At 54.4% G+C, this 56,922-nt stretch carries 58 protein-coding genes (1 of these 58 only partly in view); 45 read left to right on the top strand and 13 right to left on the bottom strand.

What is annotated here, in order from left to right:
* Together QWJ10_RS00290 and ccsA are read right to left on the bottom strand one after the other, a co-directional pair.
* Nucleotides 1-259: the 5' portion of an MFS transporter gene (locus QWJ10_RS00290; protein WP_289923412.1), read on the bottom strand. 1,052 nt of this gene lie to the left of the window's left edge; the window shows 259 of its 1,311 coding nt (coding positions 1-259); it begins with the start codon at nt 257-259; its stop codon lies beyond the left edge, outside the window.
* Nucleotides 260-496: 237 nt separating this feature from the next.
* Nucleotides 497-1,297: a cytochrome c biogenesis protein CcsA gene (ccsA, locus tag QWJ10_RS00285; RefSeq protein ID WP_197872707.1), complete on the bottom strand. Its 801-nt coding sequence runs from the start codon at nt 1,295-1,297 to the stop codon at nt 497-499.
* Between the two features lie 135 nt (nt 1,298-1,432).
* Here ccsA and ffh point away from each other — a divergent pair, with 135 nt between their 5' ends.
* The 15 genes from ffh (at nt 1,433) to QWJ10_RS00210 (ending at nt 15,790) form a co-directional block, all read left to right on the top strand.
* Complete coding sequence (gene ffh, locus QWJ10_RS00280; protein ID WP_010797589.1) at nt 1,433-2,809, top strand: signal recognition particle protein; 1,377 nt, start codon at nt 1,433-1,435, stop codon at nt 2,807-2,809.
* Nucleotides 2,810-2,966: 157 nt separating this feature from the next.
* Nucleotides 2,967-3,218, top strand: a complete 252-nt coding sequence (gene rpsP, locus QWJ10_RS00275; protein ID WP_010797590.1) for a 30S ribosomal protein S16 — start codon at nt 2,967-2,969, stop codon at nt 3,216-3,218.
* Nucleotides 3,219-3,223: 5 nt separating this feature from the next.
* A complete protein-coding gene (gene rimM / locus QWJ10_RS00270) occupies nt 3,224-3,763 on the top strand; it encodes a ribosome maturation factor RimM (protein WP_289923407.1) in 540 nt (179 codons plus the stop codon).
* A 3-nt stretch (nt 3,764-3,766) separates the two neighbouring features.
* Nucleotides 3,767-4,510 carry a tRNA (guanosine(37)-N1)-methyltransferase TrmD gene (trmD, locus tag QWJ10_RS00265; RefSeq protein ID WP_197872708.1) on the top strand — a complete coding sequence of 248 codons (744 nt, stop codon included), beginning with the start codon at nt 3,767-3,769 and terminating at the stop codon, nt 4,508-4,510.
* Nucleotides 4,511-4,555: 45 nt separating this feature from the next.
* A complete protein-coding gene (gene rplS / locus QWJ10_RS00260; protein ID WP_019366570.1) occupies nt 4,556-4,906 on the top strand; it encodes a 50S ribosomal protein L19 in 351 nt (116 codons plus the stop codon).
* Nucleotides 4,907-5,004: 98 nt separating this feature from the next.
* Complete coding sequence (locus tag QWJ10_RS00255) at nt 5,005-5,424, top strand: acyl-CoA thioesterase (RefSeq protein ID WP_286787085.1); 420 nt, start codon at nt 5,005-5,007, stop codon at nt 5,422-5,424.
* Nucleotides 5,425-5,433: 9 nt separating this feature from the next.
* Nucleotides 5,434-6,330, top strand: a complete 897-nt coding sequence (gene xerD, locus QWJ10_RS00250) for a site-specific tyrosine recombinase XerD (protein WP_074827619.1) — start codon at nt 5,434-5,436, stop codon at nt 6,328-6,330.
* A gap of 55 nt (nt 6,331-6,385) precedes the next feature.
* Entirely contained in the window at nt 6,386-7,114 is a 729-nt protein-coding gene (gene dsbC, locus QWJ10_RS00245) for a bifunctional protein-disulfide isomerase/oxidoreductase DsbC (RefSeq protein ID WP_289923403.1), read from the top strand.
* A gap of 161 nt (nt 7,115-7,275) precedes the next feature.
* Nucleotides 7,276-8,580 carry a homoserine dehydrogenase gene (locus QWJ10_RS00240; RefSeq protein ID WP_010797597.1) on the top strand — a complete coding sequence of 435 codons (1,305 nt, stop codon included), beginning with the start codon at nt 7,276-7,278 and terminating at the stop codon, nt 8,578-8,580.
* A gap of 58 nt (nt 8,581-8,638) precedes the next feature.
* Nucleotides 8,639-10,048, top strand: coding sequence for a threonine synthase (gene thrC, locus QWJ10_RS00235; RefSeq protein WP_289923401.1), 1,410 nt, complete (start codon nt 8,639-8,641; stop codon nt 10,046-10,048).
* 94 nt (nt 10,049-10,142) lie between these two features.
* Complete coding sequence (locus QWJ10_RS00230) at nt 10,143-11,285, top strand: GGDEF domain-containing protein (RefSeq protein WP_289923398.1); 1,143 nt, start codon at nt 10,143-10,145, stop codon at nt 11,283-11,285.
* A 62-nt stretch (nt 11,286-11,347) separates the two neighbouring features.
* On the top strand, nt 11,348-11,887 hold the full coding sequence (locus tag QWJ10_RS00225; protein WP_289923397.1) for a YaeQ family protein: 540 nt from the start codon (nt 11,348-11,350) through the stop codon (nt 11,885-11,887).
* Between the two features lie 114 nt (nt 11,888-12,001).
* Nucleotides 12,002-13,717 (top strand): single-stranded-DNA-specific exonuclease RecJ, encoded by a 1,716-nt coding sequence (gene recJ / locus QWJ10_RS00220; protein ID WP_289923395.1) that lies wholly within the window; start codon nt 12,002-12,004, stop codon nt 13,715-13,717.
* Nucleotides 13,718-13,815: 98 nt separating this feature from the next.
* Nucleotides 13,816-14,919, top strand: a complete 1,104-nt coding sequence (locus QWJ10_RS00215; protein ID WP_010797602.1) for an NADH:flavin oxidoreductase/NADH oxidase — start codon at nt 13,816-13,818, stop codon at nt 14,917-14,919.
* Between the two features lie 154 nt (nt 14,920-15,073).
* A complete protein-coding gene (locus QWJ10_RS00210) occupies nt 15,074-15,790 on the top strand; it encodes a tellurite resistance TerB family protein (protein WP_019366562.1) in 717 nt (238 codons plus the stop codon).
* Here QWJ10_RS00210 and QWJ10_RS00205 read toward each other — a convergent pair whose 3' ends face one another.
* Nucleotides 15,791-16,705: a LysR family transcriptional regulator gene (locus tag QWJ10_RS00205; protein WP_019366561.1), complete on the bottom strand. Its 915-nt coding sequence runs from the start codon at nt 16,703-16,705 to the stop codon at nt 15,791-15,793.
* A gap of 132 nt (nt 16,706-16,837) precedes the next feature.
* Between QWJ10_RS00205 and QWJ10_RS00200 the strand changes: the two genes are divergently transcribed.
* From QWJ10_RS00200 to QWJ10_RS00170, 7 genes are all read left to right on the top strand, one after another.
* Nucleotides 16,838-18,556 carry a GMC family oxidoreductase N-terminal domain-containing protein gene (locus QWJ10_RS00200; protein ID WP_289923392.1) on the top strand — a complete coding sequence of 573 codons (1,719 nt, stop codon included), beginning with the start codon at nt 16,838-16,840 and terminating at the stop codon, nt 18,554-18,556.
* 70 nt (nt 18,557-18,626) lie between these two features.
* Entirely contained in the window at nt 18,627-20,249 is a 1,623-nt protein-coding gene (locus QWJ10_RS00195; RefSeq protein ID WP_289923390.1) for an MFS transporter, read from the top strand.
* 250 nt (nt 20,250-20,499) lie between these two features.
* A protein-coding gene (gene prfB, locus QWJ10_RS00190) for a peptide chain release factor 2 (protein WP_100217761.1) occupies nt 20,500-21,595 on the top strand; the annotation gives its coding sequence in 2 pieces (ribosomal slippage) (nt 20,500-20,571 and nt 20,573-21,595; 1,095 coding nt in all).
* 62 nt (nt 21,596-21,657) lie between these two features.
* Entirely contained in the window at nt 21,658-23,160 is a 1,503-nt protein-coding gene (gene lysS, locus QWJ10_RS00185; RefSeq protein ID WP_010797608.1) for a lysine--tRNA ligase, read from the top strand.
* A gap of 143 nt (nt 23,161-23,303) precedes the next feature.
* Nucleotides 23,304-24,599 (top strand): flavohemoglobin expression-modulating QEGLA motif protein, encoded by a 1,296-nt coding sequence (locus QWJ10_RS00180; protein ID WP_019366558.1) that lies wholly within the window; start codon nt 23,304-23,306, stop codon nt 24,597-24,599.
* A gap of 38 nt (nt 24,600-24,637) precedes the next feature.
* Entirely contained in the window at nt 24,638-25,375 is a 738-nt protein-coding gene (locus QWJ10_RS00175; protein WP_010797610.1) for a TIGR00266 family protein, read from the top strand.
* A gap of 25 nt (nt 25,376-25,400) precedes the next feature.
* Nucleotides 25,401-25,907, top strand: coding sequence for an O-acetyl-ADP-ribose deacetylase (locus tag QWJ10_RS00170; protein WP_289923384.1), 507 nt, complete (start codon nt 25,401-25,403; stop codon nt 25,905-25,907).
* Between the two features lie 54 nt (nt 25,908-25,961).
* Here the strand turns inward: QWJ10_RS00170 and QWJ10_RS00165 are convergent, their stop codons facing one another.
* The 3 genes from QWJ10_RS00165 to QWJ10_RS00155 form a co-directional block, all read right to left on the bottom strand.
* Nucleotides 25,962-26,735, bottom strand: a complete 774-nt coding sequence (locus QWJ10_RS00165; RefSeq protein WP_122043125.1) for an OmpA family protein — start codon at nt 26,733-26,735, stop codon at nt 25,962-25,964.
* A gap of 46 nt (nt 26,736-26,781) precedes the next feature.
* Entirely contained in the window at nt 26,782-27,225 is a 444-nt protein-coding gene (locus QWJ10_RS00160) for a DUF4398 domain-containing protein (protein ID WP_026004043.1), read from the bottom strand.
* Nucleotides 27,226-27,470: 245 nt separating this feature from the next.
* The gene (locus QWJ10_RS00155; protein WP_125888710.1) at nt 27,471-27,809 is read right to left on the bottom strand and encodes a pilin assembly protein; all 339 of its coding nucleotides are present in this window, start codon (nt 27,807-27,809) and stop codon (nt 27,471-27,473) included.
* A 124-nt stretch (nt 27,810-27,933) separates the two neighbouring features.
* On the opposite strand from QWJ10_RS00155, the gene ppc reads away from it, so the two are divergent.
* From ppc to QWJ10_RS00115, 8 genes are all read left to right on the top strand, one after another.
* On the top strand, nt 27,934-30,573 hold the full coding sequence (ppc, locus tag QWJ10_RS00150; RefSeq protein ID WP_289923375.1) for a phosphoenolpyruvate carboxylase: 2,640 nt from the start codon (nt 27,934-27,936) through the stop codon (nt 30,571-30,573).
* Nucleotides 30,574-30,848: 275 nt separating this feature from the next.
* Nucleotides 30,849-31,496, top strand: coding sequence for an adenylate kinase (adk, locus tag QWJ10_RS00145; RefSeq protein WP_010797616.1), 648 nt, complete (start codon nt 30,849-30,851; stop codon nt 31,494-31,496).
* A 161-nt stretch (nt 31,497-31,657) separates the two neighbouring features.
* Nucleotides 31,658-31,846, top strand: coding sequence for a CsbD family protein (locus QWJ10_RS00140; protein WP_010797617.1), 189 nt, complete (start codon nt 31,658-31,660; stop codon nt 31,844-31,846).
* Between the two features lie 96 nt (nt 31,847-31,942).
* A complete protein-coding gene (gene tsaB, locus QWJ10_RS00135; protein WP_289923372.1) occupies nt 31,943-32,620 on the top strand; it encodes a tRNA (adenosine(37)-N6)-threonylcarbamoyltransferase complex dimerization subunit type 1 TsaB in 678 nt (225 codons plus the stop codon).
* A 160-nt stretch (nt 32,621-32,780) separates the two neighbouring features.
* Nucleotides 32,781-33,137, top strand: a complete 357-nt coding sequence (locus QWJ10_RS00130; protein ID WP_125888707.1) for a hypothetical protein — start codon at nt 32,781-32,783, stop codon at nt 33,135-33,137.
* Between the two features lie 6 nt (nt 33,138-33,143).
* The gene (locus tag QWJ10_RS00125; RefSeq protein ID WP_074827587.1) at nt 33,144-34,001 is read left to right on the top strand and encodes a DUF72 domain-containing protein; all 858 of its coding nucleotides are present in this window, start codon (nt 33,144-33,146) and stop codon (nt 33,999-34,001) included.
* A 46-nt stretch (nt 34,002-34,047) separates the two neighbouring features.
* Nucleotides 34,048-34,740: an extensin family protein gene (locus QWJ10_RS00120; protein WP_289923363.1), complete on the top strand. Its 693-nt coding sequence runs from the start codon at nt 34,048-34,050 to the stop codon at nt 34,738-34,740.
* Nucleotides 34,741-34,800: 60 nt separating this feature from the next.
* Nucleotides 34,801-35,586 (top strand): class I SAM-dependent methyltransferase, encoded by a 786-nt coding sequence (locus tag QWJ10_RS00115; protein WP_010797622.1) that lies wholly within the window; start codon nt 34,801-34,803, stop codon nt 35,584-35,586.
* Nucleotides 35,587-35,589: 3 nt separating this feature from the next.
* Here the strand turns inward: QWJ10_RS00115 and QWJ10_RS00110 are convergent, their stop codons facing one another.
* The 4 genes from QWJ10_RS00110 to QWJ10_RS00095 form a co-directional block, all read right to left on the bottom strand.
* Nucleotides 35,590-36,594 carry an AbrB family transcriptional regulator gene (locus QWJ10_RS00110; protein ID WP_150348645.1) on the bottom strand — a complete coding sequence of 335 codons (1,005 nt, stop codon included), beginning with the start codon at nt 36,592-36,594 and terminating at the stop codon, nt 35,590-35,592.
* Between the two features lie 67 nt (nt 36,595-36,661).
* Complete coding sequence (locus QWJ10_RS00105) at nt 36,662-38,179, bottom strand: tripartite tricarboxylate transporter permease (protein WP_289923359.1); 1,518 nt, start codon at nt 38,177-38,179, stop codon at nt 36,662-36,664.
* Between the two features lies 1 nt (nt 38,180).
* Nucleotides 38,181-38,639 (bottom strand): tripartite tricarboxylate transporter TctB family protein, encoded by a 459-nt coding sequence (locus QWJ10_RS00100; RefSeq protein ID WP_122043119.1) that lies wholly within the window; start codon nt 38,637-38,639, stop codon nt 38,181-38,183.
* 45 nt (nt 38,640-38,684) lie between these two features.
* On the bottom strand, nt 38,685-39,668 hold the full coding sequence (locus QWJ10_RS00095) for a tripartite tricarboxylate transporter substrate binding protein (protein ID WP_289924510.1): 984 nt from the start codon (nt 39,666-39,668) through the stop codon (nt 38,685-38,687).
* Between the two features lie 347 nt (nt 39,669-40,015).
* On the opposite strand from QWJ10_RS00095, the gene QWJ10_RS00090 reads away from it, so the two are divergent.
* Both QWJ10_RS00090 and QWJ10_RS00085 read left to right on the top strand, forming a co-directional pair.
* Nucleotides 40,016-40,687, top strand: coding sequence for a response regulator (locus QWJ10_RS00090; RefSeq protein WP_289923354.1), 672 nt, complete (start codon nt 40,016-40,018; stop codon nt 40,685-40,687).
* A gap of 13 nt (nt 40,688-40,700) precedes the next feature.
* Complete coding sequence (locus QWJ10_RS00085) at nt 40,701-42,158, top strand: sensor histidine kinase (RefSeq protein WP_289924508.1); 1,458 nt, start codon at nt 40,701-40,703, stop codon at nt 42,156-42,158.
* Here QWJ10_RS00085 and QWJ10_RS00080 read toward each other — a convergent pair.
* The gene (locus QWJ10_RS00080; protein WP_197872724.1) at nt 42,152-42,988 is read right to left on the bottom strand and encodes an HDOD domain-containing protein; all 837 of its coding nucleotides are present in this window, start codon (nt 42,986-42,988) and stop codon (nt 42,152-42,154) included. The genes QWJ10_RS00085 and QWJ10_RS00080 overlap by 7 nt on opposite strands.
* 33 nt (nt 42,989-43,021) lie before the next feature.
* Nucleotides 43,022-43,960, bottom strand: a complete 939-nt coding sequence (locus tag QWJ10_RS00075; RefSeq protein WP_289923348.1) for a folate-binding protein YgfZ — start codon at nt 43,958-43,960, stop codon at nt 43,022-43,024.
* Nucleotides 43,961-44,107: 147 nt separating this feature from the next.
* Between QWJ10_RS00075 and QWJ10_RS00070 the strand changes: the two genes are divergently transcribed.
* Nucleotides 44,108-44,362, top strand: a complete 255-nt coding sequence (locus QWJ10_RS00070; protein ID WP_019366542.1) for a succinate dehydrogenase assembly factor 2 — start codon at nt 44,108-44,110, stop codon at nt 44,360-44,362.
* Nucleotides 44,346-44,798: a protein YgfX gene (locus QWJ10_RS00065; protein ID WP_289923345.1), complete on the top strand. Its 453-nt coding sequence runs from the start codon at nt 44,346-44,348 to the stop codon at nt 44,796-44,798. Before QWJ10_RS00070 ends, QWJ10_RS00065 begins: the two co-directional genes overlap by 17 nt.
* Here QWJ10_RS00065 and nadB read toward each other — a convergent pair.
* A complete protein-coding gene (gene nadB, locus QWJ10_RS00060) occupies nt 44,761-46,377 on the bottom strand; it encodes an L-aspartate oxidase (RefSeq protein WP_289923343.1) in 1,617 nt (538 codons plus the stop codon). The two genes, QWJ10_RS00065 and nadB, sit on opposite strands and share 38 nt — an antisense overlap.
* A 335-nt stretch (nt 46,378-46,712) precedes the next feature.
* On the opposite strand from nadB, the gene rpoE reads away from it, so the two are divergent.
* From rpoE to pdxJ, 11 genes are all read left to right on the top strand, one after another.
* Nucleotides 46,713-47,294, top strand: coding sequence for an RNA polymerase sigma factor RpoE (gene rpoE / locus QWJ10_RS00055; protein ID WP_010797633.1), 582 nt, complete (start codon nt 46,713-46,715; stop codon nt 47,292-47,294).
* A gap of 31 nt (nt 47,295-47,325) precedes the next feature.
* Nucleotides 47,326-47,928 carry an RseA family anti-sigma factor gene (locus QWJ10_RS00050; protein WP_289923341.1) on the top strand — a complete coding sequence of 201 codons (603 nt, stop codon included), beginning with the start codon at nt 47,326-47,328 and terminating at the stop codon, nt 47,926-47,928.
* 18 nt (nt 47,929-47,946) lie between these two features.
* Nucleotides 47,947-48,879, top strand: a complete 933-nt coding sequence (locus QWJ10_RS00045) for a MucB/RseB C-terminal domain-containing protein (RefSeq protein WP_289923340.1) — start codon at nt 47,947-47,949, stop codon at nt 48,877-48,879.
* A 207-nt stretch (nt 48,880-49,086) separates the two neighbouring features.
* Nucleotides 49,087-50,502 (top strand): DegQ family serine endoprotease, encoded by a 1,416-nt coding sequence (locus tag QWJ10_RS00040; RefSeq protein ID WP_289923338.1) that lies wholly within the window; start codon nt 49,087-49,089, stop codon nt 50,500-50,502.
* A gap of 140 nt (nt 50,503-50,642) precedes the next feature.
* Nucleotides 50,643-52,442 carry a translation elongation factor 4 gene (gene lepA / locus QWJ10_RS00035; RefSeq protein ID WP_010797637.1) on the top strand — a complete coding sequence of 600 codons (1,800 nt, stop codon included), beginning with the start codon at nt 50,643-50,645 and terminating at the stop codon, nt 52,440-52,442.
* A gap of 4 nt (nt 52,443-52,446) precedes the next feature.
* Complete coding sequence (gene lepB / locus QWJ10_RS00030; RefSeq protein ID WP_019366535.1) at nt 52,447-53,301, top strand: signal peptidase I; 855 nt, start codon at nt 52,447-52,449, stop codon at nt 53,299-53,301.
* Between the two features lie 14 nt (nt 53,302-53,315).
* Entirely contained in the window at nt 53,316-53,693 is a 378-nt protein-coding gene (locus QWJ10_RS00025; RefSeq protein WP_019366534.1) for a DUF4845 domain-containing protein, read from the top strand.
* Entirely contained in the window at nt 53,690-54,379 is a 690-nt protein-coding gene (gene rnc / locus QWJ10_RS00020; RefSeq protein WP_026004039.1) for a ribonuclease III, read from the top strand. The genes QWJ10_RS00025 and rnc overlap by 4 nt, the downstream gene beginning before the upstream one ends.
* Complete coding sequence (gene era / locus QWJ10_RS00015; RefSeq protein ID WP_125888797.1) at nt 54,372-55,271, top strand: GTPase Era; 900 nt, start codon at nt 54,372-54,374, stop codon at nt 55,269-55,271. Before rnc ends, era begins: the two co-directional genes overlap by 8 nt.
* Entirely contained in the window at nt 55,271-55,945 is a 675-nt protein-coding gene (gene recO, locus QWJ10_RS00010; protein ID WP_019366531.1) for a DNA repair protein RecO, read from the top strand. The genes era and recO overlap by 1 nt, the downstream gene beginning before the upstream one ends.
* 12 nt (nt 55,946-55,957) lie before the next feature.
* On the top strand, nt 55,958-56,707 hold the full coding sequence (pdxJ, locus tag QWJ10_RS00005; RefSeq protein ID WP_019366530.1) for a pyridoxine 5'-phosphate synthase: 750 nt from the start codon (nt 55,958-55,960) through the stop codon (nt 56,705-56,707).
* Nucleotides 56,708-56,922 lie beyond the last annotated feature (215 nt).

The raw sequence follows: 56,922 nt of genomic DNA, 5'->3' as shown, positions 1-56,922 counted from the left end.
GGCCAAACAGTGCAGAGCCGAGAGGACGGGCCAGGAAAGCGATGCCAAAGGTGATGAATGCGCTGAGTGTTTGCGCAATCGCAGATGTTTGTGGAAAGAACACCGGGCCGATGACGAGTGCGGCGGCGGTAGCGTAGACATAAAAATCGTAAAACTCGATAGCCGTGCCGATAAAGCTTGCCGTTGCGATACGGGCTGTAGAGTTTGCAGGCGCGGCAGGCGAAACAGGTTCCGCCTCGTAGGTTGCAGTAGCAGTCATTGGATGTCCCAGGCGCTGTCGTTTTTTTATGGCCTGACTCGTACGCTTGCCCGGGTAGGGCACAGGTGCGTAATCATCCGGTGCGGATGTGAATCGTTAGCCTGTTATGACGCGGCTCTATCGACGAAGGGGTAACCGCAGAGAGAGACGTTTAGCTGGGTAAGCCTTTGGATTATGGACAAGCCTTGCCGTTTCCGGCAAGGCTTGCGAAGGACGAGGTGCCTAAGAGGCGGGTCTTCAGATATGCAGGATGAATTCACGTACCAGCTTGCTACCGAAATACGCGAGCATCAACAGGCAGAAGCCGGCCAGTGTCCAGCGGATGGCCTTGTGTCCACGCCAGCCCATGCGATGACGCCCCCACAGTAGGACGCCAAACAGGACCCACGCCACACAGGACAGAACCGTCTTGTGCACTAGGTGCTGGGCAAGCATGTCTTCGAGAAACAGCCAGCCGGAAATCAGGGACAAGGACAATACAGCCCAGCCCGCCCATAGAAAACCAAACAGCAGGCTTTCCATGGTTTGCAGAGGTGGGAAGCTCCGGATCAGCCCCGATGGGTGCTTGTTCTTGAGCTGCCTGTCCTGAATCAATAGCAGCAACGATTGAAAAACAGCCAGTGTTAACAGACCGTAGGCAACAATCGAGAGCAGGACATGGGTTAATATGCCCGGCGTGATATCAATCGGTTGAACAGTGCCCGACGGTAACACGTCAGCCAGGAGCGTCGTAATGGCTCCTAGGGGATAAATCAGAACCAATAATGTCTGTAACGGCATGCGGATGCAGCCGAACAGAATCAAAAGTATGGCTACCGCCGCGATCAGGCTGGACGCATCAAAAAAGTCCAGCGAAAGACTGCTGGGTAGAATCAGCTGAATGAACAAGGCCGCGCCATGGGCGAGCAACGCTACTACGCCCAACGAGACCAAAAGGGTATTGTTGGGACGCTTGCGCGTGGTCAGACACACACTTTGATAGGCCGTGGCGACACTATAGAGAAGGGCAGCCGTCAGGCTGGGCAACAGGGATGACATAAATCCTTGAATCACTGAGCCGAAAGCAGATGAGTTTGGCACAGATGCCAGTGTTCAAGGAAGACTGTAGACGATGCCAGCCGACGTCCTCTTCGTTATACTTCACAACCTGCCGCCAGTTTTGGACGCATTTGCATGTTTGAAAACCTGACAGATAGACTTTCACAGAGCCTTCGCCATATCACTGGCAAGGCAAAATTGACCGAAGACAACATCAAGGACACGCTGCGTGAAGTGCGCATGGCGCTCCTTGAGGCGGACGTGGCGTTGCCGGTCGTCAAGGATTTCGTCAATAAGGTCAGGGACCGTGCCGTAGGCACTGAAGTCTCCAAGAGCCTCACTCCTGGCCAGGCCTTCGTGAAAATCGTTCGAGCCGAGCTCGAAGAGCTGATGGGGGCTGCAAACGAAGATCTGGCTCTCAATGTCTCTCCACCGGCCGTTATTCTCATGGCCGGTCTGCAGGGGGCAGGTAAGACCACTACAGCAGGCAAGCTGGCGCGCTTCCTGAAAGAGCGCAAGAAGAAAAGCGTTCTTGTTGTCTCTGCTGACGTCTATCGTCCTGCCGCGATCAAGCAGTTGGAAACCCTGGCTCATGAGGTCGGCGTTACGTTCTATCCCTCCGATATCAGCCAAAAGCCTGTTGCGATCGCCGAAGCTGCTGTGCGTGAAGCCAAGCTCAAGTTCATTGATGTCGTAATCGTGGATACCGCTGGTCGTTTGCATGTCGATGCAGAAATGATGGCTGAAATCCAGCAGGTTCATGCCGCAATCAAGCCTGCCGAAACGCTGTTTGTTGTGGATGCCATGACGGGTCAGGACGCGGCTAATACCGCCAAGGCCTTCAATGACGCGCTTCCCTTGACAGGCGTTGTGCTGACCAAGGTCGACGGTGACGCCCGTGGCGGTGCGGCATTGTCCGTGCGAGCCATTACAGGCAAGCCGATCAAATTCCTGGGTATGGGAGAAAAGAGCGAGGCGCTGGATCCTTTCCATCCTGATCGTATTGCTTCCCGTATTCTGGGTATGGGCGATGTGCTCAGCCTTATCGAGCAGGCCGAGCAGAACCTGGATAAGGAAAAAGCCGAAAAGCTGGCCAAGAAGCTCAAGAAGGGCAAAGGGTTCGATCTGGAAGACTTCCGTGACCAGCTTCGCCAGATGAAAAGTATGGGCGGCCTTGGCTCGCTTATGGACAAGCTTCCTACCATGATGGGTGGTGTCAATTTGTCCCAGATGGGAAATGCTCAGGGAGCAGCCGAAAAACAGTTCAAGCAGATGGAGGCTATTATCGACTCCATGACGCCTGCTGAGCGCCGTGATCCAGAAACGATCAGCGGCTCGCGCAAACGTCGAATCGCCATGGGTTCCGGAACCCAGGTACAAGATGTAGGACGCCTCATCAAGCAGCATAAGCAGATGCAGAAAATGATGAAAAAGGTGACCTCCAAAGGCGGCTTGTCAAAGCTTATGCGTGGCATGGGTGGCATGTTCCCAGGAGGAATGCCCAAGCTGTAAATCCCCCAAGTTGCTGCCGTTGGGCGATCAGCCCTGCATATGATAGGGAAAAAGAGTTTGCAATCGCTCGGATTATCCTTAGAATATGCGGCCTTTCGGGCCTGAGGCCCAGCGTGCGTAACATTTGTAAAGCACCGACTACAGGAACAAAGTTCACATGTTAACCATCCGTCTTGCCCGTGGTGGCTCCAAGAAGCGCCCCTTCTATCACCTGACCGTGACCAACAGCCGTAACGCCCGTGATGGTCGTTTCGTTGAGCGCATCGGCTTCTTCAATCCGGTTGCTTCCGGTAATGAAATCCGTTTGTCTGTTGACTCCGAGCGCGCTAGCTACTGGCTGAGCCACGGTGCACAGCCGTCTGAGCGCGTTGCTCAGCTGCTCAAGGACTCTGCTAAGGCAACTGCCTGAAATTTATGAGTCAGACGCCTGCGCCTGAAGAGGACCTGGTTGTCCTCGGTAAGATTGTCTCGGTGTATGGCGTGCGTGGCGAAGTGAAGGTCTATTCCTTCACCGACCCCTTGGACAATCTGCTGGAGTATCGTCATTGGACCCTGCGTCGTGATAGCGAAATCCGCAAGGTAAGTTTGGTAAAGGGCAGCCTTCACGGCAAAGTCCTGACGGCCAAGCTTAAAGGTCTGGATGATCGCGAAGAGGCACGAGCCCTTTCAGGGTTCGAAATTTGTGTGCCTCGCCATGAGCTTCCAGGCCTGAACGAAGGTGATTACTACTGGTACCAGCTCGAAGGGCTGAAAGTGATCAATCAAGAAGGGCAGATGCTCGGCGTGGTGGATCATTTGCTTGAGACTGGTTCCAACGATGTCATGGTGGTAAAGCCATGTGTCGGCAGTCTGGACGATCGCGAACGCTTGTTGCCCTATGTTTTGGAGCAATTCGTCAAGTCGATTGATCTAGTGGCAGGTGAGATGCGGGTTGACTGGGACGCGGATTTTTAAATCATGCGTGTCGACGTCATCAGTATCTTTCCTGAAGTATTCACAGCCGTCCGTGATTTCGGAATTACCGGTCGTGCGGTCAAGCAGGGGTTACTTCAACTCAATTGCCTGAATCCGCGGGACTATACCGAAGACCGGCATCAGACTGTTGATGATCGTCCTTTTGGGGGTGGTCCCGGCATGGTGATGAAAATTCAGCCATTGGAGCGGGCATTGAATGATGCACGCAGCAAGGCTGAGGGCTCGGTAAAAGTAATTTACCTTTCCCCTCAAGGGCGACAGCTGTCGCAGCAAGGGGTAAAGGAGCTGGCGAAAGAAGAACACCTCATTCTTATCGCTGGTCGTTACGAAGGTATCGACGAGCGCTTTATTGAAGCGCACGTTGATGAAGAATGGTCGATTGGTGACTATGTGCTGTCTGGCGGCGAGCTGCCAGCAATGGTCCTGATCGATGCGGTGACGAGGCTACTGCCTGGAGCGTTGGGGCATGTAGATTCCGCCGAGCAGGACTCGTTTACGGACGGTCTGCTCGATTGTCCTCATTACACTCGACCTGAGGTGTATGAGGGACGGCGGGTACCTGAGGTGCTGCTCAGTGGTAATCACGAGCATATCCGGCGTTGGCGTTTACAGCAGTCCCTTGGAAGGACCTATAAACGGCGCGCTGATCTTCTGGAAAGACGCTCGCTTTCTGGAGAAGAGCAGAAGCTGTTGGCGGAATTCCTTCGTCAACAGGACGATAGTTAACGTATCGATGGCAGGTCTGACGGCTTGTCTTAGGAGCACACTAGCATGACCAACAAGATTATTGCACAGCTTGAAGCTGAACAAATGAACAAGGAAATCCCGGCTTTCGCGCCCGGTGATACCGTAATCGTTCAAGTAAAAGTAAAGGAAGGCGACCGTCAGCGTCTGCAGGCCTTTGAAGGCGTTGTAATTGGCAAGCGTAACCGCGGCCTGAACAGTGCTTTCACCGTTCGCAAGATTTCCAACGGTGTAGGTGTAGAGCGTACCTTCCAAACTTACAGCCCCATGATCGACAGCATCAGCGTCAAGCGTCGCGGTGATGTTCGTAAAGCCAAGCTGTACTACCTGCGCGAACTGTCTGGCAAGGCAGCACGTATCAAGGAAAAGCTGGCTTAATTCAGCGATTCCACAAAAAAGCAGCCCTAGGGCTGCTTTTTTGTTGCGTGGATGAAAAGTCAGTATGGTGAGTTAGCTAAGCGAGTTCCCGGATGTCCATGACCCCTAGAGAGCAAGAAATCGCACGCCGAACAGAGCTGTCTGAAACGCGCGTGGCCAAAGCGGTATTTCCTCCTAATACCAATCATCATCACACGTTATTTGGCGGGCAGGCGATGGCGTGGATGGATGAAGTCTCTTTCATTACGGCGACACGGTTTTGCCGTTTGCCGCTGGTAACGGTATCGACCGACCGTATCGATTTTAATCACGCCATTCCAGGTGGCTCTATCGTTGAGCTGATTGGTCGAGTGATAAAAGTGGGTAATACCAGCATCAAGGTGGGTGTCGAGGTTTACCTCGAGAGTATGTATAACGAAGGACGTGAACTGGCGATCAGTGGTGCGTTTAGCTTTGTTGCGATCGATGAGGATAAGCGTCCCGTCGCTGTTCTGCCGGACTTCCCTCAACACTCCTGAGTTGTAACACTGCCGATGCGAGATCATCCGTACATCAATCGATTTTTGGATGCCTTATGGCTTGAGAAAGGCTTATCCGAACACACGCGTGACGCCTATTCCAATGATTTAGGGCAGTTCAACGCCTGGTTGACGGAGCAGGGCGTTTCGCTTGAAAAAGCTGGTCGAGAGATGATTCTTGATCACTTGGCCTGGCGGCTGGACAAGGGTTACAAGGCACGCTCAACGGCGCGTTTTCTATCGAGCGTTCGTGGTTTTTATCGATATGCGGTTCGTGAAGGACTGATCGATGTTGATCCTACGCTACAGGTCGATATGCCTCGCCTTGGCGCTCCTCTACCCAAAAGCTTGTCCGAGGCAGATGTCGAGGCATTGCTTGCCGCACCGGATACTGATGACCCGCTGGGCTTGCGTGATCGAACCATGCTGGAGGTACTGTATGCAACGGGTCTTCGAGTCAGCGAGCTGGTTGGGTTGACGCTTCAGCAGGTAAATCTGCGACAGGGCTCGATGCGGGTGTTTGGCAAGGGAAACAAGGAGCGTCTGATTCCTCTGGGGGAGGAGGCTATCAATTGGCTGGAGCGGTATGTGAAGGAAGCGCGCGGCCTGTTACAGAACGGGTTGGCATCTGATGTGCTGTTTCCGAGCCTGCGTGGAACTGAAATGACGCGGCAGACCTTTTGGCACCGCATCAAGCTGCACGCCCAAGTGGCCTGTATCGACAAGCCGCTTTCACCCCATACGCTGCGCCATGCCTTTGCAACCCATCTGCTCAATCATGGTGCTGACTTACGTACCGTACAAATGCTTTTAGGCCATTCAAGCCTTTCGACAACCCAGATTTATACGCATATCGCCCGGGCTCGTTTGCAGGCCCTGCATGCGGAACATCATCCTCGCGGTTAAATTGTAGTGTCGGCCTCTGTGGTAGGCTGGCAGCTATTGTTCACAGGAGTTATTCATGCGCATTACTCGTTTGGTGCTGGCAGTTTGCCTGGGGCTCGCAAGTACCTTTGCAATGGCTGAATCCGAGCAGGCTATCCGTAAGACCTTGAGTGCATTACAGCCTAATCTGGGTGTCGAGTCGATTGGAAAAAGTCCTTTTGAAGGCCTTTATGAGGTTCAGCTCAAGGGCGGGCGTATCCTGTATGCCAGTGGTGATGGGCAATACATTGTTCAAGGATACCTGTACCAGTATAAGGACGGTCACGCCGTTAACCTGACGGAACAGGCTGAAAATGCAGCAGTGGCCAAGCAGATCAATGGTTTGGACAAGCAGCAGATGGTCGTCTTTCCGGCCGTGGGCGAGACGAAAGCTCACATTACCGTTTTTACGGATACCACATGCCCTTATTGCCAGAAACTTCACGCTGAAGTCCCGAAGTTGAACAAGCAGGGTATCGAGGTGCGTTATCTGGCATTTCCGCGTCAGGGTTTAAATTCGGCGGGGTATAAGCAGCTTGAGGCAGTATGGTGCTCTAAGGATCGGGCCGAGGCGATGGAGCGCATGTTCGAGGGTAAGGAAATCAAGGCTGCTTCCTGTGATGATCCGGTTGCGAAGCAGTTCACTTTGGGGCAACAGATTGGCATTCAGGGCACGCCTGCCATTATTCTTGCCAATGGACATATGATCCCTGGTTACCAGCCAGCGTCAGAATTGGTAAATGACGCGCTGGCAGCCGGTAAATAGGTATAGTGCAGTCATGACGGCCGAGCTAAGCTCGGCCGTTTGGTCTTGACGATAAGCCTGAGCGATACGTGGCAGCCAAGCGGCGTGCTTGAGGTAAACTCCGTTTCCAAGTTTTTATCAGCCCGGGTGTTCTACCGAGGCCTACAGCAGGGGAATAAAGCGTGAAACCGGTAAAAGTGGGTATTTGCGGACTGGGTACCGTGGGTGGCGGTACTTTCAATGTGCTCAAACGAAACGCTGAAGAGATTGCACGTCGTGCCGGCCGTGGTATTGAAGTAGCACAGATTGCTCAGCGTCGTCCTAATCCCAAGTGTGATACCGGTATTACCCCGATTACCGACGATGTGTTCGCTGTGGTGGATAACCCGGAAATCGACGTGGTGGTCGAGCTAATTGGTGGTTACACAGTGGCCCGTGAATTGGTCATGCGTGCAATCAACAACGGCAAGCATGTGGTTACCGCAAACAAGGCGTTGATCGCAGTGCATGGCAACGAGATTTTTGCCAGGGCGCGTGAAAAAGGCGTCATCGTAGCCTTCGAAGCGTCGGTTGCTGGAGGCATTCCTGTTATCAAAGCTGTGCGTGAGGGCCTTGCGGCTAACCGCATCAATTGGGTGGCGGGAATCATCAACGGTACTGGCAACTTTATCCTGACCGAAATGCGCGAAAAGGGCCGTACGTTCGAAGACGTACTCAAGGAAGCCCAGGCGCTCGGTTATGCCGAGGCGGATCCAACCTTTGATGTTGAAGGTATCGATGCGGCGCATAAACTTACTATTCTGGCATCCATTGCCTTTGGTATTCCGCTTCAGTTCGATAAGGCCTACACCGAAGGCATTACCACGCTGACCACGGCCGACGTTGGTTATGCCGAGGCGCTGGGTTACCGCATCAAGCACCTGGGCGTTGCGCGCAGCACCGAGAAGGGTATTGAGCTACGTGTTCATCCCACCCTGATTCCAGCCGATCGCCTGATTGCCAACGTAAATGGGGTAATGAACGCCGTCATGGTTAACGGTGATGCGGTGGGTTCGACACTGTTTTATGGCGCAGGCGCTGGTATGGAGCCAACGGCTTCCTCCGTAGTGGCTGATCTTGTCGATGTGGTACGTGCCATGACGTCAGATCCGGAAAATCGCGTTCCGCACCTGGCCTTCCAGCCTGACGCTTTGTCCGATCATCCGGTATTGCCTATCGAAGCCTGTGAGAGCGCCTATTACCTGCGCATCCAGGCCAAGGACCATCCGGGGGTGTTGGCCCAGGTGGCAAGTATCCTGTCGGAGCGTGGCATTAATATAGAGTCGATCATGCAAAAGGAAGCCGAGGAACATGACGGCTTGATTCCCATGATTCTGCTGACCCACCGGGTACATGAACAGCATATGAATGAAGCCATCAAGGCGCTTGAGTCACTTGAGGATGTGGTAGGGGCTGTTGTTCGTATCCGAGTCGAACATCTGAACTGATCCAGGCCGGCCGGATGATGGATCCGGCTATCAGCTGCTCTAATTGAAGGTTAAATCGATGCGTTACATCAGCACCCGCGGCAATGCGCCAGCGTTGAATTTCGAAGACGTTCTGTTGGCTGGCCTAGCCAGTGACGGAGGTCTGTATGTGCCGGAAAATCTGCCGCGGTTTACTCAGGAAGAGATTGCTTCCTGGGCTGGGCTGCCTTACCACGAGTTGGCGTTCCGCGTCATGCGCCCGTTCGTTGAGGGCAGTATCAGCGATACCGACTTCAAACAGATTCTTGAGGAAACGTATGGCACATTCGCTCACAGTGCGATTGCGCCGCTGCGTCAGCTTAATGCCAATGAATGGGTGATGGAGCTTTTCCATGGCCCAACCCTGGCGTTCAAGGATTTCGCACTACAGCTGCTGGGCCGTCTGCTGGATCATATTCTGCTCAAGCGGGATGAGCGTGTCGTGATCATCGGCGCCACTTCGGGCGATACGGGGTCTGCTGCTATTGAGGGCTGCCGTCGTTGCGAGAATGTAGACATTTTCATTCTGCATCCTCACCAGCGTGTATCTGAGGTCCAGCGCCGTCAGATGACGACCATCCTTGGCGAAAATATCCATAACATCGCCATCGAAGGCAATTTTGATGATTGTCAGGAGATGGTGAAGGCGAGTTTTGCCGATCAGAGCTTCCTCAAGGGCACGCGTCTGGTTGCCGTAAACTCGATCAACTGGGCGCGCATCATGGCCCAGATCGTTTATTACTTCCATGCAGCGCTGCAGTTGGGTGCCCCGGCGCGCTCCGTAGCGTTCTCCGTTCCGACCGGTAACTTTGGCGATATATTCGCAGGATACCTGGCGCGTAACATGGGGCTGCCTGTAAGTCAGCTTGTTGTAGCAACCAATCGCAACGATATCCTGCATCGCTTCATGAGCGGCAACCAGTATTTCAAGGAAACGTTGCACGCCTCGCTATCGCCCTCCATGGATATCATGGTGTCGTCCAACTTCGAACGTTTGTTGTTCGACCTGCACGGACGTAACGGTGTGGCGTTGGCCGAGCTGATGAGCACGTTCAAGGCCACGGGCAAACTCTCTGTTGAAGAAGATCGTTGGGTTGAAGCGCGTAAGCTGTTTGATTCATTGGCGGTAAGTGATGAAGACACGTGCGCTACCATCGCTGATGTCTTCAAGCGTACCGGTGAGGTGCTTGATCCGCATACGGCAATTGGCGTCAAGGCGGCGCGAGAGTGTCGTCGTAACCTGTCTACGCCGATGGTGGTGCTAGGAACAGCACACCCCGTCAAGTTTCCTGACGCAGTCGAGAAGGCCGGTATTGGTAAGGCGCTGGAGCTTCCGGCTCACCTGAGCGATCTATTCCAGCGCGAGGAGCGCTGCACTGTGCTGCCTAACGCCATTGAGGCGGTACAGGCTTTTGTCGCTCAACATGGTAATCGCGGCAAGCCGCTCTAAATAGCGTTCAGAAGCGGATGCTGTTCTGGCATTCGCTCCTGACCAGCTTCCCCTTGCTCGTTTGATTGACACGCGTACTGCCAGGAGGGCTGCCGTGACTTTGAGCATGCCTACGCTACTTGTGACCAATGTGTATGTACTCGTTCTGCTTGGCGTGCTGATGCTATTTGCATGGGCAAGAGGGAGCCGCGAGGCAACTCTGGGCTTTCTGTGCGTGATGCTATGGTCGGGCGCGTTGGGGCTTGTAATAGGTAGCCTGCGTGGACGAGGAATGGATGCGTTGCCTATCGTGCTGGGGAACGTGCTTGTTCATGTCTGTTATGCCATGGGGTGGACTGCCATGCGGGCTTTTTCCGGCCGACGAGTACTCTGGTCCGGAGTATGGGCTGGAAGTGTCCTATGGTTGCTTGCCTGTCTGATTCCCGCATTTTATGGATCGCTGGCCGCGCGAATTCAACTGAGCTCGCTGGTAATTGTCAGCTATACCGTGTTGGCAGGTTATGAACTCTGGCGCTCCCGGAACGAAAATCAGGTATCGCTGGCGGCCTTGTTCAGTCTGTTTGGATTGCACAGTGCTTTTTATGTCGGTCGTTTCTTTCTGGATCGCTCACTGCCGTTCGCCGGGGAAAGTCATGGAATCGACTTTGCGGCGTTTCTGCTGCTTGAGACCTTGTTGTACAGCATTGGTCTGACGTTTGCGGCGACAGCCATGGTGCAGCAACGAACGGAGAGGCGTTACAGGCAAGCCTCGTTGACGGACTCGCTGACAGGTATTGGCAATCGACGGTCCTTCGTCGAAGACAGCGAAAACATGCTGCGTCACTGCCAGGTTCAGCATAGCCCTGTGACATTGCTACTGTGTGATATGGATAATTTTAAACAGCTCAATGACAGGCATGGTCATCAGGCTGGAGACCAAGCATTGGTAGCCTTTTGTGAGGTGTCCAGGATGCGGCTTCGAAAAGGTGATGTTTTTGGTCGTTTGGGCGGCGAAGAGTTTGCGTGCCTGCTACCAGACACCACTACTGAAGCGGCGTATCAAATGGCTGAGCGGATACGGAAGGAATTTGCTTCATGCTCACGGGTAGCAGGGGTTTCCTTGAGTATCAGCATTGGTGTAGCCAGTTCGGCGGAGGCGGGTTATGTGCTTGATTCGCTGATTGCCCTGGCTGATAAGGGATTATATGAAGCCAAGGGGCTCGGCAAGAATCGAAGTGTCATTAGCCAGCCTGTCTGAGCAAGCCACTTTTCAGGCGTTTTCACGGTACACTGGTCAGCTTTACTTTCGAGCGGACATTCATGGCCCTGCAAGCCACGCCTTATAAAGTTGAACTTAACCTGACGGATCTGGACCGCAACGTCTACGAGAACCTGCGTTTTACCGTTGCTCGTCATCCCTCCGAAACCGAAGAGCGTCTGGCTGTGCGCATCCTGGGATACGCCTTGTGGTACGGCGAGCAGCTTGGGTTTGGTCGGGGACTTTCCGATGTAGATGAGCCTGCCCTTTGGGAAAAGAGCCTCGATGATCGTGTATTGCATTGGATTGAAGTAGGGCAGCCTGATTCTGAGCGCCTGGTCTGGTGTTCTCGCCGTGCGGAGCGGGTCAGCTTGCTTGCCTATGGCAATTTGCGAGTCTGGCAGAACAAGGTAGTCGATTCGGTGAAGATGTTGAAGAACCTGAACATTGCAGCGGTGCCTGTTGAGCCGCTGGCTGCATTGGCTACTGACCTGCCACGCTCGATCAGCTGGAGCGTAATGATCAGTGAGGGGACTGTGTTCGTGACGGACGAGCGTGGTCAACACGAGCTTCATCTCGACTGGTTGATGGGTGAGCGTTAAATTCATCGGAAAACGCTTTAAAAGCCATGGAAGCAGACGCATCTTGAATCTATCCATGGCTTGAGCCGTCTGTTCGGCCTGTTCTCTATTTCTGTTGTAATACTTGAGTAATCGATGCGTATCGAACTTCGTTCCCTGCCGGATGAGTTGCCCGATCTGGGCGATCTTCCGCCGCTACTGACCCGTCTTTATGCCGCGCGTGGCGTGAAGAGTGCTGATGAGCTTGAAAAGGGGCTGGCGCGGTTACATCCCTATCGGTTGTTCAAGGGGATGGATGACGCCATCGGGCTGCTGGTCGATGCGTTGGCTAAGCGTCAACGCATCCTGGTCGTGGGTGATTTTGACGCTGATGGCGCAACCGCTACCAGTATAGCGGTTCTTGCCTTGCGCAGCCTGGGCGCCGCTTGGGTCGATTACCTTGTTCCCAATCGCTTTGAGTACGGGTATGGGCTGACGCCTGAAATCGTCGCGGTTGCTCGGGAGCGCCAGCCTGATCTACTGGTGACCGTGGATAACGGAATTTCCAGCATAGACGGTGTCGAAGCCGCCAAAGCCGCAGGAATGCGCGTGCTGGTGACCGATCACCATTTGCCGGGCCATGAGTTACCTGCTGCTCATGCGATCGTTAACCCTAATCAGCCTGCCTGTGAGTTTCCTAGCAAGTGCATTGCTGGCGTGGGCGTTATCTTCTACGTGATGCTTGCACTGCGGACGCGGCTGCGTGAAGAGGGCTGGTTCGATGCGCTGAACATAAAAGAACCTAATCTGGCTGAGCTGCTGGATCTGGTCGCGCTGGGCAGTGTTGCCGACGTGGTCCCGCTGGACGCGAATAACCGGATTCTGGTCCATCAGGGATTAGCGCGTATACGTGCCGGTCGCGCTCGTCCGGGGCTCAGAGCATTGCTGGAGGTAGCAGGGCGGCAGCCGGGTAAGATTACTTCTACTGACCTGGGATTCATTCTGGGGCCGCGCCTCAATGCGGCGGGGCGGCTGGATGATATGTCGCTTGGAATCGAGTGCCTGCTGTGCGAGGACGAAGCCCTTGCACGAGACATGGCCGTCCAGCTGGACCAGCTCAATAAGGATCGAAAGCTGATCGAGCAGGGCATGCAGCGTGAGGCCTTGGCGCAGCTCAAGGAATTGCCCAAGGATGATATGCCGTTCGGGTTATGTCTGTTTGATCCCGAATGGCATCAAGGCGTCATTGGTATTCTGGCGTCTCGTCTCAAGGAACGTTACCACCGGCCCACGCTGGCCTTTGCCGATGCCGGTGACGGCATGCTCAAGGGCTCGGCGCGTTCGGTTCCAGGGTTTCATATCCGTGATGCGCTGGATGCTGTTGCGGCGCGTCATCCTGGGCTGATCACTAAGTTCGGCGGGCACGCCATGGCAGCGGGGCTATCACTGCCTCAAGAGAATTTCGGTGCGTTTGCTGCGGCTTTCGATGCGGAAGTCAGACGGCATCTGGTCGAGGATGATCTGACAGGGCGTTTGCAATCGGACGGTTCGCTGGAAACCTGCGATTTTCAACTAGAGATTGCACGTGCACTCAAGCATGCCGGCCCCTGGGGGCAGCATTTCCCCGAGCCGATGTTTCACGGTGTGTTTGAGGTCGTGCAGCAGCGTATTGTAGGTGAGCGGCATTTGAAGCTGGTTTTGAAGAGTGAGTGCGGAGGCATTCAACTGGACGGCATTGCGTTCAACATCAATCGCGAGGTCTGGCCGAATCCGCAAATTCGCTGGGTCGAAGCCGCCTACCGCCTGGATGTGAACGAATTTCGTGGTCAGGAAAGCGTGCAGCTGATTGTGGTTCACCTGACGCCCAAGTGAAGTAATAGGCCTCATAAAAATAGTTGCATTGCTATCGAAGTGATCATTCCGGCAAAGTAAGGCTCTAATAGATTCAAGTCCTTGTGCCGAGAGCGATCATGAGCAAACTTTTTGAGCCTTTTACCCTTCGCCAACTGACGCTTCCGAACCGCGTTGTAGTTTCCCCCATGTGCCAATATTCAAGCGAAGACGGCTTCGCTAATGATTGGCACTTGGTTCACCTGGGCAGCCGTGCCGTTGGTGGCGCGGGGCTGGTCATCAGTGAAGCTGTTGCCGTTACGCCAGAAGGCCGTATCACTCCGCAGGATCTAGGCCTGTGGAAGGACGAGCAGATCGAGCCGCTGCGCCGCATCACTCAATTCATTCAGTCACAGGGTGCGGTGCCGGGTATCCAGATTGCCCATGCCGGGCGTAAAGCCAGTACCTGGCGCCCTTGGGAAGGCAAGCACGGCAGCGTTCCCATCGCTGAAGGTGGCTGGGTACCTGTAGCCCCGTCAGCAATAGCCTTTGACCCTCAGCACACTCGTCCTACCGAGCTGGATGCTGAGGATATTGCCGGTCTCACCAAAGCCTTTGTCGCAACAGCCGAGCGCGCATTGGCTGCCGGGTTCAAGGTTGCTGAAATCCACGCGGCCCACGGTTATCTGCTACATCAGTTTCTTTCACCGATTTCAAACCAGCGTAGCGATCAATACGGTGGCAGTTTCGATAACCGTATCCGTTTCCTGTTGGAGGTTACACAAGCCATTCGAGCCGTCTGGCCTGATGAGCTGCCTGTCTTTGTTCGGTTATCGGCAACCGATTGGGTAGAAGATGGCTGGAATGTAGACGAGACGGTAGAGCTGGCCAAGCGCTTGAAACCCCTGGGTGTCGATCTGATTGATGTCTCCTCGGGAGGTACTGCGGCAAACGCCGAAATTCCGGTAGGCCCAGGTTATCAAACGCAATTTGCAGAGCGGGTTCGCAAGGAGGCTGAGATTGCCAGTGGCGCCGTTGGCATGATTACCGATGCGGCCCAGGCTGAGCACATCATTCGTACCGGTCAGGCCGATGTGGTACTGCTGGCACGCGAACTGCTGCGTGATCCGCACTGGCCGCTGCAGGCCGCTGAAGCATTGCGCGACAAGGTTTCCTGGCCCGCCCAGTACGTTCGCGCGGCACATCGGGATACGCCCCTTCGCAAGCCGCTATCGTTCGATTGACCCTGTCAGGGCGAGCTTCCAGTAGGTTCGCCCTGTTTAATCCTCCCTCCAAGCGTCTCTGCAATATCTCGCAGCAGAAGAGCGCTCCGCTGCATGAACCATCTGCCGGTGTGTCTTGCCCTAATAGGTATCTGCCATTATCTGGAGAGCAATGATGCAAACACGTGGCCTGCTGGATCAATTACTCAAGACAGGGCAGGACATGCTCGCCAAGCAGGGCGGCCTGTCCGGTGCACTTGGAAAGTTGAATCAAGGTAATACGAAGTCTCAAACCCCTTCGTCGAAAGACCCTCTGGGCGGCATGCTGTCGAGTGCGGGCGGCGGAGCGCTGGCCGCCAGTGTGTTGGGGATGCTTTTGCGCGGCAAGGGCGCCAGCCGTATGGGAGGTGGCCGGATGGCCAAGTATGGTGGGCTGGTCGCGCTGGGTACCCTGGCCTACCAGGCTTATACAAACTGGCAGAAAAGCCAGGCTAATGCGCCTCAGACCGAGCCTCAGACAGTGGATCGTGCGCCGGAAGGAAAGGTGGAGCAGCACAGTCAGGCCATTCTGAAGGCACTTATTGCGGCAGCCAAGGCAGACGGGCATATCGATGATCAGGAGCGTAAGCTCATTGATGACGAAATGAATCGACATGCAGATGATCCTGAGCTTCAGAATTGGCTGCGTCAGGAAATCAATAAGCCACTGGACCCTGCCGAAATTGCTGCCAGCGCCAAGACGCCGGAAATGGCTGCCGAGATTTACCTGGCAAGTCTGTTGATGGCCGATGATCAGCAAGTGATGGAAAAGGCCTATCTCGACGAGCTGGCGCGTCATCTAAACCTGGATCCCGCCCTCCGGGCTGAGCTGGATAGCAAGGCCAAGGGCTGATCATGCGTCCGGGCCGTCTTGCTCGGCGGCCTGGCCCATCAAGACATGTTGGTGTTGCTCGCACAGGCCAACCAGAAAATCCCAGACAACGCGCAGCCGCACCGTTCGATGAAGTTCTCGGCGCGATGATATCCAGTAGTGCCGAATGACGCGCTCCTGCGGCAGGACTGGTATCAACAGGGGATCGCGGCTTCCCAGGTAGTAGGGAAGGATGGCAATGCCGATTCCCGCCTGAGCCGCCATTTGCTGAGCCAGCACGCTGGTGCTCCGGAACGCTACTTGCGGGTGCTTGCACATTGTCTGGAGAAAAAGCAGTTCTTTGGTAAATATCAGGTCGTCTACGTAGCCAATCCAGCGTTGGCGGGAAAGATCTTCCCGGGAGTGGAGGGGAGGTGCTTTTTCTAGATAAGCTGGACTGGCGTACAGCTGAAGACAATAGCTGCTGAGTTTTCGAGCGATGACCAAGTCAGCGCTAGGCCGCTCGAGCGTAATGGCGATGTCCGCCTCCCGGTTGGTAATACTGACAAAGCGGGGAACCGAGACCAGCTCGATTTCAAGGCCCGGATAGCGCTCCAGTAAGGTTGCCAGCCGCCCGGCCAGGAAGCCCGTGCCCAGTCCTTCCGTCACCCCAAGGCGAACCTGGCCTAGGGGATTTACGCTACAGGTCATTTCTTCCTGCGCCAGAAGGGCGGATTCCTCCATGGCCTCGGCATGCTTGAGTAATGCCTGACCGGCTGGTGTGAGCTGATACCCCTGGGTGTGCTGAACGAGAAGCTGCGTGCCCAGGGTGCGTTCGAGCGATTCGATGTGCCGAGCGACGGTCGTGTGGCTGGTTCCCATACGCCTGGCCGCGGATAGCAAGCGCCCGCTGCGCTGTAGCTCCAGAAAGAAGCGGAGGTCGTCCCAGTTGAACATTCGCGTGACTCCTCACCCAGGTAACTGCTGTGCATTTTTGAACAACGGCTGCCTGAAAATGATTGTTCTTGTTCTGAAATACTCCGTCTAGCATGAAGAGCAATAACAAGTACAACAAGAGCAGATGTTCTGATGACCACTCTTCCGAATTCATACGACTATGTCATCGTTGGCGCAGGTCCTGCCGGTTGCCTGCTGGCCAATCGGCTATCGGCTGATCCTTCGGTTCGCGTGTTGCTTCTAGAGGCGGGCGGCCGTGATACCTATCCCTGGATTCACATTCCTGTCGGCTATCTCTACTGTATCAATAATCCCCGTACTGACTGGTGTTTCAAGACCGAGCCCGAACCTGGTCTCAACGGGCGGGCGCTGGGTTATCCGCGCGGCAAGGTGATGGGAGGTTGCTCTTCTATCAACGGCATGATTTATATGCGTGGTCAGGCGCGTGACTATGACGAGTGGGCGGCTGCGGGTAATGCCGGTTGGGGTTGGAAGGATGTCTTGCCGCTATTCAGGCGCATGGAGAATCACTACGCAGGAGCGTCTGAGTTGCATGGGGCGGGTGGTGAGTGGCGCGTCGAGCAGCAGCGCCTGAGCTGGGATATTCTCGAAACATTCCGTCGCGCAGCGGCAGAGTCGGGCATTCCTTCGGTCGAAGACTTCAATACGGGTGACAATGAGGGCTGTGGTTTCTTTCAGGTCAATCAACGTAGCGGAGTTCGATGGAACGCAGTCAAGGCCTTTCTCAAGCCTGTCCGGCAGCGAGCCAACCTGACGATCGTGACCGATGCCGAGGCGGATCGGGTCATCCTGGAGGGCGGACGGGCCCGTGCCGTTCAGGTCGTGCGGGAGGGGCAATTGCAACGCTTCGTCGCGCGTCGAGAAATTATCCTGTGCAGCGGCGCCATTGGCTCTCCTGCCATCCTGCAACGCTCGGGTATTGGTCCGCGACCGCTACTGGAGCGACTCGGGATTGGTGTTCAGCATGAGCTGCCCGGCGTTGGCGCAAACCTTCAGGATCATCTGCAGTTACGGCTGATCTACAAGGTTTCGGGCATTCATACGCTCAATCAGATGGCCGGTAGCCTGTGGGGTAAGCTGAGCATGGGCTTGCAATACGCACTTCGCCGCCGCGGCCCGCTAGCCATGGCGCCGAGTCAGTTGGGTGCTTTTGCTCGCTCGGACCCCAGCCAACCTTCTGCCAATCTGCAATACCATGTTCAGCCCTTGTCGCTGGATCGCTTTGGCGAGCCGCTTCATACTTTTCCTGCGTTCACGGCCTCGGTGTGCAATCTACGGCCGGAGAGTCGGGGGCGAGTGGAAGTTCGTTCGGCAGGGCTGGATGCTGCGCCGCTGATCCAGCCGAACTATCTCAGCCATGAGGCGGATCTCAAGGTTGCTGCCGATGCCATTCGCCTGACACGACGCATTGTCGGCTCGCCGGCTCTGGCACCTTATGCTCCGGAAGAATACCTGCCGGGTCCGGTCTTTCAGACGGAAGAACAGCTAAGAATGGCTGCCGGCAGTATTGGTACTACCATCTTTCATCCTGTGGGGACCTGCAAGATGGGGGCAGGTCCCGAGGCGGTCGTGGATGCTCAGTTGCGCGTTCATGGGATACCGGGGCTACGTATTGCCGATGCGTCGATCATGCCCACTATCGTGTCGGGTAATACCTGCTCACCTACGTTGATGATCGCGCAGAAGGCGGCCGAACTGATAGTGGCAAGCCAGCGAGACGAGCGGCTGACCCATACTGCCCAGACGACCGACGTGAGCCGGAGCGGCTGGCAATCTGAGCAACACAAGGCAATCTCAACGAAGGCAGTACCGCTTGAACAGGCCGTATGAGGTTCTGGCGTCCCGCAGTGAATAACAATGACAACAGACACTGAGACCCCACGAGGGTCGGGAGACAAGCATGGCAGAATATGCCCAGGCCAGCGGCTACAGCCGCACCGTCAGCAGCACCCGTGAAGAGCGCAAGGTTATCTTTGCCTCTTCTTTGGGGACCGTGTTCGAGTGGTATGACTTTTTTCTTTACGGCGCCCTGGCGGCCGTGATCAGCAAGCAGTTCTTCGCAGGTGTCAACGAAACTACCGCCTTCATCTTTGCCCTGCTGGCTTTTTCGGCGGGCTTTCTGGTCAGGCCGTTTGGTGCACTTGTCTTTGGCAGGCTAGGCGACAAGATCGGCCGCAAATATACATTTCTGGCAACCATCCTATTGATGGGTGTTTCTACCTTTGGGGTTGGATTGTTGCCTACCTATGCCTCCATCGGACTTGCCGCCCCCATTTTGTTAGTTACGTTGCGATTGCTTCAGGGGCTGGCGCTGGGTGGCGAATATGGAGGAGCCGCCACTTATGTGGCTGAACACGCACCGGCTGGCAAGCGGGGTAGCTATACCAGTTGGATTCAGTCAACAGCAACCCTTGGGCTTCTGCTTTCGCTACTGGTCATTCTGGTCTGTCGGAAGCTGACCGGTGACGCATTCGAAACCTGGGGCTGGCGCTTGCCGTTCCTGTTTTCGATTGTGCTGTTGGGTATCTCAACCTGGATTCGTCTGTCGATGCACGAGTCCCCGGCGTTTCTCAAAATGAAGTCCGAAGGCAAGACGAGCCATTCTCCTATTAGGGATTCGTTCACCCGCTGGAGCAATTTGCGCGTTGTGTTGATTGCGTTATTCAGCATCAATGCCGGCCAGGCAGTAACTTTTTATACCGCGCAGTTCTACGTCCTGTTCTTTCTGACGCAAATGCTCAAGATGGACGCCGCCCTGGCTAATACACTGCTTATCATCTCGATTGTCATCGGTGCGCCTTTCTTTGTCTTTTTTGGTTGGCTGTCCGATAAGGTCGGTCGCAAGCCGATTATGATGCTAGGACTGCTGCTGGCAACGGTTTGCTATTTTCCAATCTTCAAGGCTTTGGGGCATTACGCCAATCCGGAGATTGATATGGCCAGCCGGCAGGCACCGATTACCGTCGAGGCGGATCCTGCCACCTGTACCTTCCAGTTCGATCCTGTCGGCAAGGCACGCTTCGACAGTCCGTGCGATCGGGTCAAGGCACTTCTGGTAAAGCGCGGCCTGCCTTATCAGACCGCTGAAGGTGCCGCTGGCAGTGAGATCGTCGTACGGGTAGGGCAACAGAAAGTACGCGGTTATGATGCGGCTACCCTGAGCGCAGCAGTGGACGCAGCCGGTTATCCACAAAAGGCTGATCCGGCGGCCATCAATCAGGGCATGGTCGTGCTGTTGATCGTTGCGCTGATTTTGATCGCTACCATGACGTATGGTCCATTGGCAGCATTGATGGTGGAACTGTTTCCGACCCGTATCCGATATACCTCGCTATCGCTGCCATACCATGTTGGCAACGGCTGGTTCGGCGGTCTGTTGCCTACCGTGTCCTTTGCGCTTGTCGTGTATACCGGCGATATTTTTTATGGCCTGTGGTATCCAGTGCTTATTACTGGGGGCAGTCTGGTGGTAGGCCTGCTGTTCCTGCGTGAGACCCGTCATGTCGATATTCACGCAGATTAAGCGCACTCAAAGGTCTGGGCTGTGTAGGCCGCGCTGTAAACTGTGCCGCCTGTATCGGATGTCGTACCGGTAGGCGCCAAGCGGCATGAGTCGACCGGAGCCTGCAGCAGTGCTTTTCCATGCTGCTGTAGGCCATTCGGAGGGGCTGAATAACGGAGGGACGAACAAACACCCGCAAAGGCTGCCGGATCGGAGCCGGTTGCAGTATACTCGCAGGCTTTTCCACGTTTTCCGCGAGTGATTGCCAGCCATGGAAATCAACCCGATTCTGAACAGTATCAAAGACCTCACCGGACGTACCCAGACCATTCGGGGGTATCTTTGACTACGATCATAAAAAAGATCGTTTGACCGAAGTTGAGCGCGAGCTCGAAGATCCAAGCGTCTGGAACAAGCCTGAGTACGCTCAGAGCCTTGGCAAGGAGCGCGCCCAGCTGGCTCAGGTAGTCGAAACCCTTGATGAGCTTTCCGGTGGTCTGGCCGATGCAAACGACCTGCTGGAAATGGCTGCCGAGGAAAATGACGAAGGCGCTGTCAACGATGTGGCCACCGAAGTCGAGCGTTTGCGCGAGATTCTCGAGAAGCTCGAGTTCCGTCGCATGTTCAGTGGCGAGATGGATCCGAACAATGCCTACCTCGATATCCAGGCTGGTTCCGGCGGTACAGAGGCTCAGGATTGGGCCAATATGCTGCTGCGTATGTACCTGCGCTGGGCGGACAAACACGGCTTCGAGACGACCATCATGGAGTTGTCTGAAGGTGAAGTGGCAGGGATCAAGGGCGCAACCGTTCATGTGAAGGGTGAGTATGCGTTCGGCTGGCTCAAGACTGAAATCGGCGTACATCGCCTGGTTCGCAAGAGTCCATTCGATTCGGGCAACCGCCGCCACACGTCGTTTACGGCCGTCTTCGTTTCGCCGGAGATCGATGACAACATCGAAATCGAGATCAACCCAGCCGACCTGCGGATCGATACCTACCGTTCCTCCGGCGCGGGTGGTCAGCACGTTAACACCACGGACTCGGCGGTGCGTATCACCCACGTGCCCACCAACACGGTGGTCAGCTGCCAGAACGAGCGCTCCCAGCACGCCAACAAGGACACCGCCATGAAAATGCTGCGGGCCAAGTTGTATGAGCAGGAAATGCAGAAACGTACGGCCGCTTCCCAGGCGTTGGAAGACTCCAAGTCCGATATCGGCTGGGGCCACCAGATCCGCTCCTATGTACTCGACCAGTCGCGGATCAAGGATCTGCGTACCGGCATCGAGAACAGCAACTGCGATGCGGTACTGGACGGCGACCTGGACGAGTTTATCGAGGCCAGCCTCAAGCAGGGCCTGTAACACTACCTTAAACGCCTTCTCCGACAGGGGAGGGCTGATCCCGTGATGGAAATACCCAGACCATGAGCGAACAACCTTTAGACCAACATGCCCAAGAGCAGGAACACAACAAGCTGATTGCCCAGCGCAAGGAAAAGCTTGCAGCCCTGCGCGCCGAGCAGCGCATCGCGTTCCCGAATGACTTCCGCCGCGACAGCTACTGTGCGGATCTGCAGAAGGCCTATGAAGGCAAAAGCAAGGAAGAGCTGGCCGAAGCGGGCATCAAGGTCAAGATTGCTGGCCGCATCATGCTCAACCGCGGTGCGTTCATGGTTCTTCAGGACATGACCGGCCGGCTACAGGTTTATGTAGACCGCAAGAAGCTGCCAGCGGAAACGCTGGAAGCCATCAAGACCTGGGATCTGGGCGATATCATCGCGGCCGAGGGCACACTGGCCCGCTCTGGCAAGGGCGACTTGTATGTAGACATGGACAATGTTCGTCTGCTGACCAAGTCTCTGCGTCCTCTGCCTGACAAGCATCACGGCCTGACCGATACCGAGATGCGCTACCGTCAACGCTACGTCGACCTGATCGTCAACGACGACGTCCGCCATACGTTCCGTGTACGCTCGCAGGTGATCGCTCACATTCGCCAGTTCCTGCGGGATCGTGACTTCCTCGAAGTCGAAACGCCCATGCTGCAGACCATCCCAGGCGGTGCGGCGGCCAAGCCCTTCGAGACGCATCACAATGCGCTGGATATCGATATGTTCCTGCGTATCGCTCCAGAGCTTTATCTGAAGCGACTCGTGGTGGGTGGCTTCGAGCGCGTGTTCGAGATCAACCGCAACTTCCGTAACGAAGGCGTATCGACTCGGCATAACCCCGAATTCACCATGCTTGAGTTCTACCAAGCGTATGCCGATTACGAAGACAACATGGACCTGACCGAGGAATTGTTCCGCGAGCTGGCCATGGCGGTTTTGGGTACCACCGATGTGCCGTATCAGGGCAAGGTCTTCCACTTCGGTGAGCCGTTTGCACGCTTGTCCGTGTTCGACTCGATCCTGAAGTACAACCCCGAGATCAGCGCTGATGATCTGCGTGACATCGAGAAAGCACGTGCGATTGCCAAGAAGGCCGGTGCGGACGTCAAGGGCTTCGAAGGGCTTGGCAAGCTACAAACCATGATTTTCGAAGAGCTGGTCGAGCACAAACTGGAGCAGCCTACGTTCATTACTCAGTATCCGTTCGAAGTCTCTCCGCTGGCCCGTCGTAACGACGACGATCCAAGTGTGACTGACCGCTTCGAGCTGTTCATCGGTGGCCGTGAAATCGCCAACGCCTATTCCGAACTTAACGATGCGGAAGACCAGGCTGAGCGCTTCCACGCTCAGGTGGCCGATAAGGACGCCGGTGATGACGAAGCCATGCATTTCGATGCCGACTTCGTGGCGGCGCTGGAATACGGCATGCCGCCAACGGCAGGTGAGGGCATCGGTATCGACCGTCTGGTCATGCTGTTGACCGACTCTCCGTCGATCCGTGACGTAATTCTGTTCCCGCATATGCGCCCGCTGTAAGCAGTTGCTGTAAACAAAGAACCGCCTTTATGGCGGTTCTTTTATTTCTGGCGTACCGAGATCTGTCGAACCGCCGTCTACCCAGGCAGTCGATACGCTATCCTGCATACGTCAGGGTTTGTCTTCCCTGTAATGAGGTGGGCATGAATTCACGCAAGGTGAAAAACCAGTACCAAGAGACGATTCGCACGCTTTCCGATCGTATCGTGGCGGCCCAGGCCCCCATCCGGATTCTCGATGCGGTGAAGTGGGATGATGAGGTCAAACAGCGCTTTCTCGATGGCAAGGGCAAGATGCTACCCCCGGTGGATCGCGCCTACTATGAGCAGCGGCCGTTGGGGTTCGACCCGGATGAGGTCAAGGGCGAGTTTCAAAGCATCGAGCGGGAAGTGACCCGGCACCTGGGGCAATTCAGCCCGGTGGGGCAAATCATGCGGCGTATGTGCCGTGAGTACCGCATGGTCGTGCGGATGCTTCAGGCGCGAGGGACGCGAGATTTTGGCCTGATCTCCCAGGAACTCTATGGGGCAGCGTCCGATGCCTTTCATGCCGGTGACCCGACTCTGGCGGATCTAGGCATGATGATGTCGGACTATCTGAACAACATTGATAAGCGCAGCGATCTCAAAGACGAGCCCAAGACACTCAGCGCCAAGGAAGCTGCACCGATGCTGCAGCAGCGCCTGAATGCAGTATTTGGAGAAGACGAAGGCACTATCCGTGTGTTCGAATCAGATGGAATCGTTGCCGACGCTGCCGCAGGCGCGGATTACATCAAGATCCGGGCGGACGCCATGTTCAACGAACGTGATATTCGTGCGTTGGAGGTTCATGAAGGGTTGGTCCATGTTGGGACAACACTGAACGGTCAGAATCAGCCGATCTGCACCTTTCTCTCGAAAGGACCGCCATCGTCCACCGTTACGCAGGAAGGCTTGGCTATCCTCATGGAGGTCATTGCCTTTACTTCTTACCCTTCACGCCTGCGCAAGCTAACCAATCGTACCCGTGCTATTCACATGGCAGAGGAGGGTGCTGATTTTCTGGATGTCTTCCGCTTCTATGAGGAGCAGGGTTACAGCCTGGAGGATGGTTACCAGAATGCCAGTCGCGTATTCCGCGGTTCTACGCCTTCCGAGTTACCGTTTACCAAAGACCTCTCCTATCTCAAGGGCTTCATTCTCATCTACAACTATATTCAGCTGGCCGTTCGTAAGGGCAAGGTAGAGCAGATTCCCCTGTTGTTTTGTGGCAAGACCACCCTGGAAGACATGCGCATTCTGAGCCAGCTGGTTGAAGAGGGTCTGGTCGCGCCGCCCAAATACCTGCCGCCCCAATTCCAGGATCTCAATGCCTTATCGGCCTGGATGTGTTTTTCCAACTTCCTGAACCATCTCAGCCTGGATCGAATCGAAGCGGATTACGCCAATATCATTTGACCACGCCGACGCCTTGTGTCGGCTTACAGGAGTAAGCCATGCCCAGTCATGAGATCGATTACCGCATCATTGGCGAGTCTATGCAGGCGGTGGAAATCGGACTTGATCCCGGCGAGACCGTTATCGCCGAGGCAGGTGCCATGACCTATATGGAAGAGGACATCGATTTCACCGCCCGCATGGGGGACGGATCCGGCGGAGTGCTGGGCAAGCTGTGGAGCGCTGGTAAACGCATGATGGGCGGCGAATCGCTATTCATGACGCACTTCACCAATGAGGGGAAGCGCAAGCGTCATGTAGCCTTCGCTGCGCCTTATCCAGGACACGTTGTGCCGGTTGACCTCTCAGCTATTGGCGGTACGCTTTTCTGTCAGCGCGATGCCTTCCTCTGTGCTGCGCTAGGTACGCGTGTAGGCGTAGCGTTTACCCGCCGCCTGGGGGCCGGCTTCTTTGGTGGTGAGGGTTTCATCCTGGAAAAGCTGGAAGGCGATGGTCTGGCCTTCATGCATGCGGGCGGTACGGTCATTCGCAAAGAGCTCAATGGGGAAACGCTCCGGCTTGATACCGGGTGTCTGGTTGGTTTTACCGAAGGTATCGATTACAGCATTGGCTTGGCAGGCGGCCTACGCAGCATGCTGTTTGGCGGTGAGGGCTTGGTATTGGCAACCCTAAAAGGACACGGCTCCGTATGGGTCCAAACGCTCCCTTTTTCACGTCTCGCTGAGCGCGTCTATGAAGCAACGACCAAGGCGCAAGGCGAGAAAGGCAGTGAATAGCCATCCATTGCTCGTAGAGGTTTGAATGAAAATTCGGGTATGGCAAGGGGATATTACCGCGTTGGATGTTGATGTCATCGTCAATGCGGCGAATGAGTGTCTGCTAGGCGGGAGTGGCGTTGATGGCGCGATTCACCGGGCAGCGGGTCCTGAGCTCTTGGAGTATTGCCGACGACTGGGCAGATGCCCGGTTGGAGAGGCCAGGCTTACGCCTGGTTTCAATCTTCAGGCCCGCTTCATCATTCATACCGTCGGGCCGGTTTGGAGCGGAGGCAATTCAGGTGAGCCCGAGCAGTTAGCGCGGTGTTATCGAAACACGTTGGCGCTGGCTGAAAGTATCGATGCCCGTACCCTGGCCTTTCCTGCGATCAGCTGTGGTGTCTATGGATATCCTGCGGAGCAAGCGGCACGCGTTGCGGTATCCGCTCTCCAAGAGCCCAGACCGGAAGATAGCTCGGTTCGTGAAGTCATCTTGGTAGCGTTCTCCACTGAAATGGCAGGGGTATTAACTAACGCTACGCTTATTGATTAATCACCCGCCCATAAAAAAGCCCGGCATTAGCCGGGCTTTTAGGACGGTCACCTATTACATGCGTGGTGCAACCGGATTCGCGTCGTTGGAAATAGTAACCTCTACGCGACGATTCATGGCGCGATCAGCTGCAGTAGAGTTGCTAGCTACCGGGAATGCCTTGCCATAGCCTCGGGTTACGATGCGATTAGGCGATATGCCCATGCTGACCAGCGCGGTCTTGATAGCATTCGCACGGCGCTCGGACAGCTGCTGGTTGTACGAGTCAGAACCCGTGCTATCAGTGTAGCCTTCAACAATGACCTGACGTTCTGGGTTCTGCTGCAAGAAGCTGGCTAGCTGCTGAACGTTGGTCATGCCTGCGGGCTTAAGTGTGGCCTGGTTCAGATCGAATAATACGTTGCCGAAGGTTACGACAGTACCACGATCCGTCTGTTTGGCGTTAAGCTGGCTTTGCAGCTGCTTGAGCTGCGCAGTACGGGCATCCAGACGAGCCTGGGTACGCTGTGCGTCAACGCCTTGTAGCTGCTGCTCGGTCATACGCAGTTTGACGGTTTGCATGGCCAGTTGAATGCGCTGGTTGGCCAGGTACGCTAGCTGGTCGACTTTCTTTTCATTCTCGCCTTCACGGTAAGCGCGGCTGGCTTTATCTACCCAATCGCCTGCATCTTTGGTTTCCAATGCCGCTAATTGAGAAGCTTGGGGCTGTGCCTGCAAGGCAGCATAGTCAGCCTGGGCCTTCTCAAGGTTCGGGTTCGGTGGAGTCGAACAGGCAGCCAGGGCGATGCTCAGGGCAGATACGGCAGGGATAAGAAACTGTTTACGCATAACATTCATCCTTTAGGCATAAGACGGGAATAGGGGATGGGTCAGCTTATTGCTGGCGTTGGTTCTGCTTTTGCTGCAGCTCGCCGTTGATCATCCCTTCCTCGCGGATCTGCTGAATGCTCTTCTGAGCGTCCTGGAGGGCTGCATCAGCCTTGGCAGCCTGGGTCTTGCGAGTTGCGAGACGTGCGTCCCACTCGGCCTGCTCAGCCAATTGCTTGGCCTTTTCGTAGTTCTTTTCGTTCAGTGCTGTTTGAGCCTGTGTCCACTTGTCTTGGGCGGATTTAGTTTCCAGCGGAGCGTACTGGTTACCGCCACCACTTACCGCTTCATTGACTGCGGATTGAGTAACGGCCATCTGCTCACTAGGCGGATCACCTGCGCAGCCGGTCAGGATCAGTGCACTGCCTAGCGCCAGTGCAGCGAATTTAAGACCACAGGCCTTTTGTATCGATTTCTTGGCAGTCAATGTATTCATAGGGCTCAGCTCCATTAATAGTCCAAACAGCTAAATTGTTCCCTGGCTGACAGGGTGGCCGAGGCCTTTTATTACCTTCGCTATTTATCGGATCGAAGGTTATTGACAAAAAGCCTCTTATTTACTGACTAACGTATGGACCGCTTCAAGTCACGAAATGTTCATCCTTTGTCTAAAAATCCATAGCACGCTAAGCGGTAAAACAGCATTTCAATCTAGCTAATGGCTTGTTCTGGCTAGGGTTATTGTGCGTCTGCCGATCATGTAGACGAATCGTTTTTGTTGAGCTCAGCCAGGTACTTCTTCGACAGTTCCAGAAATCGTGGCGTAGGGCCAGCATCTTCATAAAGTGGATCACCCAGCTCGTCCGTTGCTACGACTCGCTGTCCCTTGACATAGGGAAAACTGGCTTCAAGCTCCTCTAGCGCCGCGCCTACCAGCTCAGCCAAGAGTTCTTCTACGCTACGCTTTGGATACATTTCGTGGAGGGCATGCAACCGGGCCGCGGATTCAAGGTCCAGAACCAGGTTGTAGTGTGCGTGGGCCATACGGCCTGTAGCGTTCTGCTCCCATTCCTGTACGAGCTCGCTGATCTTCATGAGAAATCTCCGTCGCCTGACCGTTTCGTTGCAGTTCTACAAAAGCTAGACAGCAGAGTGTCGTACGAGGTCCCTGGCGCAGGTGTGCTAGAACAACAAAGAGAACAACGAAAGAGGGATAAACATGGTCGTCGAGATTGATGTTCGTCTGCGGGAAGATGTTCACCGACTGGGAGAGCTGTTAGGGCAGACCATTTCCGATCAGTATGGTCCTGCCTTTCTGGAAAAGATCGAGCGTATCCGAAAGGGCGCGAAAGCTTCGCGTGGCGGGTCGCTCCGTGGCGAAAGACAGCTGTCCGAGACGCTCAATTCGCTGGATGAGTCCGAGCTGCTACCAGTTGCCAGAGCCTTCAACCATTTCCTGAACCTGGCCAATATCGCCGAGGAGTATCATCGTATCCGTCGGCGTGGCGCTGACGAGCCGGCACCGTTGGAAGACCGGGTGCTCCAGGAAGTTTTGTCCCGTCTCAAACAGGCGGGGCACACTGGGCCAAAGCTTGCCGAGCAGCTGTCTCAGCTGAGTGTCGAGTTGGTTCTCACGGCGCATCCAACGGAGGTTGCTCGCAGAACGCTGATTCAGAAGTACGAGGAGATTACCGAACAGCTGGCCGCCCAGGATCACGATGATTTGACGGCTGCCGAGCGGCACGAGGTGCAGCAGCGACTGCGCCGCCTCATTGCGGAAGCCTGGCATACCGAAGAGATTCGCCGACAGCGGCCCACGCCTGTCGATGAGGCCAAATGGGGATTCGCCGTTATTGAAAACTCGCTTTGGCATGCAGTACCCAGACTGCTGCGACAAGTAGACGAAACCTTACAGGAGGCTACTGGAGAACGTCTGCCTTTGCTGGCAACGCCTGTTCGATTCGCTTCCTGGATGGGCGGCGATCGTGATGGAAATCCGAATGTAACGGCTACGATAACGCGCGAAGTACTGCTGTTGGCACGCTGGATGGCGGCCGACTTGTACATGCGTGATGTAGACCGCCTTGCATCGGAGCTTTCCATGCAGCGTGCCTCGGCTGAACTCATGGCAGAGGTAGGTGATACACCTGAGCCGTACCGCGCCCTGCTCAAGCAACTACGCGAGCGACTCAAAGCCACGCGCGACTGGGCTGCCAGAGCCGTTCATGAGCCTCATATCCCCAGCACAGGGGTGCTTGAACACAATGAAGAGCTCCTGGGGCCTCTCAAGCTCTGCTATGAGTCGCTCCATGCTTGCGGAATGGGCGTTATCGCTGACGGGCCGTTGTTGGATGCGTTGCGTCGCGCTACTACCTTCGGACTTTTCCTGGTGCGGCTGGATATCCGTCAGGATTCGACCCGCCATGCGTCAGCCATGAACGAAATTACAGAATATCTGGGGCTTGGCAGCTATGCCGAATGGGATGAAGCGCGTCGGCTGACGTTTCTGGAGACCGAGCTTTCCAATCGCAGACCCTTGCTGGCACCGGATTACACGCCCTCGGCAGACACTGCCGAAGTGCTTGCAACCTGCCGTGTAATTGCCGAGGCACCTGCAGCGGCGCTGGGGTCCTATGTAATATCGATGGCGGGCTCAGCGTCAGATATCCTGGCCGTGCAACTCTTGCTCAAGGAAGCAGGCGTACGTCGACCCATGCGGGTGGTACCTTTATTCGAGACACTGGATGATCTTGATCATGCAGGCGAGGTCATTGAAAGCCTGCTGGCGCTGCCAGGCTATCGCGAACGGCTTCAGGGACCCCAGGAGGTCATGATTGGCTATTCCGACTCGGCCAAGGATGCAGGAACCCTGGCTGCGGCCTGGGCGCAGTACCGTGCCCAGGAAGCCTTGGTAGACATTTGCAGTCGGCAGGGTGTCGAACTCATCCTGTTCCATGGGCGCGGAGGCACGGTGGGACGCGGTGGCGGTCCTGCCCATGAGGCGATCCTTTCGCAGCCGCCAGGTTCGGTCTGCGGCCGTTTCCGGGTAACGGAGCAGGGCGAGATGATACGCTTCAAGTTTGGTCAGCCCGATATCGCGCGGCAGAATCTCAACCTTTACCTGGCTGCTGTCTTGGAGGCTACATTACAGCCGCCTCCAGTCCCTGAGCCGGAGTGGCGGGCTGACATGGATCGTCTGGCTGCAGACAGCCTGAAGGCTTATCGTGGCGTGGTACGGGAGCATCCCCAATTCGTTGACTACTTCCGCAGGGCTACGCCTGAGCAGGAACTGGGCCGTCTGCCCTTGGGCAGCCGCCCGGCGAAGCGGCGTGAGGGCGGGGTGGAAAGCCTGCGTGCCATCCCCTGGATTTTTGCCTGGACACAGACCCGCCTGATGCTGCCTGCCTGGCTAGGCTGGGAAACAGCGTTGGCTAGGGCCCTGGAGCGGGGTGATGAGCAGCGGTTACAGCAGATGCGTGAGCGCTGGCCGTTCTTTCGTACCCGCATCGACATGCTGGAAATGGTTCTGGCCAAGGCTGACGGAGACATTGCCCGGCTCTATGACGAACAGTTGGTGCCTGAGCAGTGGCGTGCGCTAGGGCAAGAGCTACGCGACCTGTTGTCGCAGGCGGAGCGCTCTGTACTGCGTCTGACCGGTCAGTCCGAGCTGCTGGCTCACAACCCTCAAACGCGGGCGTTTATTGCCGTACGTAACATCTACCTTGATCCGCTACACCTGCTTCAAATCGAGCTGCTGGAACGTTCTCGGCAGGCTGGAGAGGGCACGGCAAGCCCCCTGGATCAGGCCCTGCTGGTCAGCGTTGCAGGCATTGCGGCAGGCCTTCGCAATACGGGCTGAGGGCCAGTTCTGCTGTTTGAAAACGTCCTGTCTGCTCCTCTTGAGGAAGCAGCAGGACGGTCAGCCAGGCAATCCTTCCATTTCATCTGGAAAGCACGAATAAATCCCTGCGACTTTTAGTGGCTTGTGCCCCCTCGTGATGCTGTGTATTTTGAATCCCCTTGACCGTCAAACGGCCAAATAAAACATCGAGACAGCCTGAGGATCGCAATGGCTCTGTTGAGCGGGCCACTTCAAGGCAAGTCCTGGATACCATCATTTAAGGAGCGACGTGCATGCGCGTGATACTGCTAGGGGCGCCCGGTGCCGGTAAAGGTACTCAGGCTCGGTTCATTACCGAGAAGTTTGGCATTCCGCAAATTTCCACTGGGGACATGCTGCGTGCTGCCGTCAAAGCCGGGACTCCGCTAGGTCAACAGGTCAAAGGCGTCATGGACAGTGGTGGCCTGGTTTCCGACGAGATCATTATTGCCTTGATTTCCGAGCGTATTCTGGAAGCCGATTGCTCCAACGGCTTCCTCTTTGATGGTTTCCCTCGCACCATTCCACAGGCCGAGGCGCTGAAGAATGCTGGTGTCACCATTGATCACGTGCTTGAAATTGCCGTGGATGATGAAGAGATCGTCAAGCGTATGTCGGGTCGTCGCGTACATCCGGCTTCAGGTCGTGTGTACCACACGCTCTACAATCCGCCGAAAGTCGAAGGTAAAGACGACGAAACCGGAGAAGATCTGGTTCAGCGTGAAGATGACAAAGAAGAAACCGTACGTAAGCGTCTCGATCTGTACCATTCCCAGACCAAGCCGCTGGTAGACTTCTACCAGAAGCTAGCAGATGCTGAAGGTACGCCGAAGTGCAGCCGGGTTGAAGGTGTCGGGTCGGTCGAATCGATTACGGCTAAGGTACTCGAAGCGCTCAAGTAAAGGTGTTTCCATCTGTTGCCAAACGGTCCTTTCAGGGCCGTTTTTAGTATCTGAAGGGAAAATGCAAAAAACCAAAAGCCAGCCTCTCAAACAAGAATAGTTGAACTCCTCTGTCTTGCGCTCAGTCCTAATAAGGCACACAACGAAATTAGGAGAATGCCATGAGCAGCACAACAGATAAGATCAAAGGCACTGCGAACGAAGTAGCGGGTAAAGCCAAGCAAGGTGTAGGTGAGGCCACCGATAACCAGAGCCTCAAGAATGAAGGCGATACCCAAGAGATCAAGGGTAAAGGCCAGAAAGTGGTTGGCGATGTCAAAGATGGCGTCAAGAAAGCCGGCAACTTGTAAGCTCTAGAGATTCCATCAACGGCCATCTTCGGATGGCCGTTGTCGTTTCTGGAACTTATACTGGCAGACTTTGCTGTTTTGTCTGGATACCCACCGATGCCTACGCTGTTGGCCATTGATACTGCTACCGAAGCCTGTTCTGTTGCGCTCCTTCATGAAGGAAGCGTCATGTGCCGCTATGAAGTGATTCCCCGTATGCATGCACAGAAAGTGCTACCCATGGTTCAAGAGCTCATGGCTGAATCAGAACTTGCGTTAACGGCCATAGACGCCATCGCATTCGGTCGCGGGCCTGGCGCATTTACCGGCGTGCGTATTGCGATTGGTGTTGTTCAAGGATTGGCTTTCGGCCTAGACCGGCCAGTGCTGCCGGTATCCAATCTGGCTGCACTGGCGCAGCGGGCTTATCGTGAGCGAGGCGTTAATCAGGTAGCCGCCGCTATCGATGCACGTATGGATGAAGTCTACTGGGGTTGTTATCGCCTGGAGCAAGAGGTGATGCAACTGGTTGAAGTTGAAGCGGTGCTTCCTCCCGAGCAGGCGCAGCTTCCAGCAGGCAGCGCAGGAGAATGGTTTGGGGCCGGTACAGGATGGGGGTATGTTGGCCGCATAGCCGCTTCTGTTGCCGAAACGGATGGTAATCTTCTGCCCCATGCCAAGGATATCTTGGCCCTGGCGACGTATGCATGGAGTCAGGGAGGCGCCGTACCAGCAGAAGAAGCGCAGCCCGTCTATTTGCGTGATCAAGTTGCCACGCCTAAGCAGCCACGCTGATCCGGCCTCGACAGCAACAGGCGACAGGCGGTAAAACACTGTGTGTATTACTGAGGTCAACAGATGAACTGCTGATTTCATCGACCGTATGGTATTTGAGATAGTTTGCTAAGCGCAGGCGATCTCATACAGTGGCGATACTGGCAAAAGGGCATTAATCATGCGTATCGATAGCTACACTTCCTCTTATTCATTAGATCGTCCTGGTCGTAATCGGGCGGACAGCTCGTATTATGAGATACAGAATGAGGAAGAAGTCCGTCGTGAGCAGCCCGCTACGGGTAGTGTTTCCTCGCAGGGGTTGGGTACTGCGCCACTGATTCGCAGAGTCGAGTCAACCCAGCCAGATGATGAAGTGACCAGTGATGCTCAGCTGCTGACAGCGCGGGAATATGTTCTCTATGAACAGCCGATCAGCGCCCGTAGCGCACGGGCCATTGCCAGTTACGACAGCATTGCCATGCTGCCACGAGATACCGGGGCCGCTCAGGTAGTAGGCCTGGACTTTTATGTCTGAAGCTTGATGCTGCCTTATTACATTGGTTGCCCATCATGGAGTGATCCTCACTGGCGAGGTTCACTCTATCCAGCATCTACACGATCCTCGGAATTTCTTCCGCGCTATGCTCAGGTGTTTAACGCGGTAGAGGGAAACACCACGTTCTATGCCGAGCCCTCTGTCGAGACGGTATCGAGATGGGCTGAGTTGATGCCGGATCACTTTCGCTTCTGCGCCAAGTTTCCTCGCGAGATCAGCCATGACGGTGATCTAAGAGCCTGCTTATCCCATGCGCATTCCTTCATGCAACTGCTGGTCCCGTTAGGGAGGCGTGTCAGCCCATACTGGCTTCAGTTTTCTTCAAGCTTTGGTCCGAATCGACTGGCCGAGCTGGCTGATTTTCTGGATGCACTGCCTTCTTCAGGGCGAATAGCAGTAGAGGTGCGACATGACGATTTTTTCAGCAAGGGTATGGCTGAGCGTGAGCTCAACAATTTGCTGATGGCCAGAAATGTCGAGCGTATCGGACTAGATTCCCGTGCCTTGTTCAGTAGCGAACCGGTTTCCGATGTCATCCGTGACGCGCAAGCCAAAAAGCCTCGCGTGCCTGTCCGTGTTCCTGCTTTTACCCAATCACCACAGATCCGCTTCATTGGTCGGTTGGAACTTGAGGCCAATGATATCTATCTAGAGCCTTGGGTGAATAAATTTGCAGAGTGGATCAAGGAAGGGCGTACCCCTTACATATTTCTGCATACACCTGACAACCGTCATGCACCTGAACTCGCCATGCGTTTTCATGCGCAACTGCAGGAGCGCTTGCCGGAACTACCACCATTGCCAGTCATGGCTGAGCCTGTCGAGCAGCTAGGCTTGCTGTAAGCCAGATCATATACGCTAGTCATGACCGCTCACCGTCAGGACAGGTATGCGTTACGTCTTTGCTCTAATGTGCTTGATCATTCTGGTGGCCGGGATCGGTCTGGCCTATGACTGGATCCGTGTTCCGCCTCAATGGAATCCATTTAAGCCGCTTGATGTGCGACAGCCACCCAATTTTCTGACCCGATACAAGCTGATGAGGCTGCAATACGATCCTGAGCTATGCGCACAGGCGTTGCAGACGTCACCGCTGCGCTACGCCCAGATGCCTGCTAATGCCGGGACCAAGCAGTGCCCGCTGGAGAATGTCGTTAGGGTGCAACGCTCCAATGTAGCCTTCAGCGGCAGTTTCCTTGCGACATGTCCTTTAGCAACAGCCTACGCCTTGTTTGAACTGCACACGTTACAACCAGCAGCAGAGGCCGTTTTCGGGCAGCGTGTCGTCAGTGTCGAGCATTTTGGAAGTTTCGCCTGCCGCAATATCTATCATCGTGCCAATGCCCGTCGTAGTGAGCATGCTACCGCCAATGCGTTGGACTTGGCTGGCTTTCGCCTGGAGAGCGGACAGCGCATTACCGTAGCGCGTGATTGGAAAGGGGACGATAGCAAGGCACGGTTCTTACATTTGCTTCGAGAAGGAGCCTGTAAATCCTTTAACACGACGCTGTCTCCAAATTACAACGCGGCGCACCATGACCACTTTCATCTCGACATGGGGAGCTTCCATGTGTGTCGTTAAGCGTGCCTATCCAGCAGCGCTCTGGCAGAATGCGGGCTTTGCTTCTTGATTGACCTTGTCATGATTACTGATCCAAGTGCTGTCGCCGTTTCCATCCAACCGCTTGATGCCGCATGGCAGGGACAGGCAGATGCCTTGGGCTTGCAGCTAGGCCTGCCTGTCACTCAAGCGCCTGAGACGGATTTTGTGCTTCAGTTGGGGGAGTCGGGTCTTCAACTGGTTCAGCGTGGCCCAGATGCGCCAGGACCGGTGCGGGTTGATCTTTTGGAAGGTGCAGCAGCGCATAGGCGACGGTTTGGAGGCGGCAGTGGGCAGATGATTGCCAAGGCTGTCGGTGTTGGCACAGGCATACGTCCGAGTGTACTCGACGCCACGGCCGGCCTTGGCCGTGATGCCTTCGTTCTGGCGACGCTGGGCTGCGCGGTCACATTAATCGAGCGCCAGCCCTTGATTGCTGCTCTGCTTGAGGACGGTCTAAGGCGTGCAACAGGCGACGAGGAAGTCGGCGCTATCGTGGCGCGCATGACCCTTCTCAAGGGAAATGCCATTGAGCTGATGCGGAAGATGGATGAGGCACCTCAAGTGATCTACCTCGATCCCATGTTTCCCCATCGTGATAAGTCGGCGCTGGTAAAAAAGGAAATGCGCATTTTTCGTCCCTTGGTAGGTGATGATCCTGACGCACCAGCCTTGCTTGAGGCTGCCCTCGGGTTGGCTAGTCATCGCGTGGTGGTGAAGCGTCCACGCAAGGCGCCTCCTATCGAGGGGGCGAAGCCCAGTTATAGTCTGGATGGCAAATCCAGTCGCTACGATATTTATCCCAAAAAGGCGTTGGGCAAGGGCTAGTCGCTAGTCAGTCGCTCGGCGCATCCAGAGCCGATAGACCGGTTGTGCCAGGAAAAGAACCAGCAGCAGCCGAAGCACCTGCATGGCGGTGACCAGCGGTACCAGCAAATGCAATGCTTCGGCGGTCAGGCTCATCTCGGCGATACCTCCAGGTACCATCCCCAGCAAAAGCGAGCGGGCATCGAGTCCGGTCAACCAGCCCAGTCCCATTGCAATAGGGGTGGCAATGAGGATGGCCAAGCAGGTAGCCAACACCGTGCGTGCCATGAAGGCGGGCGCCTGGCGAAAGAAGGGGCGATCGAAATAGCATCCTAGTGAGCTGCCAATGAGCCACTGGCCGATGTCCCCCGCTCCTGCAGGCAAGCCGATATTCAAATTGAATGTCACGCTGGCTGTAATGCTGGTCAGGAGAGCGCCCAATTGCCAGGCGTTTGGCAGTCGCAGCTTTTGAAAGATGAATGCCAGACCGGCACCGGCCACCATGATGGGCAATAACCAAGAAAAACTGATTTCAACAGTGTGCGAAACAAGAACATGCTCGCCAGCAAATAAATACTTGTAAGCTGCCGGAACGCTTAACAGCACAAACACCATTCTCAGGCTCTGAGCAGCGGCCACTCGAGCCAGTACGGCGTCATTGCGTTTGGCCAGATTGACCATTTCATTGGCGCCTCCAGGCATGCTGGCAAAAAAAGCAGTTGCACGGTCCTCGCCGCTGCGTCGTAATAAGACAATGCCTATCACACTGGCGGTGACGGTCAGCACCGTGCCAAGCACAATGATCAGCGCGTGCGCTGCAATTTGCTCAACAATGGTCTGGTTGAAGTGCAGGCCAATGCCTGTGGCGATCACCCATTGGCCTCCTTTGCGCGCGTGAGGCATTTCCTGAGTCAGCCAGCCACAGCAGCGGATAGCGATAACTCCAAGCAGTGATCCGATCATCCAGGGAAGGGGCCAGTGCGCGAGACTGGCCAAGTATCCTCCGGCCGCTCCGGCCAGGGGAGTCATCCACCAGGGCCGGAGCGAGACGATCAACGTGTGACAGAAACGCTTCACTGTTTGGTTTTTGCCTTTATCACGCGTTGGCCAAGTTGGCTTTACGGCGAAGAGAGCGACGACGCCAGATGCGAACTATCGGCAGGATCAACATGACGATGACCAGCAGCCATACGATTTGGCTGATGCCACTGGACCATAGAATGTCCATGCTGCCATTGGAGATCGAAAGCGCCCGGCGCAGGTTCTGCTCCATGAGGCCGCCCAGAATGAAGCCCAACAGCAGCGGCGACAATGGGAAGTCCAGCTTGCGCAGGATGTATCCAATGATTCCGATGATCACCATGAGGATCAGGTCAAACGTTGTCGCATGCACGGCATAGACGCCAATTGACGTGATGATGGCAATGATGGGGACCAATGCCCAGTTCGGCACGGCCAGGATCTTGGTGAAAACCTTGATCATGGGTACGTTCAGGATGAGCAGCATCACGTTGGCAATGAACAGCGAAGCGATCAGACCCCAGACCAGCGTAGGCTCGTTCTGAAACAGAAGCGGGCCAGGAGTGATGTTGTACAGCGTAAGGGCGCCAATCATGACTGCTGTCGTTCCCGACCCTGGAACACCCAGTGTCAGCATAGGGATCATGGCGCCACAGCAGGACGCACCGATCGCGGTTTCTGGCGCAGCAAGGCCGCGAAGGTCTCCTTTGCCAAACTCACCCTTTTCACCAGCCATGCGCTTTTCAGTCATGTAGGCCAAGGCACTGGCCAGTGTCGCACCCGCACCGGGCAATACACCCATGACAAAACCGCCAACAGCGCAGCGTAGGTTGGTCAGAAATACCGACTTGGCTTCCCTGAAGTTAAACAGCATGCGACCTGTTGCCTTGACAGCTTCCTGGCCATGGTGGGTTTTCTCAAGCAACAATAACACCTCGCTTACTGAAAACAGGCCCAGGACCAGCACAACAAACTGGATGCCGTCTGCCAGATGGATGCTGTCAAAGGTGAATCGATAAACACCACTGTTGGCATCAATACCGATGGCCGCCAGGAAAAGCCCTAGCAGCGAGGCGACCAGCGTCTTGACGGGTTTGTCACCCGCCATGCCCGCCAGACAGACAATGGCAAAGACCATCAGCACGAAGTATTCAGCTGGGCCAAAGGCAATTGCCCATTTAGCCAGCAGCGGGGCAAACAGTACCATGCCGCATGTCGCCACGAAGGCGCCAATGAAGGAGCTCCAGGCCGACAAGGACAGGGCTACGCCGGCCAATCCTTTACGGGCCAGTGGATAGCCGTCCAGGGTGGTCATGAGCGTTGATGCTTCGCCCGGGATGTTCAGTAGAATCGACGAAATACGTCCGCCGTATTCACAGCCAAGGTAAACCGCTGCCAAAAGAATCAAAGCGGATTCAGGCGGCAGACCTAGTGCAAACGCTACCGGGATCAACAGGGCCACCCCGTTGATAGGGCCTAAGCCTGGGAGCAGGCCAACCACGGTTCCGATCAGCGTACCGATCAGGGCGATAATAAGGTTGGTAGGCGTTAAGGCAACACCAAAGCCTTGGGCAAGAAAATTCAGGGTTTCCATCTTAGATCTCCAGGCCGTCTAGGATGCCCAAGGGCAGTGGAACGTCCAGAATGCGATCGAACAGGATGTATAGGCAGATGGACATGACAATGCTGGTCACGAGGCTGGGCAACCAGCGCCCGCCATAGAGTCGAGCAAACAGAAAGCCTGCAACGATGCTGCTGGGAACAAAGCCGAATGGCTCGAACAGCAGGGCGTAAGCCAGTAGCAGCAGAACGCAGCTGACTACCTTGCGCGCAGTCGGTGCATCCATGGGTTGTTCGTCATGGGCGTGATCAATTGGCGTAGGCTTGATCAGAAGGTAAGCCAGCCCTGCTGACATCAGTCCCAGCATCAACATGGGGTAGGCGCGGGGGCCGACCGGCTCGTAAGAGAACGGTGCCTGATAATCCAGAGCAAGGTACATCATGACCAGGCCGGCAATTAGCCAGACGCCCAGAAAGAGACGTTGAAAAAGCATGGCATTTCCCTCGGACGCTCCGCCTGCGCGGAGCGTCAGGTAGCGTTATTGGATCAGGCCAAACTCTTTGGCCATGCCCCGGTACTTGGCAACTTCTTTCTGTACGTAGGCATCTAGCTCACTGCCAGTCATAGCAAATGGGAAAAGCTCACGCTGGTCGCGTAGTTTGGCAAAGTCATCCGAAGCCAGCAGTTTGTCGAAGGAGGCTTTCCACCAGTTATAGTCTTCATCACTGACTTTCGGGCCGAGGTAATAGCCGCGCACTACAGGCCATACGATGTCGTACCCCTGCTCGCGAGCGGTGGGGATGTTGGCCATGGCAGGCTCATCCAAACGGTTTTCGGAAAAAACCGCCAGGATTCTCATATCACCGCTCTCGATGTGAGGCATGGAGTCAGAAATATCCGTACTGCCTACTTGGATATGCCCACCCAGCAGAGCCGTTGCGATCTCGCCACCGCCTTCCAGTGAGACATAGCGGAGGTCACGCGGATTGATACCCGCGGCCTTGGCAACGAGGGCGGTCTGCATCCAGTCCTGGCTACCGACGGTTCCGCCAGAGCCAATGACCACTTTGCCTGGATCCTTTTTAAGCGCTTCGACCAGATCGCCAAGGGTCTTGTAGGGGGAATCATTCTTTACGGCGATGGCACCGTAACTGGTTCCTACCGCTGCCAGCCATTTAACGGCCTTTTCATCGAAGCGGCCAAACTTGCCCTGTGCCAGGTTGAGCAGGGAGCCGCTTGAGAACGCAACGATCGTTCCGCCTTCCTTGGGGCGTTGTGCCACGACGGTATTGTAAGCCACTGCGCCTACACCTCCTGGCATGTAGGTAACCCGCATAGGTTTTTCTAGCAGCTTGGTGTTTACCAGCGCGCTCTGGGCAAGTTTGCAGGTCAGGTCGAAACCACCGCCTGGAGAGGCTGGTGCAATACATTCAGGGCGTTTGGGTTCAGCTTGCAGCTGTGTAGAGAGCATTGCTGCAACAGCAGCGATTGCCAGGGGGCGTAGGGATAGGGCCATGGTTATCTCCTTTGTTTTTATAGTGCGGAACGGCAACGGAGCAGCGTGATTCCATTGCTAAAGCAATCTTGCGTCAGTTAAAAACTGATAAGTAGACAGGTAGCGAGCCTGGCGGCTGGCGAAGTGCGTAAACAGGGGAGGGCGGAAGAGTTTTCGACGAGGCGAGTACGCGACGGGTCTGCATAATGGGATTCCGTATTGTTGTTTTTGTAGGGCCTTTGGTGCGTATAAGGCTTATTAACCTGATCGTAGTGGCACAAGCTTTCACGAAGCTTTCAATCTGAAAGGATCTAGACCATTTATCAGTCGCTCTAGGTACACTGAGAAGACCTAACACGATTTCGGAGAATCGAGTGCGTATCCTGCTCGTCGAAGATCATCTGTCACTGGCTGAAAGTGTGGCGCAGGCGCTGAAGGGAGAAGGTTGGACTGTTGACGTCATCAATGACGGTGTCGCTGCTGACCTGGCACTGGCAAGTGAGGAATACGCATTGGCCATTCTGGATGTCGGGTTGCCGCGAATGGATGGCTTCGAAATCCTGGCCCGTCTTCGTGAGCGGGGTAACCGTTTGCCGGTATTGATGCTGACGGCGCGCGGGGAAGTGAAGGATCGGGTTCAGGGGCTTAACCTAGGGGCTGACGATTACCTGGCTAAACCCTTCGAACTTACCGAGCTTGAAGCTCGAGTCAAGGCGCTGCTTCGACGCAGTGTGTTGGGCGGCGAGCGCCAACAGCGCTGCGGCCCGCTCGTCTATGACCTCAACACCCGACGCTTCACGCTTGATAATGAACCCTTGACCCTGACGTCGCGCGAGCAGGCAGTGCTTGGCATTCTGATTGCCCGACCCGGTCGGGTGATGAGCAAGGAACAACTGGCTTCCCAGGTCTTTGGTCTGGATGAAGAAGCCAGCCCTGAAGCCATCGAAATCTATGTACATCGTTTGCGCAAGAAGCTTGAGGCCAGTGCTGTTCGTATCGTGACCTTTAGAGGGCTGGGCTACTTGTTGGAGTTTTCAGGTGCTTGAGCGCAGGGAAGGCGTGAGGGTAAGCCCGGAAAGTTCTGAAGCTAATAGCAGCGTTATCATCGAGGGCAGTCTGCGGGGTCGATTGCTTGGTCGTCTGGCTGTTTTGCTGGCCTTGTTATTGATCGTGAGCAGCCTTAGCGCCTATATCAATGGTCGCCAGGTTGCCGACACCGCCTATGACAGGACGCTTTTAGCATCAGCCCGAACCATTGCAGCCGGGCTGTCTGCAGAGGACGGTACCCTGAGGGCCGATGTGCCCTATGTCGCGCTAGATACCTTTGCTTATGACAGTGCCGGCCGAATCTATTATCAGGTGCTCGACATCGAAGGGCATCTGACCTCCGGGTACGAAAATCTTCCGCCACCGCCTCCGGATACGCCGCTGACTCAGGACTATCCTGCCTTGGCGCGTTTCTATGACGGACAGTACCGGGGGCAAGGTGTACGGGTTGTCAGTTTGATGCAGCCGGTCAGTGAAACCAATATGAACGGCATGGCTGAAATACGGGTAGCGGAGACAGAGCAAGCTCGTGAAAACATGGCGCGTAGCCTGCTGGTTGATACCTTGTTGCGGCTCTGCCTTCTTTCCGTGGGAGCTTTGCTGCTGGTTTGGTGGGTTGTAAGCGTAGCGCTTCAGCCGCTTGAGCGATTAAGGGCTGCGGTTGAGGAGCGTCAGGCGGACGATTTGCGTCCGCTGCCCAGAGTGGTAATTCAGCGTGAACTGTTTCCCTTGGTAAGTGCCTTGAACCAGTTTACAGCCAGGCTGAGAGGACTCTTCGAGCGTCAGGCTCAGTTCATTGCCGACGCCGCCCATGAATTACGTACACCACTGGCCGCGCTAAAGGCTCGCCTTGAGCTGGGTGTTCGTGAGCAGAGCCCGCAGCAATGGCATGCAACCCTGCTTGATGCCCAGCGCAATACAGACCGTTTGGCTCATCTCGCCAATCAGCTCCTGTCCCTGGCAAGAATTGAAAGCGGGGCACAGGCCATTGCCGAAGGTGGAGCAGAGCGCATCGAATTGGGAGCCTTGGCCAGAGATCTTGGTCTTGCGCTTGCGCCGTTGGCCTATAAGCGAGGTGTTTCGTTGGAGCTGGAAGCGGAAGCTGAGGTATGGGTAAAGGGCGAGCCAACCTTGCTCAATGAGTTGTTATCCAACCTTATTGATAACGCACTGGCTCACACGCCTGAAAATGGTACGGTCATTATCCGGGTGCTCACACCTTGTATTCTTGAGGTCGAGGATGATGGCCCGGGTATTCCTGCCGATGCGCGAGCGCACGTTTTCGAGCGCTTCCACCGGCTAGATCCCCAGCGGGGCGGTGCCGGGTTGGGATTGGCTATCGTAGGAGAGATCTGCCGCGCCCATCAGGCTGCTATAACCTTGCATGATGGCGCGGCGGGAGGGCTGCGTGTAAGGGTTGTATTCCCTGACGAGCGCGTGATCCCCAATATCGATTGGACGGCCTATTGAAGGAAGTGCTTGGACTGTTCCAGTGCTTCCCCTAGATCCTCATCGGCCTTGATGTCGGTAGAAGGATCCAGCCCCAGCTTTCTGAAGGAAGCGATAGGCGTCCAGTCCATTTTAGTCAAGGGATGCTCCGTGCCGCTAAGGCTCTGCAGGTAAGCAACCTGAACAATGTCGGCATAATCCACGTTGGGCGTATTGCGCTCGAAGTCCAGATAATCCTGAGGCACGTTGGCAACGGACTCCTGGAAATCCCAGGCTTTCAGAATCCGGTGCCCTATCTTGGGATGGATTTCCTCGATTACACGATCCAGTGTCAGCGAGTTGGCCAGCAGTGAGCTGTGTTCTTCGGCATACGTCAGGATGGGTAGCACACCGATCTGATGCACCAGGCCCGCCAGTGCAGCCTGATCGGGAGAAAGGCGAGTGAAGTGCTTGCACAGAACATAGCTGATGCCCGCGATTTCCGTACTTTTAGCCCATACCTCACGCATCTTATGATCAACCGCGTCGGTAGTAGCTTGGAACATCTGCTCCATTGCAAGTCCGATTGCAAGATTGCAGGTGTAGTTGATACCTAGCCGATTGATAGCGGTGTGAAGATCCGTGATCTCGTTGCTAATTCTGAGCAGCGGACTGTTTACTACCTTAATGATTCGCGCCGTCAATGCCGTATCGTTGCCGATGAGCTTGCCCATGTCAGCGCTTGTGACATCCGGGTCCTCGGCTGCCTCGCGAACACGCAGGGCCACTTCAGGTAACGTTGGCAGAACCAGCTGATCGTTTTCAATGGCCTCGTTGAGCTCTTGAGCTACCTGTTCGGCAAGCATGATCATTCTTTATCCCTCGAAAAGCATTCGTCTGATACGTCAGCGTTGAATTTCGCGATCCGTATCGATTACATAAGGCAGATCCAAGAGCTCGCACACGGGGCCCTCGTTAGACGCGAGATGAATGCGGCCATCCTCTTTCGCATCGATTTGTAAAACAGCCAGAAACTCTGTTCTACCTTCATCCCGCGCAGCCAATACCACTTCTCCCACGCTGCTATTATGCACCGGAGAAAACAGCTCGGTGCCAGGCGCTGGTGCATCAGCGTCTACCTTTAGGCGATAGAGTCGGCGCTTCAGTCGCCCAAGATATTGCATGCGTGCGACGATTTCCTGACCGGTATAGCAGCCTTTCTTGAAGCTGACGCCATCCACGGCCTGCAGGTTGATCATTTGAGGAATGAACAGCTCGCGGGTGGGGCCGAATACCTGTCCGATTCCCTCGCGTATCTGGCCCAGCAGCCAGTGCTCTAGGGCGACCTCAGACGCTATGCTGCTTAATTGCTGATGGAAGGACTCTGCAAGCGCGCTAGGAGTCCAGATTTCGATACGCTGTCCACTCAGACGTATCGCCAGCATGCCGTTAAAATGAGCAACACCATTAACCTGTTCGGGAAGAGTCAATGACGGCAGTGCTTTCTGTGCTGTCTCAACGCTGGCGCCGAATCGCACCCATTCAGCACTTTCGTCTGCCAACGTCGACTTAGAAAACACTGCGTATTTCTTTAGGTCCGTCAACTGCGGCTCTACTAATTCCTTCGCCATCGCCAGCAGGTATCCTTCCTGGATTTGCACGATGCGAAAGCTCGAAACCATTCTTCCCTTAGGCGTACAGCGAGCACCCAGGCTGGATGTTTCTGCATTGAGATAATTGATGTTGCAAGTCACTTGGCCTTGCAGGAATTTTCCCGCGTCCGCTCCGCGAATCGCCAGGATGCCTTCATGAGACAGTGCGCAAAAATATAAGGAGTCAGCCATAGAGCATCAACGGCAAGAGAATGAACGCTCATCATAGAACGCAGGCGTGTTCTTGTCAGTTGCGATAACAACAAGATGCCTTCCTGCAGGTAGAGCTGAGCAATCTGATGAACTCGCCTATAATGCGCCCAACTTTGAGGAGCCACCATGACAGACGAAACCGAACTCAAGCGACTTTTCTGGCACAGCCGTCGCGGCATGCTTGAACTGGACGTGTTGCTGGTACCTTTCGTTCAGGAAGTTTACCCTTCACTGAGCCTGCAGGATCAAGACCGCTACAAAAAACTCCTCGACTGTGAAGATCAGGACATGTTCGTCTGGTTTATGCAGCGGGGCGAGCCTGAAGATCCAGACCTAAAGTATATCGTTCGGATGATTCTGGATCGTGTCCAACCGGATTGAGCCGTTTGAATGCCACTGGCAGCACTCTCGACAATTAGTTTGTGTCTATTGTGCGACCTTGCTGTTGGCCTTCGTCTCGTTATTTATGGCCAACATTCCGACATGGGCGGCCATCATGGGCACTCTCATGTGTGTCGCCCATGCTGCCTGGGTAATTCCGGGCGCCATATTGTTGCATCGGCCAAATGAGCCGCGCCGCCTGAAACATGATGAGAGCGGATGGCAACTCTGGTCTCCAGGGCAGGGGTGGCACCCTGTTCAGCTATGCCGGGATAGCATGGCGCTGCCGCTTATTATCGTGTTGCGATATCGGCGTGTAGATGAAAAGTGGACCCGGGCAGTTTGTATCCCGTCCGATGCCATGACGCCGGATGCTCACCGGCGTCTGCGGGTCAGGCTCAGGTTTGCGCAGCGACGTTGGGCGGCACCAGAATAGTATCCTGTACCTGATTGCACGGCCTGGGATAATCCAGTGTGTAGTGCAGGCCACGGCTTTCCTTGCGCGCCATGGCGGAGCGGACAATCAACTCTGCTACTTGGGCAAGATTTCTAAGCTCAATCAGATCACGGCTTACTTTGTAATTGCTGTAGAAGTCATCTATTTCTTTCATTAAAAGCTGTATGCGGTTGTAGGCGCGTTGCAATCGTTTGTCGGTTCGGACGATGCCTACATAGTTCCACATGAAGCGGCGCAGCTCCTCCCAGTTGTGTGTAATAATGACATCCTCATCCGAATCGGTTACCTGGCTGGCATCCCAGTTGGGAAGGTGGGGAGGGTGCTCTGTCTTGTCGAGTTGACTCTCGATATGCCTGGCCGCTGAGCGCGCATAAACGAAGCATTCGAGTAGTGAGTTGCTGGCCATTCGATTGGCACCATGCAATCCCGTAAAGCTGGTTTCTCCGACGGCATAGAGCCCCGGCAGGTCAGTACTTCCATTTTCATCTACGCATACCCCGCCGCAGGTATAGTGAGCAGCCGGTACGACAGGGATTGGCTCGTGGCGAATATCGAAGCCCAGGCTCAGGCATCGCTCATAGACCGTAGGAAAGTGTGCAGTAATGAAGTCGGCCGGCTTATGGCTAATATCGAGATGGACATAAGGAATGCCAAGTCGCTTCATCTCATGGTCGATCGCCCGGGCTACGATATCGCGTGGCGCCAGTTCGGCTCTCTCGTCAAAGCGCGGCATGAACCGCTCACCGTTTGGCAGCTTCAGAAGAGCCCCTTCGCCTCGCAATGCTTCCGTAATCAAAAAGTTGCGGGCCTGCGGATGATAAAGGCAGGTAGGGTGAAATTGATTGAATTCCATATTGCCTATACGGCAGCCGGCTCGCCATGCCATGGCAATGCCGTCACCGCAGGCGCTTTCTTGGTTGCTGCTGTACAGGTACACCTTGCTTGCTCCACCGGTCGCTAAGACTGTGAAGCGTGCACCGTATGTATCAACTTCACCGGTGTTTCGGTCAAGTACGTATGCACCTAGGCAGCGGTTGTTTTTTAGTCCGATCTTGATGCCTGTAATCAGATCGACCGCAACCTGTTGTGAAAGCAGATGAATATTAGGCCGTTCCTTAGCGGCAGCCAGTAGCGTATCGAATATTGCAGCGCCAGTTGCGTCGGCAGCGTGGATGATCCGCCTATGGCTGTGGCCACCTTCACGGGTAAGATGAAGAGGAAACCTTTTCTGTGCGTCTCCTTCGCTTCGAGTAAAAGGAACGCCTAAGTCGATTAGCCATTCCATGGCCTCACGGCTTCTTTCCACCGTGAAACGAACAGTCTGTTCGTTGCATAATCCAGCACCCGCTATCAATGTATCCTTGACGTGGGAGTCTATGGTGTCGTCCTCATCCAGCACAGCGGCTACGCCACCCTGTGCCCAGTAGGTTGAACCATTGGAAAGGTTGCCTTTGCTGAGAACTGCGATCCGAAGGTGCGAGGGTAAGGTTAGTGCCAGGGTGAGGCCAGCAGCGCCGCTGCCGATGATCAGAACATCATGATCGATGTGTTGGCCCATATATCGTCTCTTTTTGTTGGTTTAGCTATACGATTAACTAGCGTAATGGCGATGTCATTCTATGGAGGAAGGAACTTTATAGGGCCCGGGGCCGTCCATGTGAGGATAATTTTCCACACGGACAGTAAAAAGTGGCCGAGAGAATGAATAGTGGAATGACTGCTAATAGCTATCAGCGGATGTCGGCGGAAGACCGGCTTACCGATCAGCGAATCGAAGACAAGGTTCGCCCGATATCTGCCGTGGGGAGAACTTTTACGCAGCACCCTGGTCTATCCAAACAACAGGATGAGAAGGGTGAAGCGGGTCTCCTTCGGAATCAACAAGGAGCTCCCATGCAAACCCAGGAACAGGATCAGCAGCTTGTCGAACGCGTGCAGCGAGGCGATAAGCGTGCATTTGATCTCCTGGTGCTGAAATACCAGCACAAGATTTTAGGGTTGATCGTGCGCTTCGTGCACGACACCCAGGAAGCGCAAGACGTAGCGCAAGAAGCTTTTATCAAAGCCTATCGCGCGCTAGGGAATTTTCGTGGTGATAGTGCGTTCTATACCTGGCTATACCGCATTGCGATAAACACAGCAAAAAATCATCTGGTTGCTCGTGGTCGTCGTCCACCGGACAGCGACGTAAGCGCAGAAGATGCTGAGTTCTATGAAGGCGACCATGCTTTAAAGGATATCGAGTCGCCTGAGCGGTCGTTGTTGCGGGACGAAATTGAAAGTACCGTTCATCGCACTATTCAGCAATTGCCAGAAGATTTAAGAACCGCGCTAACTTTGCGTGAATTTGAAGGTCTTAGTTACGAGGACATTGCAAATGTGATGCAGTGTCCAGTAGGTACAGTACGCTCGCGCATATTCCGTGCGCGGGAAGCCATCGATAAAGCCCTGCAACCTTTGTTGCGGGAAGCATGAGACAGCGGCGACAGCTATGAGAGAGGTTGATATGAATCGTGAAGCTCTGCTGGAATCACTGTCCGCTGTTATGGATAACGAAGCGGACGAACTGGAAGTCAGACGTGTACTCGCGGCGACAAGCGAGGACCCTGAACTCCGTGCTACTTGGTCCCGTTATGCAATGGCTCGTGCAGTCATTCGCAACGAACCTATCATGCCAAAGCTTGATATCGCATCTGCAGTGTCAGCTGCGCTGGCTAACGAAGAGGCGCCTGTGGTGACTACACCTGCTGCAGTGGCTAAGCCCAAGGCAAGCCGCTGGAGTGCGATCAGCCGAGTGGCAGTCGCGGCCTCTGTAACAGTGGCTGTATTGGCAGGTGTGCGTCTGTATAACCAGGAAGGCGTATCTGAGCAGATGGCCCAACAGGCTCCAGCACCTATTAGCGTACCGCAGGTACAGAGTCCTGCTGTATTGGCTAATTACAGCGAAGAAAGTGCTCAGAGTGCTGAGTCCAAGGCGGCTAACCCGGCTGCAGTGGCCAACCCACAGCTGCCTGGCTACATTCGTCAGCATGCACAGCAGGCTACTTTCAACAGTGCTGAAGGTTCAGCGCTTCCTTATGCACGTGGTGCTAACGCAGAAACTCGTTAATCCCTGATAAGGAAGAGCATGCGGTTTGCTCCAGTTATATATGGAATAGGCGGTTTGTTACTGATAGCTCAATCAGTACAAGCCGCCGAGTCAACGGATTGGTTGAACAAGCTATCAACCAGTGACAAGGTTAATTCCCAAGGTTCTTTTATCTACGAGAGCAATGGGAATCTAACTTCACATCATATCGCCAGAAAAGTCGATTCCAATGGGGATGTTAAAGAGCGTCTTTACCGGCTTGATGGCACTTCTTATGAAGTAGTGCGTGATAATAATCGCATTGTCTGCAGTACTTCAGCAGATGATCAGGTTGATGTGGCAAAAAGCCTTGCTCCCAAATTGAGGCCTGATCAAATCGATAAAGGCTATACCCTCAAGCATCTCGGAGAGTCGCGCGTTGCAGACAATCCCACAGATGTCATAGCGTTTATTCCCAAAGATTCCTATCGATACGCTTATGAGATGCAGCTAAGCAAGTCGACTGGACAGGTCCTCAAATCGACCACATTCGATCAAAAAGGTAATGCACTGGAAAGACTTCAGTTCATTACTTACTCGTCGCTTGCGCCAAGTGCAGCTGAGCTTGATCCTAAAGGTGACTGTGCTCCTGGCGCAGAAGCAGAAGAGGCGAGCCATGCAGACCAAGCTACATGGGCGGCTTCCTGGCTTCCCTCCGGCTTCGAGCAGGTACGATCATTGAAGAGCTGGCAGGCAGGTGGGGACGGACGACCTGTGCAGTACCTTCTATACAGTGATGGTCTAAGTGCTTTTTCTGTATTCGTTGACTCTGATAGTCATACAGCGATGACCGATAGTCGAAACCAGTTTGGTCCTACCAGTGTCGTATCCAAACGCATCAATCCATCTGACAAGGATGTGTTGATTACTGTCGTAGGCGAAGTTCCTGCCGGTACGGCCGAGCGCATAGCGTTATCCGTACGGCCCGACTAAGTCTGTGCCGCTAATAAGTACATGTTTCCTGATACTCATAGGGAGTATCAGGAAACATTCAGCTTTTCTATGGTATTTCGTCAGGTGACTCTTTTAAGGCGGTTCGTCTGCTGCCTGAAGTAGTGATGCGGTGGGTACTGCACCATCGCTTGGTAAAAGCTAACTGTTAGCACTGTCTGTCCCCTGAAAGAACGGGAGCTGTATTTCATGCGAATGTTTAAACATTACCTGGCAGCCTTGATGGCAACATGGGCGCTAGGCGTATCGCTATTGGCCCATGCGGATCTTCCAGACTTTACTCCGCTGGTAGAGTCGGCAAGCCCTGCCGTTGTTAATATCAGTACTCGCCAAAACCTGCCGGCTAGCCGTGGCGGTGCCATGTCCATGCCTGATCTCGAAGGGCTGCCGCCAGGTATTCGTGAATTCTTCGAGCGAAGCATTCCTCAAATGCCGCAAGGGCCGGACAGTCGTCGGCGAGAAGCCCAGTCGTTGGGGTCCGGTTTTATTATCTCGGCTGATGGTTATGTCCTGACCAACAACCATGTGGTAGCCGATGCGGACGAAATCATCGTGCGCCTTTCTGACCGAAGCGATCATACTGCCAAATTAATTGGTGCTGATCCGCGTACAGATGTGGCGCTCCTCAAGATTGACGCCAAGAATCTTCCGACCGTTAAGTTAGGTAATTCTGACAAGCTAAAGGTCGGTGAGTGGGTGCTGGCTATTGGTTCGCCCTTCGGGTTCGACCACTCCGTGACAGCCGGTATCGTAAGTGCCAAGGGGCGTAGTTTGCCAAACGAGAATTACGTTCCATTCATCCAGACGGATGTTGCGATCAATCCTGGCAACTCTGGTGGCCCGCTGTTCAATCTGAACGGGGAAGTGGTAGGTATCAACTCTCAGATATTTACGCGTTCGGGCGGCTTTATGGGGCTTTCCTTTGCTATCCCAATCGATGTCGCTATGAATGTGGCCAATCAGTTGCGTACCGAGGGTAAGGTGACACGCGGTTGGTTGGGAGTTGTCATTCAAGAAGTAGACAAAGACCTGGCAGAGTCCTTTGGCTTGGAGAAGCCAGCCGGCGCTTTGATCGCTCAGGTTTTGGAAAACGGACCTGCAGCCAAGAGTGGCTTGAAAGTGGGAGATGTCATCCTATCGGTTAACGGGCAACAGATTGTTGAGTCAGCAGATCTGCCTCATCTGATCGGCAACCTGAAGCCTGATGCCACCGCGGAAATGAATATTGTGCGTGAAGGCGCACGCAAGACCGTATCCGTTAAGGTCGGTGATATGCCCGATGATGATTCCATTGCTGCCTCAGGTCAGCCCGGCGCTGAGCGTAGCAGTAATCGAATGGGGATTGCTGTTGCGGATCTGACTGATGAGCAGAAGAAAAGCCTTCAGTTGCAAAGTGGCGTGGTAATCAAGCAGGTGACGGACGGACCGGCTGCCATGATTGGCTTGCGTCCGGGCGATGTGATTACTCATTTGAATAATCAGCCGGTTTCCTCGGCGCGCCAATTCCAGGACACAATGAAGAAGCTTCCTGCCGACAAGTCTATTTCCATGCGCGTCATGCGTGATGGCCGAGCCAGCTTTATTACCTTCAGGCTGCCCAAGTAAGGCCTATGAGGCGAGGTGGAAACACCTCGCCTTTTTACCTTATGTAAGTCCGTACGTGACGGGTTTCCATAGTATCGGGTAAACTCCCAGGCTATTTTTTCCAGCGGGCATTCCGCTGCTGGCCTTTCGAGTGTTGATCCGTGAGTGACCTAAGTCATATCCGTAACTTTTCCATCATTGCCCACATTGACCATGGCAAGTCGACGCTAGCCGACCGCTTTATTCAAATGTGTGGCGGCCTGTCCGACCGCGAAATGGAAGCCCAGGTGCTGGACTCCATGGACCTCGAGCGCGAGCGCGGAATTACCATTAAAGCCCACAGCGTGACGCTGCACTACAAGGCGCAGGATGGTAAAACGTACCAGCTCAACTTTATCGATACCCCTGGGCATGTCGACTTCACCTATGAAGTAAGCCGCTCTCTGGCTGCCTGTGAGGGCGCTTTGCTCGTTGTTGATGCTGCTCAGGGCGTTGAGGCTCAGTCCGTAGCCAACTGCTATACAGCGATTGAGCAGGGTCTTGAAGTCATGCCTGTGCTCAACAAGATGGACCTGCCTCAGTCCGAGCCAGAGCGCGTTAAGGCAGAGATTGAGCACATCATTGGTATCGATGCCACTGACGCGGTTCCCTGCTCAGCCAAGAGTGGCATGGGTGTTGTCGATGTCCTGGAGCGACTGGTCAAGGTGATCCCTGCTCCTGAAGGCAATATCGAGGCGCCTCTACAAGCATTGATCATTGATTCCTGGTTCGACAATTACCTAGGTGTTGTGTCCTTAGTACGCGTCAAGCATGGACGTGTGAAAAAAGGCGACAAGATTCTGGTGAAGTCTACCGGCAAAGTACATCAGGTGGACAGTGTTGGGGTCTTTACGCCTAAGCATACCGAAATGCAGGATCTTAAGGCCGGTGAGGTAGGTTTCATTATCGCTGGTATCAAGGAGATCCTGGGGGCGCCGGTAGGTGATACGCTGACGCTTTCCAGCACGCCAGACGTAGCCATGCTGCCGGGCTTCCAAAAGGTCAAACCTCAGGTCTATGCAGGCCTCTTTCCGGTCAGTTCGGATGATTTTGAAGACTTCCGCGAAGCGCTGCAGAAGCTGACTTTGAACGATGCGTCTTTGCAGTACGAGCCTGAAAGCTCAGAGGCACTGGGCTTTGGCTTTCGCTGCGGTTTCCTCGGTATGCTCCATATGGAGATTATCCAGGAGCGTTTGGAGCGCGAATACGATCTGGATCTGATCACGACTGCACCGACTGTAGTGTTTGAAGTTGTGCATAAGAATGGCGAAATCGTATACGTAGACAACCCCTCAAAGCTGCCTGATCTTGCGTCGATTGCAGAAATGCGCGAACCGATCGTGCGGGCCAATATTCTTGTGCCTCAAGAGCACTTGGGCAACGTCATAACCCTGTGTATTGAGAAGCGTGGTGTGCAGCGGGACATGCAGTTCCTCAGCAGCCAGGTTCAGGTTAGTTATGATCTGCCTATGAATGAAGTTGTTCTGGACTTTTTCGATCGACTCAAGTCCGTTAGTCGTGGGTATGCTTCGCTGGATTACAGTTTTGATCGCTTCGAGGCTTCTAATCTGGTCAAGCTTGATGTCCTTATCAATGGTGAGAAAGTCGATGCGCTGGCATTGATCGTTCACCGAGACAAGGCTCACCACAAAGGTCGAGCTCTGACAGAGAAAATGAAGGAGCTGATTCCACGTCAGATGTTTGATGTGGCGATCCAGGCGGCTATTGGTGGACAGATCGTAGCGCGGACAACCGTAAAGGCATTACGTAAGAACGTATTGGCCAAGTGTTACGGTGGAGACGTATCCCGTAAGCGTAAGCTGCTGGAGAAGCAGAAAGCGGGTAAGAAGCGGATGAAGCAGGTTGGTAGTGTGGAAATTCCACAAGAAGCCTTCCTGGCTGTACTCAAAGTGGATAGCTGAGAATATGTCATTCAATTTTCCTTTGCTTTTGGTTATCGCTGTCGCAGTGTGTGGCGGTTTGGCACTGTTTGATTTGGTCTTTCTGGCGCCACGCCGGCGTACAAGAATTGCGACATACGAAGGGCAGGTTACCGAGCCCGATCCAGTTGCTTTGGATAATTTGAGGAAGGAGCCACTCTTGGTCGAGTATGGGAAGTCGTTCTTTCCTGTACTCGCCATCGTTTTGGTTCTGCGGTCGTTTCTGGTGGAGCCTTTCCAGATTCCTTCGGGCTCAATGAAGCCCACATTGGAAGTGGGCGATTTCATTTTGGTAAACAAGTTCGCCTATGGAATCCGTTTGCCGGTTATCGATACTAAGATCATCCCGGTTGGAGACCCGCAGCGTGGTGATGTCATGGTATTTCGCTATCCCAGCGACCCCTCCGTTAATTACATCAAGCGTGTTGTAGGCTTGCCTGGCGACACCATTCGCTATACTCCAGAGAAGCAGCTTTTTGTGAACGGTCAATTGGTCTCAAAGCAACTGATCGGAGAGGAGCCTGGCTCTTTGGGTAGTGCAAAGCTATACAAAGAGAAATTAGGCGAAGTAGAGCATATCATTCGTGAGGAGATGACTCGTTATAACCTGCCGGCGGATAGTCAGTGGGTTATACCGGCTGATCATTATTTCATGATGGGGGACAACCGGGATAACTCCAATGACAGTCGTTACTGGAGCGACCCTGGCATTCCACACGAACTGCTTGGCATGGTTCCCGATAAAAATATTGTTGGCAAAGCCTTCGCTGTCTGGATGAGCTGGCCTGACCCAAAGGTCAAAAATTTACCTAACTTTTCCCGTGTAGGGATCATTCATTAAATAGGAAATGCGTCATGTCTATGTCGCACAGGCAAAAGGGACTTTCCTTCATAGGCTGGCTGCTAATGCTGTGCATTATTGCTTTCTTGGCAAGCACAGCCTTTAAACTTATTCCTCATTATCTGGATTATCAGGCGATGACCAAAGTCATCACCTCTATAGAAAGTGAGAGAGCGATGAACATTCATAGCGTGCCCGATGTGTATTCGTATGTAAGCAAGGGCATGCAGGTTAATAGCATTAATGATATTGACCTTGATAAAGCCATGCAGGTGAAGACTGAGGACAATAGATTCCTTATCCATCTGGATTATGAAAAGCGTGAACCTCTAATCCGTAATATTGATTTAGTGGTTCATTTTGAACGCGACTTCCGTATAAGTATCCCGTGAACCCACCCTTAGATCGTCTCGAGCGCCGGCTCGGTTACACCTTCAAAGACCAGGACCAAATGGTCCTGGCTCTCACTCATCGCAGTTTTGCCAGTAAGAATAATGAGCGTCTTGAGTTTCTAGGAGACGCTATTCTTAACTTTGTGATTGGCGAAGCGCTCTATCAACATTTCCCTCAGGCCCGTGAAGGCCAGCTTTCTCGCCTGCGCGCAAGATTGGTAAAGGGAGAGACCTTGGCTGTCCTGGCCCGTAGTTTTGAGATTGGAGATTATCTCCGGCTAGGCTCGGGCGAGTTGAAAAGTGGCGGCTTTCGCCGCGAGTCTATTCTGGCAGATGCGATGGAGGCTCTGATTGGCGCTATCTATCTGGATGCTGGGATGGAAGCGGCCAGAGATCGGATCATGGCTTGGCTAGGGCCGCAACTTCGTGAGCTTACGCCAGTCGATACGAACAAGGATCCCAAAACACGCCTTCAGGAGCATCTGCAAGCGCGGGGATGTGAGTTGCCAAAGTATGAAGTGGTCGCGATCGAAGGCGAGCCACATTGTCGCGTCTTTTTCGTCGAGTGCGACATATCGATGCTAAGCGAAAAAACCAGTGGCCAAGGGCCCAGTCGCCGCATCGCAGAACAAATGGCTGCAACAGCCGCGTTGATTGCTTTAGGAGTAGAGAATGGCCATGACTGACCCGGTATCCCGTTGTGGATACGTAGCTATCGTTGGGCGTCCTAACGTGGGCAAATCTACTCTGCTGAATCATATTTTAGGGCAGAAGCTTGCTATCACCTCTCGAAAGCCCCAAACGACACGTCATACGTTGTTGGGTATTAAGACAGAAGGGGATGTTCAGGCTGTTTATGTCGATACGCCTGGTATTCACAAAGAGAATCAAAAAGCTCTCAATCGCTATATGAATAAGACCGCATCCGCAGCCCTCAAAGATGTAGATGTAGTTATCTTTGTGGTAGATCGCATGCGCTGGACAGAAGAGGATGCGTTCGTTCTAGAACGAGTCCGCCATGTCAAATGTCCGGTGATTGTGGCGGTTAACAAAACGGACCGCATGGAAGATAAAGCAGAGCTTCTACCTCAGTTGAAGTGGCTATCCGAGCAGTTGCCTGAAGCAGAGGTTATCCCTATCTCTGCGCAAAATGGTGTGAATCTGGATTCCCTCGAGAAGCTTGTAGCGGATCGGCTGCCTGAGGGAGACCACTTCTTTCCTGAGGATCAGCTTACTGATCGTAGTAGTCGTTTTCTGGCTGCAGAGCTCGTACGTGAAAAAATTATGCGTCAGCTGGGTGCTGAACTTCCCTATCAGGTCACGGTTGAAATTGAGGAGTTCAAACAGCAAGGGAATGTGTTGCACATCCATGCGCTGATTCTGGTAGAGCGTGATGGACAGAAAAAGATACTCATCGGAAATGCAGGTGAGCGAATCAAGCGGATTGGTCAGGATGCTCGGAAAGATATGGAGACCCTCTTTGATTCGAAGGTCATGTTGAACCTTTGGGTTAAGGTAAAAAGCGGCTGGTCAGACGATGAGCGCGCACTCCGCTCTTTGGGATACGCAGATCTTTGATGCAAGAACCTGAGAAAGTCTTCGTTCTTCATGCGCGGCCCTTTAGGGAAAGTAGCACGCTCGTAGACTTTTTTTCACTGCGTGGGAGGTTTCGAGCAGTCTATCGAGGCGCTCGTGGAAAGTCTGGCAGTGTTGTTCGGCTGTTTCAGATATTTGAAGGGCAGTTCCGGGGACGTACTGAATTAAAAACAGTTCATCGCATGGAGCCTTTGGCTCCTCCCTTTCTTCTGAGCGGAGATGCTCTGTTTAGTGGCCTTTATCTCAATGAACTCATCGTACGTCTTCTTTTGCCAGAAGAGCCGCACCCGGCGATCTTCCATCAATATGCAAATACCTTGCGTGCATTGAGTAATCATGCAGATGTAGAACCTCCGCTAAGGAACTTCGAGTGGACGTTTCTCGATGAGCTGGGTTACGGCTTTTCATTAGAAGTGGATAGTCGCGGCAACGCTATAGATCCCAAAAACATCTATCGTTTTGTTCCAGATGAAGGCCTTGAATGTATACCTGTTTATCAGCCTGGTGCATTCCAAGGAAGTGAGCTGCTGGCCTTGTCAGGCGCTGACTGGAATGATGCGGGTGTCCTTAAATCAGCTAAACGACTCATGCGCCAGGCTTATGCTCCGCTGCTTAATGGCAAGCCACTTATTAGCCGTGAATTGTTTCTTAAGTGAGAGTTGAATGCGATGTTTGCTAGCCGACTTTTATTAGGCGTCAACATTGATCATGTAGCAACTTTGCGCCAGGCGCGCGGTACACGTTATCCCGATCCTCTTAAGGCAGCGCTTGATGCAGAGGAGGCCGGTGCAGATGGAATTACACTGCATTTACGTGAAGACCGTAGGCATATTCAGGAGCGAGACGTTCGCCTCTTCAAGGCAGCCCTTCAGACGCGCATGAATCTTGAGATCGCAATGACTCCGGCGATGCTGGATTTGGCCTGCGATGTTAGGCCGGAGCATGTCTGCCTTGTACCTGAAAAACGGGAAGAATTGACAACAGAGGGTGGCTTGGATGTTCTAGGACAAGAACATCGGATAAGGGAAGCTATCGCTAGGCTTGCGTCGGCAGGTTGTCAGGTATCACTTTTTATCGATCCCGATCAGCAGCAAATAGAGGCCGCCGCGAGAGCTGGCGCTCCTGCCATTGAACTTCATACAGGAAAGTATGCGGATGCAGCGAGCGAAAAAAGTCAAACCCTTGAACTTGAGCGTATTAAAGACGGTGTTGAGGCGGGTTTATCTAACGGGTTAATAGTGAATGCAGGTCATGGCCTTCATTACCATAATGTAGAGCCAATAGCGTCAATCCCAGGTATTAATGAGTTGAATATAGGTCACGCCATTGTGGCCCATGCTGTATTCGTTGGCTTTAAGCAAGCAGTAATAGAAATGAAAGCGTTAATGTATTCGGCTTGGCTCAAAAATAAAGCTTGACCTGTGAGCGGAGGGGCCTATAATGCGCCCCACTTCCGCTGCAACGGAACAGCAAAAAGCCTTGTAGATCAATGGGTTAGCTGTTTAGTCAGGGTCAGGCCTCCGGTCTGGCAGAAGCGGAAAGAGGGAAGCGGTAGTTGACAAGCCTTTAGGTTTGTGTAGAATACGCCTCCCGCTGCCAGAACAGGTTTCCTGATCCGGCAGGTCCGGCAAGC

Origin of the sequence: Pseudomonas sp. WAC2, assembly GCF_030403525.1 — a bacterium.
Classification (GTDB): Bacteria; Pseudomonadota; Gammaproteobacteria; order Pseudomonadales; family Pseudomonadaceae; genus Chryseomonas; species Chryseomonas luteola.
This window is presented reverse-complemented; position numbering and strand designations above follow the sequence as displayed.

Excerpts from the sequence above, each read along its gene's own strand:
- rpsP (WP_010797590.1), top strand. The coding sequence starts at position 2,967 with ATGTTAACCATCCGTCTTGCCCGTGGTGGCTCCAAGAAGCGCCCCTTC.
- nadB (WP_289923343.1), bottom strand. The coding sequence starts at position 46,377 with ATGGGCCAACACATCGATCATGATGTTCTGATCATCGGCAGCGGCGCT.
- QWJ10_RS00205 (WP_019366561.1), bottom strand. The coding sequence starts at position 16,705 with ATGTTCAACTGGGACGACCTCCGCTTCTTTCTGGAGCTACAGCGCAGC.
- rplS (WP_019366570.1), top strand. The coding sequence starts at position 4,556 with ATGACCAACAAGATTATTGCACAGCTTGAAGCTGAACAAATGAACAAG.
- QWJ10_RS00115 (WP_010797622.1), top strand. The coding sequence starts at position 34,801 with ATGATTACTGATCCAAGTGCTGTCGCCGTTTCCATCCAACCGCTTGAT.
- recO (WP_019366531.1), top strand. The coding sequence starts at position 55,271 with ATGCAAGAACCTGAGAAAGTCTTCGTTCTTCATGCGCGGCCCTTTAGG.
- trmD (WP_197872708.1), top strand. The coding sequence starts at position 3,767 with ATGCGTGTCGACGTCATCAGTATCTTTCCTGAAGTATTCACAGCCGTC.
- QWJ10_RS00130 (WP_125888707.1), top strand. The coding sequence starts at position 32,781 with ATGCGTATCGATAGCTACACTTCCTCTTATTCATTAGATCGTCCTGGT.
- QWJ10_RS00180 (WP_019366558.1), top strand. The coding sequence starts at position 23,304 with ATGAATTCACGCAAGGTGAAAAACCAGTACCAAGAGACGATTCGCACG.
- QWJ10_RS00125 (WP_074827587.1), top strand. The coding sequence starts at position 33,144 with ATGCTGCCTTATTACATTGGTTGCCCATCATGGAGTGATCCTCACTGG.
- QWJ10_RS00105 (WP_289923359.1), bottom strand. The coding sequence starts at position 38,179 with ATGGAAACCCTGAATTTTCTTGCCCAAGGCTTTGGTGTTGCCTTAACG.
- QWJ10_RS00170 (WP_289923384.1), top strand. The coding sequence starts at position 25,401 with ATGAAAATTCGGGTATGGCAAGGGGATATTACCGCGTTGGATGTTGAT.
- QWJ10_RS00120 (WP_289923363.1), top strand. The coding sequence starts at position 34,048 with ATGCGTTACGTCTTTGCTCTAATGTGCTTGATCATTCTGGTGGCCGGG.
- lysS (WP_010797608.1), top strand. The coding sequence starts at position 21,658 with ATGAGCGAACAACCTTTAGACCAACATGCCCAAGAGCAGGAACACAAC.
- QWJ10_RS00045 (WP_289923340.1), top strand. The coding sequence starts at position 47,947 with ATGCGGTTTGCTCCAGTTATATATGGAATAGGCGGTTTGTTACTGATA.
- QWJ10_RS00195 (WP_289923390.1), top strand. The coding sequence starts at position 18,627 with ATGGCAGAATATGCCCAGGCCAGCGGCTACAGCCGCACCGTCAGCAGC.
- lepB (WP_019366535.1), top strand. The coding sequence starts at position 52,447 with ATGTCATTCAATTTTCCTTTGCTTTTGGTTATCGCTGTCGCAGTGTGT.
- QWJ10_RS00175 (WP_010797610.1), top strand. The coding sequence starts at position 24,638 with ATGCCCAGTCATGAGATCGATTACCGCATCATTGGCGAGTCTATGCAG.
- QWJ10_RS00255 (WP_286787085.1), top strand. The coding sequence starts at position 5,005 with ATGACCCCTAGAGAGCAAGAAATCGCACGCCGAACAGAGCTGTCTGAA.
- recJ (WP_289923395.1), top strand. The coding sequence starts at position 12,002 with ATGCGTATCGAACTTCGTTCCCTGCCGGATGAGTTGCCCGATCTGGGC.
- QWJ10_RS00210 (WP_019366562.1), top strand. The coding sequence starts at position 15,074 with ATGCAAACACGTGGCCTGCTGGATCAATTACTCAAGACAGGGCAGGAC.
- QWJ10_RS00080 (WP_197872724.1), bottom strand. The coding sequence starts at position 42,988 with ATGATCATGCTTGCCGAACAGGTAGCTCAAGAGCTCAACGAGGCCATT.
- QWJ10_RS00225 (WP_289923397.1), top strand. The coding sequence starts at position 11,348 with ATGGCCCTGCAAGCCACGCCTTATAAAGTTGAACTTAACCTGACGGAT.
- rimM (WP_289923407.1), top strand. The coding sequence starts at position 3,224 with ATGAGTCAGACGCCTGCGCCTGAAGAGGACCTGGTTGTCCTCGGTAAG.
- QWJ10_RS00215 (WP_010797602.1), top strand. The coding sequence starts at position 13,816 with ATGAGCAAACTTTTTGAGCCTTTTACCCTTCGCCAACTGACGCTTCCG.
- QWJ10_RS00165 (WP_122043125.1), bottom strand. The coding sequence starts at position 26,735 with ATGCGTAAACAGTTTCTTATCCCTGCCGTATCTGCCCTGAGCATCGCC.
- thrC (WP_289923401.1), top strand. The coding sequence starts at position 8,639 with ATGCGTTACATCAGCACCCGCGGCAATGCGCCAGCGTTGAATTTCGAA.
- QWJ10_RS00040 (WP_289923338.1), top strand. The coding sequence starts at position 49,087 with ATGCGAATGTTTAAACATTACCTGGCAGCCTTGATGGCAACATGGGCG.
- QWJ10_RS00070 (WP_019366542.1), top strand. The coding sequence starts at position 44,108 with ATGACAGACGAAACCGAACTCAAGCGACTTTTCTGGCACAGCCGTCGC.
- ppc (WP_289923375.1), top strand. The coding sequence starts at position 27,934 with ATGGTCGTCGAGATTGATGTTCGTCTGCGGGAAGATGTTCACCGACTG.
- QWJ10_RS00155 (WP_125888710.1), bottom strand. The coding sequence starts at position 27,809 with ATGAAGATCAGCGAGCTCGTACAGGAATGGGAGCAGAACGCTACAGGC.
- tsaB (WP_289923372.1), top strand. The coding sequence starts at position 31,943 with ATGCCTACGCTGTTGGCCATTGATACTGCTACCGAAGCCTGTTCTGTT.
- QWJ10_RS00160 (WP_026004043.1), bottom strand. The coding sequence starts at position 27,225 with ATGGAGCTGAGCCCTATGAATACATTGACTGCCAAGAAATCGATACAA.
- QWJ10_RS00200 (WP_289923392.1), top strand. The coding sequence starts at position 16,838 with ATGACCACTCTTCCGAATTCATACGACTATGTCATCGTTGGCGCAGGT.
- dsbC (WP_289923403.1), top strand. The coding sequence starts at position 6,386 with ATGCGCATTACTCGTTTGGTGCTGGCAGTTTGCCTGGGGCTCGCAAGT.
- QWJ10_RS00025 (WP_019366534.1), top strand. The coding sequence starts at position 53,316 with ATGTCTATGTCGCACAGGCAAAAGGGACTTTCCTTCATAGGCTGGCTG.
- ccsA (WP_197872707.1), bottom strand. The coding sequence starts at position 1,297 with ATGTCATCCCTGTTGCCCAGCCTGACGGCTGCCCTTCTCTATAGTGTC.
- pdxJ (WP_019366530.1), top strand. The coding sequence starts at position 55,958 with ATGTTTGCTAGCCGACTTTTATTAGGCGTCAACATTGATCATGTAGCA.
- QWJ10_RS00075 (WP_289923348.1), bottom strand. The coding sequence starts at position 43,960 with ATGGCTGACTCCTTATATTTTTGCGCACTGTCTCATGAAGGCATCCTG.
- QWJ10_RS00110 (WP_150348645.1), bottom strand. The coding sequence starts at position 36,594 with ATGACTCCCCTGGCCGGAGCGGCCGGAGGATACTTGGCCAGTCTCGCG.
- era (WP_125888797.1), top strand. The coding sequence starts at position 54,372 with ATGACTGACCCGGTATCCCGTTGTGGATACGTAGCTATCGTTGGGCGT.
- ffh (WP_010797589.1), top strand. The coding sequence starts at position 1,433 with ATGTTTGAAAACCTGACAGATAGACTTTCACAGAGCCTTCGCCATATC.
- QWJ10_RS00140 (WP_010797617.1), top strand. The coding sequence starts at position 31,658 with ATGAGCAGCACAACAGATAAGATCAAAGGCACTGCGAACGAAGTAGCG.
- QWJ10_RS00050 (WP_289923341.1), top strand. The coding sequence starts at position 47,326 with ATGAATCGTGAAGCTCTGCTGGAATCACTGTCCGCTGTTATGGATAAC.
- QWJ10_RS00100 (WP_122043119.1), bottom strand. The coding sequence starts at position 38,639 with ATGCTTTTTCAACGTCTCTTTCTGGGCGTCTGGCTAATTGCCGGCCTG.
- adk (WP_010797616.1), top strand. The coding sequence starts at position 30,849 with ATGCGCGTGATACTGCTAGGGGCGCCCGGTGCCGGTAAAGGTACTCAG.
- rpoE (WP_010797633.1), top strand. The coding sequence starts at position 46,713 with ATGCAAACCCAGGAACAGGATCAGCAGCTTGTCGAACGCGTGCAGCGA.